Annotated in this window: 60 protein-coding genes, 1 tRNA gene and 1 riboswitch (1 of these 62 running past the window's edge); of the genes, 36 read left to right on the top strand and 25 right to left on the bottom strand. The window is 48.2% G+C overall.

Annotation, left to right across the window (positions count from 1 at the left end; all coding sequences use genetic code 11):
* On the bottom strand, positions 1-1,002 hold the 5' portion of the coding sequence (locus S7335_RS10500) for a transporter, SSS family, putative (RefSeq protein WP_006455347.1). The gene continues 615 nt to the left of window position 1, outside the view; the window shows 1,002 of its 1,617 coding nt (coding positions 1-1,002); its start codon is at positions 1,000-1,002; its stop codon lies off the left edge, out of view.
* A gap of 113 nt (positions 1,003-1,115) precedes the next feature.
* A riboswitch (TPP riboswitch) is annotated at positions 1,116-1,220 on the bottom strand.
* A gap of 188 nt (positions 1,221-1,408) precedes the next feature.
* Between S7335_RS10500 and aspS the strand changes: the two genes are divergently transcribed.
* The 3 genes from aspS (at position 1,409) to S7335_RS10485 (ending at position 4,574) form a co-directional block, all read left to right on the top strand.
* Complete coding sequence (aspS, locus tag S7335_RS10495) at positions 1,409-3,205, top strand: aspartate--tRNA ligase (RefSeq protein ID WP_006454268.1); 1,797 nt, start codon at positions 1,409-1,411, stop codon at positions 3,203-3,205.
* Between the two features lie 268 nt (positions 3,206-3,473).
* Positions 3,474-3,782 (top strand): DUF6464 family protein, encoded by a 309-nt coding sequence (locus tag S7335_RS10490; protein ID WP_006455066.1) that lies wholly within the window; start codon positions 3,474-3,476, stop codon positions 3,780-3,782.
* Between the two features lie 126 nt (positions 3,783-3,908).
* The gene (locus S7335_RS10485; RefSeq protein ID WP_006457335.1) at positions 3,909-4,574 is read left to right on the top strand and encodes a hypothetical protein; all 666 of its coding nucleotides are present in this window, start codon (positions 3,909-3,911) and stop codon (positions 4,572-4,574) included.
* A gap of 122 nt (positions 4,575-4,696) precedes the next feature.
* Here S7335_RS10485 and S7335_RS10480 read toward each other — a convergent pair whose 3' ends face one another.
* Entirely contained in the window at positions 4,697-5,899 is a 1,203-nt protein-coding gene (locus S7335_RS10480; RefSeq protein ID WP_006456823.1) for an aminotransferase class V-fold PLP-dependent enzyme, read from the bottom strand.
* A 149-nt stretch (positions 5,900-6,048) separates the two neighbouring features.
* Between S7335_RS10480 and S7335_RS10475 the strand changes: the two genes are divergently transcribed.
* From S7335_RS10475 to S7335_RS10435, 9 genes are all read left to right on the top strand, one after another.
* Positions 6,049-6,588, top strand: coding sequence for a hypothetical protein (locus tag S7335_RS10475; RefSeq protein WP_006457069.1), 540 nt, complete (start codon positions 6,049-6,051; stop codon positions 6,586-6,588).
* A 105-nt stretch (positions 6,589-6,693) separates the two neighbouring features.
* Positions 6,694-8,049: a 3-phosphoshikimate 1-carboxyvinyltransferase gene (aroA, locus tag S7335_RS10470; protein ID WP_038016071.1), complete on the top strand. Its 1,356-nt coding sequence runs from the start codon at positions 6,694-6,696 to the stop codon at positions 8,047-8,049.
* Between the two features lie 256 nt (positions 8,050-8,305).
* Complete coding sequence (locus tag S7335_RS10465; RefSeq protein WP_006455753.1) at positions 8,306-8,806, top strand: hypothetical protein; 501 nt, start codon at positions 8,306-8,308, stop codon at positions 8,804-8,806.
* 122 nt (positions 8,807-8,928) lie between these two features.
* Positions 8,929-9,447, top strand: a complete 519-nt coding sequence (locus tag S7335_RS10460) for a photosystem I assembly protein Ycf3 (RefSeq protein WP_038016069.1) — start codon at positions 8,929-8,931, stop codon at positions 9,445-9,447.
* 65 nt (positions 9,448-9,512) lie between these two features.
* Entirely contained in the window at positions 9,513-9,803 is a 291-nt protein-coding gene (gene gatC / locus S7335_RS10455; RefSeq protein ID WP_006455069.1) for an Asp-tRNA(Asn)/Glu-tRNA(Gln) amidotransferase subunit GatC, read from the top strand.
* 341 nt (positions 9,804-10,144) lie between these two features.
* On the top strand, positions 10,145-10,498 hold the full coding sequence (clpS, locus tag S7335_RS10450; protein WP_038016067.1) for an ATP-dependent Clp protease adapter ClpS: 354 nt from the start codon (positions 10,145-10,147) through the stop codon (positions 10,496-10,498).
* A 3-nt stretch (positions 10,499-10,501) separates the two neighbouring features.
* The gene (locus S7335_RS10445) at positions 10,502-10,915 is read left to right on the top strand and encodes a DUF2103 domain-containing protein (protein ID WP_006457003.1); all 414 of its coding nucleotides are present in this window, start codon (positions 10,502-10,504) and stop codon (positions 10,913-10,915) included.
* 14 nt (positions 10,916-10,929) lie between these two features.
* Positions 10,930-12,075, top strand: a complete 1,146-nt coding sequence (locus S7335_RS10440; RefSeq protein ID WP_006456727.1) for a N2,N2-dimethylguanosine tRNA methyltransferase — start codon at positions 10,930-10,932, stop codon at positions 12,073-12,075.
* An 86-nt stretch (positions 12,076-12,161) separates the two neighbouring features.
* Positions 12,162-12,830, top strand: a complete 669-nt coding sequence (locus tag S7335_RS10435) for a hypothetical protein (protein WP_038016065.1) — start codon at positions 12,162-12,164, stop codon at positions 12,828-12,830.
* Between the two features lie 11 nt (positions 12,831-12,841).
* On the opposite strand, the gene S7335_RS10430 is transcribed toward S7335_RS10435, so the two are convergent.
* Positions 12,842-13,213: a hypothetical protein gene (locus tag S7335_RS10430; RefSeq protein ID WP_006456934.1), complete on the bottom strand. Its 372-nt coding sequence runs from the start codon at positions 13,211-13,213 to the stop codon at positions 12,842-12,844.
* Between the two features lie 271 nt (positions 13,214-13,484).
* Here S7335_RS10430 and bioB point away from each other — a divergent pair, with 271 nt between their 5' ends.
* Positions 13,485-14,543 carry a biotin synthase BioB gene (gene bioB, locus S7335_RS10425; protein ID WP_006454244.1) on the top strand — a complete coding sequence of 353 codons (1,059 nt, stop codon included), beginning with the start codon at positions 13,485-13,487 and terminating at the stop codon, positions 14,541-14,543.
* Positions 14,544-14,672: 129 nt separating this feature from the next.
* Positions 14,673-15,413 carry a metallophosphoesterase family protein gene (locus tag S7335_RS10420; RefSeq protein WP_006456233.1) on the top strand — a complete coding sequence of 247 codons (741 nt, stop codon included), beginning with the start codon at positions 14,673-14,675 and terminating at the stop codon, positions 15,411-15,413.
* Positions 15,414-15,781: 368 nt separating this feature from the next.
* Here S7335_RS10420 and S7335_RS10415 read toward each other — a convergent pair whose 3' ends face one another.
* Together S7335_RS10415 and S7335_RS28800 are read right to left on the bottom strand one after the other, a co-directional pair.
* Positions 15,782-16,252 (bottom strand): NUDIX hydrolase, encoded by a 471-nt coding sequence (locus S7335_RS10415; RefSeq protein ID WP_038016062.1) that lies wholly within the window; start codon positions 16,250-16,252, stop codon positions 15,782-15,784.
* A 279-nt stretch (positions 16,253-16,531) separates the two neighbouring features.
* Positions 16,532-16,708, bottom strand: a complete 177-nt coding sequence (locus S7335_RS28800) for a hypothetical protein (RefSeq protein ID WP_227499982.1) — start codon at positions 16,706-16,708, stop codon at positions 16,532-16,534.
* A gap of 19 nt (positions 16,709-16,727) precedes the next feature.
* Here S7335_RS28800 and S7335_RS10410 point away from each other — a divergent pair, with 19 nt between their 5' ends.
* The 3 genes from S7335_RS10410 to S7335_RS10400 are packed head-to-tail and all read left to right on the top strand — an operon-like array spanning position 16,728 to position 19,270.
* The gene (locus S7335_RS10410) at positions 16,728-17,603 is read left to right on the top strand and encodes a metal ABC transporter solute-binding protein, Zn/Mn family (RefSeq protein WP_227499981.1); all 876 of its coding nucleotides are present in this window, start codon (positions 16,728-16,730) and stop codon (positions 17,601-17,603) included.
* Positions 17,603-18,385, top strand: coding sequence for a metal ABC transporter ATP-binding protein (locus S7335_RS10405; RefSeq protein ID WP_006457131.1), 783 nt, complete (start codon positions 17,603-17,605; stop codon positions 18,383-18,385). Before S7335_RS10410 ends, S7335_RS10405 begins: the two co-directional genes overlap by 1 nt.
* 60 nt (positions 18,386-18,445) lie before the next feature.
* Positions 18,446-19,270, top strand: a complete 825-nt coding sequence (locus tag S7335_RS10400; RefSeq protein ID WP_006457540.1) for a metal ABC transporter permease — start codon at positions 18,446-18,448, stop codon at positions 19,268-19,270.
* A 142-nt stretch (positions 19,271-19,412) separates the two neighbouring features.
* On the opposite strand, the gene S7335_RS10395 is transcribed toward S7335_RS10400, so the two are convergent.
* From S7335_RS10395 to S7335_RS10385, 3 genes are all read right to left on the bottom strand, one after another.
* A complete protein-coding gene (locus tag S7335_RS10395; RefSeq protein ID WP_006454443.1) occupies positions 19,413-20,249 on the bottom strand; it encodes an inositol monophosphatase family protein in 837 nt (278 codons plus the stop codon).
* Positions 20,250-20,316: 67 nt separating this feature from the next.
* A complete protein-coding gene (locus S7335_RS10390; RefSeq protein WP_006456586.1) occupies positions 20,317-21,771 on the bottom strand; it encodes a BCD family MFS transporter in 1,455 nt (484 codons plus the stop codon).
* Positions 21,772-22,022: 251 nt separating this feature from the next.
* Positions 22,023-22,541, bottom strand: coding sequence for an Hsp20/alpha crystallin family protein (locus S7335_RS10385; protein WP_227499980.1), 519 nt, complete (start codon positions 22,539-22,541; stop codon positions 22,023-22,025).
* A gap of 136 nt (positions 22,542-22,677) precedes the next feature.
* Here S7335_RS10385 and S7335_RS10380 point away from each other — a divergent pair, with 136 nt between their 5' ends.
* Positions 22,678-23,466: an SDR family oxidoreductase gene (locus tag S7335_RS10380; RefSeq protein WP_006455973.1), complete on the top strand. Its 789-nt coding sequence runs from the start codon at positions 22,678-22,680 to the stop codon at positions 23,464-23,466.
* A gap of 28 nt (positions 23,467-23,494) precedes the next feature.
* On the opposite strand, the gene S7335_RS10375 is transcribed toward S7335_RS10380, so the two are convergent.
* Positions 23,495-23,854, bottom strand: a complete 360-nt coding sequence (locus S7335_RS10375) for a hypothetical protein (RefSeq protein WP_006454433.1) — start codon at positions 23,852-23,854, stop codon at positions 23,495-23,497.
* A gap of 108 nt (positions 23,855-23,962) precedes the next feature.
* On the opposite strand from S7335_RS10375, the gene map reads away from it, so the two are divergent.
* Complete coding sequence (gene map, locus S7335_RS10370) at positions 23,963-24,796, top strand: type I methionyl aminopeptidase (protein WP_006455949.1); 834 nt, start codon at positions 23,963-23,965, stop codon at positions 24,794-24,796.
* 88 nt (positions 24,797-24,884) lie between these two features.
* Here the strand turns inward: map and S7335_RS10365 are convergent, their stop codons facing one another.
* Genes S7335_RS10365 through S7335_RS10355 form a run of 3 tightly spaced genes read right to left on the bottom strand, consistent with a single transcriptional unit; the run spans position 24,885 to position 27,137 of the window.
* On the bottom strand, positions 24,885-25,472 hold the full coding sequence (locus S7335_RS10365) for a GNAT family N-acetyltransferase (RefSeq protein ID WP_083785066.1): 588 nt from the start codon (positions 25,470-25,472) through the stop codon (positions 24,885-24,887).
* Entirely contained in the window at positions 25,441-26,133 is a 693-nt protein-coding gene (locus S7335_RS10360) for a hypothetical protein (protein WP_006455844.1), read from the bottom strand. Before S7335_RS10360 ends, S7335_RS10365 begins: the two co-directional genes overlap by 32 nt.
* A 23-nt stretch (positions 26,134-26,156) precedes the next feature.
* Positions 26,157-27,137 carry a glycosyltransferase family 2 protein gene (locus S7335_RS10355; RefSeq protein ID WP_006453937.1) on the bottom strand — a complete coding sequence of 327 codons (981 nt, stop codon included), beginning with the start codon at positions 27,135-27,137 and terminating at the stop codon, positions 26,157-26,159.
* A gap of 222 nt (positions 27,138-27,359) precedes the next feature.
* Between S7335_RS10355 and S7335_RS10350 the strand changes: the two genes are divergently transcribed.
* From S7335_RS10350 to rpsU, 3 genes are all read left to right on the top strand, one after another.
* On the top strand, positions 27,360-28,559 hold the full coding sequence (locus S7335_RS10350; protein WP_038016059.1) for an argininosuccinate synthase: 1,200 nt from the start codon (positions 27,360-27,362) through the stop codon (positions 28,557-28,559).
* Positions 28,560-28,970: 411 nt separating this feature from the next.
* Positions 28,971-29,249 (top strand): RNA-binding protein, encoded by a 279-nt coding sequence (locus S7335_RS10345; protein WP_006457226.1) that lies wholly within the window; start codon positions 28,971-28,973, stop codon positions 29,247-29,249.
* A 166-nt stretch (positions 29,250-29,415) separates the two neighbouring features.
* Entirely contained in the window at positions 29,416-29,604 is a 189-nt protein-coding gene (rpsU, locus tag S7335_RS10340) for a 30S ribosomal protein S21 (protein ID WP_006455111.1), read from the top strand.
* 291 nt (positions 29,605-29,895) lie between these two features.
* On the opposite strand, the gene S7335_RS10335 is transcribed toward rpsU, so the two are convergent.
* Positions 29,896-30,891, bottom strand: coding sequence for a ribose-phosphate pyrophosphokinase (locus tag S7335_RS10335; RefSeq protein WP_038016056.1), 996 nt, complete (start codon positions 30,889-30,891; stop codon positions 29,896-29,898).
* 729 nt (positions 30,892-31,620) lie between these two features.
* Positions 31,621-31,932, bottom strand: a complete 312-nt coding sequence (locus tag S7335_RS10330) for a DUF3067 family protein (RefSeq protein ID WP_006454740.1) — start codon at positions 31,930-31,932, stop codon at positions 31,621-31,623.
* A gap of 326 nt (positions 31,933-32,258) precedes the next feature.
* On the opposite strand from S7335_RS10330, the gene petC reads away from it, so the two are divergent.
* Entirely contained in the window at positions 32,259-32,798 is a 540-nt protein-coding gene (petC, locus tag S7335_RS10325) for a cytochrome b6-f complex iron-sulfur subunit (protein WP_006457323.1), read from the top strand.
* Between the two features lie 153 nt (positions 32,799-32,951).
* Positions 32,952-33,899: a cytochrome f gene (gene petA / locus S7335_RS10320; protein WP_038017880.1), complete on the top strand. Its 948-nt coding sequence runs from the start codon at positions 32,952-32,954 to the stop codon at positions 33,897-33,899.
* 391 nt (positions 33,900-34,290) lie between these two features.
* On the opposite strand, the gene S7335_RS10315 is transcribed toward petA, so the two are convergent.
* The gene (locus S7335_RS10315; RefSeq protein WP_006455213.1) at positions 34,291-35,205 is read right to left on the bottom strand and encodes a cation diffusion facilitator family transporter; all 915 of its coding nucleotides are present in this window, start codon (positions 35,203-35,205) and stop codon (positions 34,291-34,293) included.
* 166 nt (positions 35,206-35,371) lie between these two features.
* Entirely contained in the window at positions 35,372-35,749 is a 378-nt protein-coding gene (locus S7335_RS10310) for a DUF2237 family protein (RefSeq protein ID WP_006454230.1), read from the bottom strand.
* 302 nt (positions 35,750-36,051) lie between these two features.
* On the opposite strand from S7335_RS10310, the gene msrB reads away from it, so the two are divergent.
* The 4 genes from msrB to S7335_RS10290 all read left to right on the top strand — a co-directional run bounded on the left by msrB (position 36,052) and on the right by S7335_RS10290 (position 38,884).
* Positions 36,052-36,501, top strand: coding sequence for a peptide-methionine (R)-S-oxide reductase MsrB (gene msrB / locus S7335_RS10305; protein WP_006455756.1), 450 nt, complete (start codon positions 36,052-36,054; stop codon positions 36,499-36,501).
* A gap of 49 nt (positions 36,502-36,550) precedes the next feature.
* On the top strand, positions 36,551-37,372 hold the full coding sequence (locus S7335_RS10300; RefSeq protein WP_006454571.1) for an alpha/beta fold hydrolase: 822 nt from the start codon (positions 36,551-36,553) through the stop codon (positions 37,370-37,372).
* A gap of 115 nt (positions 37,373-37,487) precedes the next feature.
* A complete protein-coding gene (locus S7335_RS10295) occupies positions 37,488-38,396 on the top strand; it encodes a LysR family transcriptional regulator (protein ID WP_369791688.1) in 909 nt (302 codons plus the stop codon).
* Complete coding sequence (locus tag S7335_RS10290; RefSeq protein WP_038016054.1) at positions 38,393-38,884, top strand: GNAT family N-acetyltransferase; 492 nt, start codon at positions 38,393-38,395, stop codon at positions 38,882-38,884. Before S7335_RS10295 ends, S7335_RS10290 begins: the two co-directional genes overlap by 4 nt.
* A gap of 217 nt (positions 38,885-39,101) precedes the next feature.
* Here the strand turns inward: S7335_RS10290 and S7335_RS10285 are convergent, their stop codons facing one another.
* A complete protein-coding gene (locus tag S7335_RS10285) occupies positions 39,102-39,926 on the bottom strand; it encodes an inositol monophosphatase family protein (protein WP_006454598.1) in 825 nt (274 codons plus the stop codon).
* 286 nt (positions 39,927-40,212) lie between these two features.
* Entirely contained in the window at positions 40,213-40,581 is a 369-nt protein-coding gene (locus tag S7335_RS10280) for a 2Fe-2S iron-sulfur cluster-binding protein (protein WP_006453542.1), read from the bottom strand.
* A gap of 216 nt (positions 40,582-40,797) precedes the next feature.
* On the opposite strand from S7335_RS10280, the gene S7335_RS10275 reads away from it, so the two are divergent.
* Positions 40,798-40,884 (top strand) — tRNA-Ser (locus tag S7335_RS10275).
* Between the two features lie 260 nt (positions 40,885-41,144).
* Here S7335_RS10275 and S7335_RS10270 read toward each other — a convergent pair.
* Both S7335_RS10270 and S7335_RS25895 read right to left on the bottom strand, forming a co-directional pair.
* Positions 41,145-42,446 (bottom strand): glucose-1-phosphate adenylyltransferase, encoded by a 1,302-nt coding sequence (locus S7335_RS10270; protein WP_038016050.1) that lies wholly within the window; start codon positions 42,444-42,446, stop codon positions 41,145-41,147.
* 157 nt (positions 42,447-42,603) lie between these two features.
* Positions 42,604-44,118 carry a serine hydrolase gene (locus tag S7335_RS25895; protein WP_006456848.1) on the bottom strand — a complete coding sequence of 505 codons (1,515 nt, stop codon included), beginning with the start codon at positions 44,116-44,118 and terminating at the stop codon, positions 42,604-42,606.
* 175 nt (positions 44,119-44,293) lie between these two features.
* Here S7335_RS25895 and gatA point away from each other — a divergent pair, with 175 nt between their 5' ends.
* The 3 genes from gatA to ilvC all read left to right on the top strand — a co-directional run bounded on the left by gatA (position 44,294) and on the right by ilvC (position 47,557).
* Positions 44,294-45,736 carry an Asp-tRNA(Asn)/Glu-tRNA(Gln) amidotransferase subunit GatA gene (gatA, locus tag S7335_RS10260; protein ID WP_006455577.1) on the top strand — a complete coding sequence of 481 codons (1,443 nt, stop codon included), beginning with the start codon at positions 44,294-44,296 and terminating at the stop codon, positions 45,734-45,736.
* 36 nt (positions 45,737-45,772) lie between these two features.
* Complete coding sequence (locus S7335_RS10255) at positions 45,773-46,414, top strand: RNA methyltransferase (protein ID WP_006455812.1); 642 nt, start codon at positions 45,773-45,775, stop codon at positions 46,412-46,414.
* 147 nt (positions 46,415-46,561) lie between these two features.
* Positions 46,562-47,557: a ketol-acid reductoisomerase gene (gene ilvC / locus S7335_RS10250; RefSeq protein ID WP_006455036.1), complete on the top strand. Its 996-nt coding sequence runs from the start codon at positions 46,562-46,564 to the stop codon at positions 47,555-47,557.
* Between the two features lie 162 nt (positions 47,558-47,719).
* On the opposite strand, the gene S7335_RS10245 is transcribed toward ilvC, so the two are convergent.
* Positions 47,720-48,643 (bottom strand): FTR1 family protein, encoded by a 924-nt coding sequence (locus S7335_RS10245; RefSeq protein WP_006456880.1) that lies wholly within the window; start codon positions 48,641-48,643, stop codon positions 47,720-47,722.
* 74 nt (positions 48,644-48,717) lie between these two features.
* Positions 48,718-49,665, bottom strand: a complete 948-nt coding sequence (locus S7335_RS10240; RefSeq protein ID WP_006454854.1) for an isopenicillin N synthase family oxygenase — start codon at positions 49,663-49,665, stop codon at positions 48,718-48,720.
* A 318-nt stretch (positions 49,666-49,983) separates the two neighbouring features.
* On the opposite strand from S7335_RS10240, the gene S7335_RS28405 reads away from it, so the two are divergent.
* Positions 49,984-50,382: a hypothetical protein gene (locus tag S7335_RS28405; protein ID WP_006454062.1), complete on the top strand. Its 399-nt coding sequence runs from the start codon at positions 49,984-49,986 to the stop codon at positions 50,380-50,382.
* 31 nt (positions 50,383-50,413) lie between these two features.
* Here S7335_RS28405 and S7335_RS29465 read toward each other — a convergent pair.
* A protein-coding gene (locus S7335_RS29465) for an IS630 family transposase (protein ID WP_369791677.1) occupies positions 50,414-51,492 on the bottom strand; the annotation gives its coding sequence in 2 pieces (ribosomal slippage) (positions 50,414-51,021 and positions 51,021-51,492; 1,080 coding nt in all).
* Positions 51,493-51,611: 119 nt separating this feature from the next.
* A complete protein-coding gene (locus S7335_RS10220; RefSeq protein ID WP_038016047.1) occupies positions 51,612-53,264 on the bottom strand; it encodes an ATP-dependent DNA ligase in 1,653 nt (550 codons plus the stop codon).
* 120 nt (positions 53,265-53,384) lie between these two features.
* Between S7335_RS10220 and S7335_RS27280 the strand changes: the two genes are divergently transcribed.
* From S7335_RS27280 to S7335_RS25880, 3 genes are all read left to right on the top strand, one after another.
* Positions 53,385-54,371: an NYN domain-containing protein gene (locus S7335_RS27280; protein ID WP_006453503.1), complete on the top strand. Its 987-nt coding sequence runs from the start codon at positions 53,385-53,387 to the stop codon at positions 54,369-54,371.
* Between the two features lie 75 nt (positions 54,372-54,446).
* Positions 54,447-54,644: a transposase gene (locus tag S7335_RS25885; RefSeq protein ID WP_006457616.1), complete on the top strand. Its 198-nt coding sequence runs from the start codon at positions 54,447-54,449 to the stop codon at positions 54,642-54,644.
* On the top strand, positions 54,622-54,930 hold the full coding sequence (locus S7335_RS25880) for a transposase (protein ID WP_157620171.1): 309 nt from the start codon (positions 54,622-54,624) through the stop codon (positions 54,928-54,930). Before S7335_RS25885 ends, S7335_RS25880 begins: the two co-directional genes overlap by 23 nt.
* A gap of 838 nt (positions 54,931-55,768) precedes the next feature.
* Here the strand turns inward: S7335_RS25880 and S7335_RS10205 are convergent.
* A partial coding sequence (locus tag S7335_RS10205) for a 50S ribosomal protein L27 (protein ID WP_038016044.1) occupies positions 55,769-55,903 on the bottom strand: 135 nt, incomplete at its 5' end.

Here is a 55,903-nt window from a genome sequence, read left to right as displayed (position 1 = left end):
TAGGCCCGAGAGGAAAAGCAGGGGCAAAATGACCAGAGCCGACCCTAAAAAAGCACGCCGTACCGTTTGATCATCTTTACAGGCGTATACCCTTTGCCAGTTGCCTTGGTTGAACAGTTCGGCGGCAATAATAGCAATCATTAGGGTTGCCCCAAACCGGAGTCCATCAAGATTACCAAGCGACAAGAATGCTGGAAGATCTTGGGCAACGGGCCCAAACGCGCCACTCCAGCCGCCTAGAGAAGCAACCGTAGCTATAAAGCAAATAAGCAGCAGCGGGACGATCAAAATGAACTGAGCCGCATCAGTAAGGATGGTGACTTTGAGGCCGCCGTATGTGGTGTATATAAAAACAGCAGCAATCACAACTAAGGACGTAACCAGCAACGGCACATTAGCCACTAGCTGTAGAACCTGCGCTATAGCAGTCAGCTCGGCTGCTAAATAGACGAACATATACAGCAACATGACGCTGACAGTGAGCAGATACATTGCTTGGCCCCAAAGATTGCTGCTCGCTGTTTGGTCACGCTGATTAGGAGTGTGCTTAGGGGTGCGCTCGCCAACAGTATGATCACTAAGGGTACGCTCAGATGATGGCTGACCAGGCGAGCTTTGTCCAAGTGGTTGCTCGAACGGCGGCTGCTTAATCGGCTGGCCGAAGCGATAGCGAACATACTCATTGAGCGAATGTCCCCACGGCATAATCTGCCGTAGTCTAGGCCCGACAAAGAAGAACATAAACACCGCCGCCGCTGAACCAATGCAGTAGCCTAAGATTGCACTTAAGCCGCCAAAGGTGGACCCAGCTTCCGCTGGACTAAACAATATCCAGGCGCCTAAAGCAGACGCGGTGATTGTTGCAAGAGCCATAGGTCCACCGATCTGATTTCGGCTGACCATATAGTCTTCTAAATCAATGCTTCGCTTACCTACTTGGGTTAGACCCAAGAGGGCGAAGGTAGCAGTCGCCACCAGCAAAATCAGCAAATTTAATCCCATCCTCAAATGTCTCCTCGTACGCCTGATATAGCCACAGCGCGTAGGAAGACTGATGGGAGTTAGTCAAGCTTACTGACCAAAGGGTCAAACTACTCGAACTCGAATCAATCGTTGAGAATTTTTTCATGCTTTCCTCCGCTGGTATTATCCAGGTTCAGGTTCAGAGGGTATGTTCTCAGCCTTAGTCCTTTCGGATTAGGGCACCCCTAGCGCTAATTGATTCAAATGCTATCACCTTGAATGAAGCTGACGACAGGCCGTTAATAATTGCTCATGAAGTCGACGACAGGTTGCTACAGATACTACGCCGTTTGATTATTTCTACTAGGACGCTTCACATTAAAGTTTTCTGAGAGGACATTATTGATTCATAATGGAAAGGTTTTGTTTTACCTGCCTGTCCATCATGCGTAGTCTTTATTGCGGTCAACTTCGAGCCGAGCAAATCGAAAAAACAGTCACGCTCTATGGCTGGGTTGATCGTCGGCGTGATCATGGTGGAGTCGTGTTTTTAGACTTGCGTGATCGCACTGGCACCGTTCAAATTGTCAGCGATCCTGAACGTACTCCGGCTTCATACCCGGTGGCAGAAGAGGTTCGTAACGAGTACGTGGTCAAAGTCGTAGGCCGAGTGACCCAGCGGCCGCCCGAATCGCTCAACGAAAAGCTGCCAACAGGCGAAGTAGAAATCTATGCTGACGAGCTAACCATTCTAAGTGCAGTTCGCAAACAGATGCCGTTTCAAGTTTCTACGGCTGAAGAAGAGAATGTGCGAGAAGACCTGCGGCTGAAATATCGATATCTGGATCTAAGACGCGATCGCATGGCCCATAACATGCGACTGCGTCATGAAGTCGTCAAGGCCATTCGCCGATTTCTAGAAGATCAAGAAGACTTTATGGAAGTAGAAACCCCTATCCTTACTCGCTCTACCCCCGAAGGCGCAAGAGATTTTATTCTGCCTTCGAGGGTCAACGAAGGGGAATGGTTTGCTTTACCACAGTCACCACAGCTCTTTAAGCAAATCCTGATGGTTGCCGGTGTAGATCGCTACTATCAGATCGCCCGCTGCTTTCGTGATGAAGACTTGCGTGCCGATCGCCAACCTGAATTCACTCAGCTCGATATGGAAATGAGCTTTATGGATCAAGAAGAAATTCTTGGTCTCAATGAGAAACTTTTAGCCCATATCTTCAAGGCAGTCAAAGGAGTTGATATTCCTATCCCTTTCCCGCGTCTAACTTACCAAGAGGCGATGGATCGCTATGGTTCTGACAAGCCCGATACCCGCTACGGCATGGAGCTAGTTGACGTCTCTGATATTGTCAAAGATTCTGGGTTCAAGGTCTTTTCGGGGGCAGTCGCTAGTGGCGGCCAGGTAAAAGTGCTGCCAATTCCCGGCGGAAATGAAGCTATCTCTAACGTGCGTATTAAGCCAAAAGGAGATTTGTTTAAGGTGGCTACAGATGCGGGGGCTCGTGGCGTAGCCTATATTCGCGTACGCGAAGGCGGTGAGATTGATACGATTGGAGCAATCAAAGACAATCTGACGACTGAGCAAAAACAGGTTTTGTTAGAACGAACTGGTGCTCAGCCAGGACATTTGCTTCTATTTGGCGCAGGCAGTATCAGCACGGTTAATGCAACCTTAGATAAGCTACGTCAGGCGATCGCAGCAGAGCTTAAGCTGATTGATGAGAGCAAAACCGACTTGCTTTGGGTCACTGACTTTCCGATGTTTGAGTGGAATGCGGATGAGAACCGATACGAAGCGCTGCACCATCCTTTCACAGCGCCCCACCCAGACGATGTAGAAGATCTCACAACCGCCCGCGCAGTTGCCTACGATATTGTATTCAATGGTTATGAAATTGGTGGCGGCAGTCTGCGGATCTATCAACCGGACGTGCAGGCCAAAGTCTTTGAAACGATTGGCCTTTCTAGTGAAGAAGCCAATGATAAATTTGGCTTTCTATTAGAAGCGTTTGAGTACGGCACGCCCCCTCACGGTGGAATTGCCTATGGGCTAGATCGACTAGTGATGTTGCTAGCTGGTGAGCAGTCCATCAGAGACGCGATCGCTTTTCCTAAGACGCAGCAAGCTAGAGATCTGCTCACTCATGCCCCTTCTCGCGTAGATGATAAACAGCTCAAAGAACTGAGTGTTGCTTCCACCTACAAACCCAAGCCAAAGGAGAACTAGAAAGTAGTTGCCTACGCTTTCTGCGATGTTGAGCATTGAGGTAGGTGTATTGGGGTAGGTGCGTTGGGGTAAGTCAAAAAGCATGTGACTATCTTTGGACTGAGTGAAGTGGACTTGAATAAGCCAATCGTAGGCATTGACCGGGGCTTTCCACATCCGGCTAACGCCTCAACTTTTCATAGGTCTTAGGTCCTAGTCGGCTCTGTTTTGCAGGCGATCGCGCTAGAATTTTTGCTAATGCCATCGCCTAATGCCTTTTTTAGTTTTCATGTTCATTGCGCTTATTATCGCAATCGGTCTTTTACCGGCGCTGCTTTCTCTTATCGTCGGTTTGCGTGCTCGCTCCACCTTCCAAACAGAAATACACTTAGCAACCGACTTTACTGCCCAAGAACGCCTGCGTCGAATTCGTATTCGGCCCCGCGATCCTGATGAGCATTATGTAGATGGCATGGGTCTTGTTATCGGCGATATTACTTGTCAGATGAACGCTAAGTCGCCTTTCTTACGCTGTACGCCTAATCCCAGCGGACCTTGTGAAGGCTGCCGTGATTATGAAGGCAAAGAATACGATTAGACAGGACAGTCTGCCTGTATAACTTCAGTGACGACACATCCAGCGGCTACAAAAAAATATCCACGAAGGGCTCTTAATCGTCTTCTGAAGGGTTTATTGTGAGGATTCACAATACGTCGATACTGCATGAAACTTAAACGATGGGCTTCTGCTAGAAAGAAGCTCGAAGAAGTAACCGCTGGTCTTGCTTTTCTAGTTTTTACTGCTAGCTGTGCGCCAGCGAACTTAGGCGAAGTCGCACCTTTATCACCTCTAGTAGAATCGCGATACCAGGTGATTGGTGCAGCTGAGACGCTAAAGTCACAGTTTGATCCTAGTGATTCTGAATATCGGGTAGGGCAGCTAGCCTATGTAAAAGCTGCCGCAAGTGTTAATGCGGTAATTCAGCAGCTAATTTTGAGTTTGCGATCGCAAACTCGGCTATCTGACCCAAACACTGCGGGTACGGAAGACGTTTATGGCTTAGAAGACGATATCGAAGCTGCCATCATTAACAGCTTGTCTTTTTATTCATTCGTTGCACAAAGCGTCTGTAATCAACCAGCTAACTCCTCATTCTGTGAAGAAGCAGAGCTGCTTAGCGGTACTAGAAGCTTCGCTGATGGATTGTTCGGCAGTACGCTCATCGGTCTTATCCCAAGCATTTCTGATGCCATTATTGAACAGTCGATCGCTCAAAGGGAGGCTGATGCAGAGCGTAGGGCCGAGCTAATCATCCATCTAGAAAGCCTTTTGCTAGAACCGTTTAGTGAAGTAGGTAGCTACCAAAACGACGACGACTTCCAACCTTAGCTCTTAGGCTTTATAGCGTTTATAGTGTTTCTCGAATACATCAGAGAAACGCGAGTCACTTGGCCTGTTGCCACATGAGACTTTCAGCCTGAAAACTGTTCCTTAGCTAGGAGACCAACGCTCTAGTTCGCAAGTCGCTCTATTAAGCAATCAACTTCAGCTTCTGTAGTGAGATAGTGAACGCATGCCCGTATGCAGTTTGGGGAAAGCAGTGTCCGTAGGTAAATCTTCTCTGTCTCTAACTGCTGTACTAAGCTGCTGTGTCGTTCTAGATCTGGCTTTCCTGCCTTGTCCAGCATTTGAAAGGCAACAAGTCCTGATAATGGCGCTTGCTTTTTTAGCAAGCACTGCACGTTTGATAGAGAACGAAGCCCTTTCCAAAGCCGGGCGCTAAGCTCGCAAATTCTGTCGTATCTAGCCTGGCTGCTACCCCAGGCAGCCTGCACTCCTAGCGATTCTTGAAGCGCTACCCAGAGAGCATAGTCGGAGGTGGCGACTTCAAATCGACGACCGTCTGGCTTCCAACCTGTCGGATTAGCTTTGCCATCGACTTCTACACCGCGCCAGCCGATGAAGGTAGGTGCGGTGTCTGCGAGCACCTCGGGTCTGATATATAGTCCTCCCAATCCAGCCGGTCCGCCACACCATTTGTGCCCAGTAAAGGCATAGTAATCTACGCCGGTTTCGGGGAGAGTCCAGCCGGGCTGGTCGAGGGGTAGTGAGCCAACGGACTGGGCGGCGTCAATGAGAACTTTAGTCCGAGGTGAATTGGCATGACAGAGCGCGACGACTGCGCTCAAAGGGAGAAGCTGGCCTGTATTCCACAGAATATGGCTGAGGATGACTAATCGGGTCTTAGCTGTTAGAGCTTTGGCAATCACCTCTAGCGGATCTACCCCTTCTAGCCAGCTAGAGAGTGAACAGGTATCAATTGCAACGCCATGACGTCTGCTAATTTCGCGCACGGTCGCTACCACACCTGGATGCTCACAGTCGCCAATTAGGATGTGATCGCCTGCCGCCCAGTCCGTTCCCCACAGGGGAATATTACAGCCGACTGTGACATTCTCAGTGAGCGTGATGGTCTTTGGGGCAGCACCTACCACCTGGGCTATCTTGGCTCTAACCTGCTCGCCTTCTATCGCTATCCAGTCGCCAATTGCTTTGGAGAAGGGACCTTCTTGCTGAATCTTGATTTGGGCCTGATGCATGGCTTCAATTGCACTATCAGCCATTGGACCCTGACCACCGTAATTGAAATATTGCTTGCCAGTTAGGGCGGAAAATTGCTGACGATGACGGATTACAGAATCAGTTTCTGACATAGTGTCTCTAAGGGAGGCGTAGGGTTACTCGTGAGGGTTGAATTGCTATAGTAATTCTCGCTGAAACGATTTGACTTAGGCTTGGACTTGAGCCAATAGCTATCCATCGTTTGTGTTTTTCTATCTGGCTTCTTACCCGGCTTCTCAGCATGCCTTTCCATCACACACATAAAAGAGGACTGATCTGCCTTAGTAGCTTAATCCTTCTAGCCCTTAGTAGCTGTAGCGGTAGAGCATCACAGTGTAATCAGCTCATTAGCACCATTAACCGCTCCGAGTCATTTGTCGGCAACTATGAACAATCCATCAATCAATCGCTGACGCAAATATCTAGAGCCCAGAGCCTAGAAGACATTACGGCCGCTGCCGATAGCTATATCGAGGCCGTTGGTGAAGCGAGTGATCAAACCGACTTACTCGCTCAAGATCTCAACGACCTAGCAATAGCAGACGAACAGCTCAGTAGCTATCGCGATCAGTACGCCAGCGTACTTGCTCAATCGAGTGCAGCTCTTACCAGTGCGCGCTCGGCTATGCAGCTAATCGCCGATGCCAAAACAGAAGCTGATTTTGGTGCTAGCTTTGACACCTTTCAAAAACAGACCAGCACCGCCTATGAAGAAATTCAGTCAGCTGACAGCACTAGCAGCATCACGATAGAAGAGCTCAATAGTTACTGTGCTCCCTAGTCCAACCTTGAGGGAGCAGGCTTTATCTAAAGCGGATTTTCTCTCAAAGGTGCTTCTGAAGCCATTTCTGCGCTCGGTTCCTCCTACAACTCATTCCCAACTCCTATGTCCTTCCTTCAACTTTCCGACTGTCCTCCTCACCAAACTCTTCAAATTGATGGCACTCAATCTGGTCCTCTCGTAGGCACCATCACCGTTCCCGGTGATAAATCCGTCTCTCACCGGTCGCTGATGCTAGGTGCGATCGCCCAAGGCACTACCCGCATCAAAGGACTTCTTCTAGGAGAAGATCCACGCAGCACCGCGGCTTGTTTCACTGCAATGGGCGCCAAAATTTCAGACCTTGAAGCTGAGTGGGTGACGGTAGAGGGTACAGGCGGTGATCTTCAAGAACCGGATGATGTGCTCGATGCAGGGAATTCTGGGACGACGCTAAGACTGATGCTAGGGCTGTTAGCCGCTCAGCCAGGAAAGTTTTTTGCCGTAACCGGGGATGATTCATTGCGATCACGTCCGATGAAGCGGGTGATTGCTCCGCTTACTAGCATGGGTGCTACCATCTTTGGCAAAGCTGATCATACGCTTGCACCTTTAGGGGTCATCGGTCAGTCACTCCAGCCTTTTCACTATCATTCTCCAATCGCCTCAGCCCAGGTAAAGTCCTGCTTACTGCTAGCGGGTCTTGCTATTATCGGCGATACCACTATTACTGAGCCGAGCCTGTCACGTGACCATAGCGAACGCATGCTCAAAGCTTTTGGGGCTAGTCTTTCTATCGACTCGGCTACCCACAGCGTTACCATTCATGGCCCCGCCAAGCTTACAGGTCAAACCGTGATCGTCCCAGGCGATATCAGCTCTGCGGCTTTCTGGCTAGTGGCCGCTGCGATTACGCCTGGCTCAAATCTATTGATTGAAAATGTTGGTATCAATCCTACCCGCACAGGCGTTCTAGATGCGCTAGCGGCAATGAACGCTGATATCACACTAGAAAATGAAAGAGACGTGACCGGAGAACCGGTTGCCGATCTGCGAGTGAAACACAGTGAGCTAATTGGCTGCCACATCGGCGGCGATTTGATTCCTAGACTGATCGATGAAGTTCCAATTCTGGCCGTGGCTGCACTTTTTGCCGTAGGGACGACTACTATTACCGACGCCGCCGAACTGCGAGTGAAAGAAAGCGATCGCCTGGCAGTTATGGCCAGTGCCCTAAACAAAATGGCACCTGGTAGCATCACCGAACAGACTGAAGGGATGGAGATCAAAGGCACAGGTGCCGATACGCAGCTTACTGCTACAACCCTCGATAGCCATAGCGATCATCGTATCGCTATGGCCCTGACGATTGCTGCAACCCGCGCCCGCGGCCAAACGGCTATCCAACGGGCTGAAGCGGCTGCTATTTCCTATCCAACCTTTGTCTCTACATTAGAAACTGCTGTAGCTGCCGCAGAATAACACTCTTTGCTCTGCTTAGAAATGTAAGGGACACTGATGTTCGCCACTAATTTCTAAAACAGAAGCTGGAACAGAAACTAGCTGAGCGACTTCGTAGAACTCCTAGCTTTGCCTATCTAGCTTGGTTTGAGGCACACAGGTACTCTGGTCGAGCTTTGCCTTAAAGGTAATTTAGTCAACTACCGTAATTCCTCTAGGGTGAGTGGGTATATTGAACACACAATGCCCTACCGGTTTTTCCTGGATCGTACTTCATATGATTGAATCACTGAACAATTGGCTTAGTAGCGTAAGCACTTATGCTGATATGAGCCCCGACCTTGCGCTTCGTGCCCAGATAAATTTACGGATGAAAGTAGCTGGTCGCTCAGCGCTAGGGATTTCTGACTGGTGCCGTCTTTTCACAGCCCAAGAGGCTGTCGCTGATACTTCAGCCTTTAGTCGTTCGGCCTTTGGTGTATCTGATACGCGCCGTGTACTATGTTTTGTCTATCAGTACTTCAGTCAGTATTCAGGCCTTGACTTTAGCCGGGTACGCCCAGAAGATCAGCTCAATCACGATTTGCATTTTTCATTAGTGTGCTGGTTCGACTGGAGAATCACCTTTTGCGAAGATTTCTTTGAGCAGTTTGATCTAGACTTGAGCGACTGCTTCGACGAAGATGAGTTTAATACGATTGGAGAGCTAGTATCGTTCTTGAGCGAACAGGTAGCAGGGCGGTGCGAAAGATCAGCAGAGGCGATCGCCACTCACTAACCCTGCACGGCGCCTGCTTTACAGACGGCTACATTGCTTAAGAATCTCTTACATTTGGGCAATCACCCTGACGACAGTTTGATAGTCTTGACAAAGAAAAAAGAGCTTGACTAGGGATTTCGATGCCAAGAACTCAAAGGAACGATAATTTCATCGATAAGTCATTTACGGTCATGGCTGACATGATCCTAAAGATGCTCCCAGCGAAGAAGCAGGCGAAAGAAGCATTTGCCTACTACCGTGACGGTATGTCTGCTCAAGCCGACGGAGAGTATGCTGAAGCGCTAGACAATTACAAAGAAGCCCTAACTCTAGAAGAAGATCCTTACGACAAGAGCTATATTCTCTACAACATGGGATTGATCGAGGCTAGCAATGGCAAACATCAAGAAGCGTTAAAGCTATACGAAGAAGCCATCGAACTCAACCCACGTCTAATTCAAGCGCTGAATAACACCGCCGTGATCTACCACTATCAAGGTGAACAGGCTGAGGCCTCTGGTGATAAGAACGAAGCAAATGCGCTGTATGATGAGGCAGCTCGCTATTGGATGGAAGCGATTCGGATAGCACCGAACAACTACATTGAAGCGCAGAACTGGTTGAAGGTAACTGGGCGCATGAAACTAGATATGATCTAGCTAACGCTTTTAGACACCTTTTGACCCGTTATTTCACTAGGATTTTTGGCTAGGAGAAAAGAGTCTTGATTGACATTGATCAGGTTCGCAAAGTGGCAAACCTTGCTCGCCTAGAACTCAGCGAATCAGAGCAAGCGCAGTTCACAGATCAGCTAAATGGCATCTTAGAATACGTGCAGCAACTAGATGAGCTAGATACAACAGATGTGCCGCCAACAACGCGGGCAATCGAGGTTAGTAACATTACCAGGCCCGATCGCCTAGAAGTGTTTGCTGAGCGCGAGTCGATTTTAGATAGTGCGCCAGATCGAGAAGAGAATTTCTTTCGAGTTCCTAAAATTCTAGGTGAAGAGTAGACTAGGAATCCAAAAGTTGGCCTATACACAGCTCAATAAGTTTCTCAACAAAGTTATCAACCTAAATCAGTAAGACCTAAGCAAAAAGGTAACTCAAATAAAGGCTCTGATTATTCACACTACAGTGTTCACGGCGTAATGTTTCCTTTGAAACTATCAGTGGTTTCTGCTAGTGTGAATAACTGTTAATCGTATTAACAGAGGATGAAGTGAAAGCTTTTTACCGAAGCTTTTGTAAGTCGCCAATATCCATCCTAACGATAGCTTTACGTGTTCTATTTTTTCTAAGGATGGACTCGAATTCTGATACGCACTAATCAACGATATCTGATACAAAGTCCATGAGTTCTGCGATTGTCTTTACTACTTTTGTAACCCGCTCAATATCATCTATCTCGGCAGCGGCTGCTTCCCCTGCGGCTGTAAAGGAAAGAGCTAGCAGCGTCGTCAAGGAAAAGTATCCAAACTACAAAATCATTGTGCTCAATGACGACTTCAATACTTTTGAGCATGTTGTCAAAACACTTACAACTTATATCCCTGGGATGAATAGCGATCAGGCTTGGGAGCTAGCGGACCAAATTCATAATGAAGGTCAAGCTATCGTCTGGACTGGGCCGCTTGAGCAAGCGGAACTGTATCATTCTCAGCTAATTCGCGCTGGGTTGACTGTGGCTCCTTTGGAAAAGGCATAGGTAGTGGGAAGGAAAGGGAGCAGCAAGAAAAACTTTCAAAAAGCATCTAGGAAAAAGACATCCCAAAAGAAAGCTAGCAAGCCGACGACGATAAAGTCTGATAAGGACGAAGATAGCCTTGCTGATAATCAGCCGCTAGACAAAGGTAGAGTAGTCATCACCCACTCTACCTACATTCCAGGTCTGATTCCACTACTAGAGAAGCTTGCTGCCGTTCCTCGTATTCAAACAATTACTCCTGCTGTTATCTCGCGGGCTAGATCTAACGCACCGACACTGCGCTTAAAGGTCTCAGTGGCTACGATGAGCGGCCATAAGCTGATTGCGCGTAAAGGGAAGTCAGCGCAGGAGGTGTTTGTCGTCACTGAGTTGAGTAAACGCGACCTTGAAAAGGCGATCGCCCCGCTTTTGCCATAGTTCATATTCCACCTATGCATCACCCTAATCCCGATTGGCAAACAGAAGGGGTTGCCTGTTTTTCTACTGCAGGGGCATTTTTTAGAGCGAGTAGCAAAACGGGACGCGATCTGGCTATACTCGCAGCGCTGGCTCAAAAGCATCATCGAACCAATCTAGACGGCCAGCTGCGAATAATCGATGCGATGACAGGTTGCGGTGTTCGAGCAGTGCGCTACCTATTAGAAGCAGAGGCCGACTACGTCTGGGCAAACGAGGGAAACAGGGAACTCAATAAGCTGATTTGGCTTAATCTACAAGCCAATCTCGATTCGCGCCTATGTACCGACCGCTACCGCTTGACACATCAGGACGCTAACGCCGTTTTCTTCGAGGCTTATCAGCGTCAAGACTTTTATGACTTAGTTGATATTGACAGCTTTGGTAGTCCTATGCCTGTACTAAGTACGAGCCTTTGGGCCGTTAAACTTGGCGGGCTGCTATACCTCACGAGTACTGACGGCCGCGCTACCAGTGGCCACGCTTTAGATAGCAGCCTGCAATCCTATAGTGCCTATGCTCGGGCTCATCCGGCGGTGCATGAGCAAGGACTGCGATTATTGATTGGCCTAGCTGTTCAGCAAGCGGCAGCTAGAGGGTTAGGGGCTTGGCCTGTTTTCTCCTGGTATCACGCTCAGGTCAACCGGGTAATGATGAGAATCACGAGAGCTTCGACTTGGCAGCGCGATCGCTATGGCTTCTTGACCTATTGCCATACTTGCGGACAGTTTGGCAGGCTAGGGTGGAAGCAACTCCAGAAAGGGACAGCTTGTGTCTGTCAAAGCGTTAATCCACCGGTTGTGAGCGGTCCTATGTGGCTTGGGCCTTTACATAATTTAGATGACCTGGCGGCTATGCATCACATCGCAGGCCAAAAGAATTGGCCCGATCACTTAGCGTTAATTGAGATTATGCAGTCGGAGGCTAACCTACCTCCCTACTTCTATCCACTTGCAGAGATCGGTAGGCGAGCCCAGATAGACATCCCCCCTAGACAATCGCTGATTGACAGCATAAAGGATGCAGGATTTAGAGCTAGTGAGACACACCTATCAGCTCAAGCAATCAAAACAGAGGCACCCTTATCTATCTGTTTAGATCTCGCTAGACAACTGTCCTAGTCCACCTGATGACTGGAATAGTTTCTTTCTAAACTGTAGAGGATGACTACATCCACCTACTCGTAGCGCGAAATTCTATACCATCTATGAAAATCTTCTTGGTCGGGTTGACGATTGCGGCGGCGGCGATTGGCGGCGGTATTGGCTATGCGTCGTTGAAAACAGACGGTGGTGGGCTCAGTGTCTTTGATCGGGGCGTCCTCGACCGAAGAGATCGCCAACCCGCTGTTATTGCCTCAGAGTCCGCGCAGACTCAGGCTACACAAACTTACGATCCAAGCGATGTGGTAATTTCAGCAGATGAACTGAACCAGATGGTGACTGAGGCGATCGCTAGCCATCCCCACAGCTCATCTATCTTAGATCTGACTAAAGGCGTTGATACGGTGATTGAGGGCGATCGCATTGAAAGCGGCGTTAGAATTAATCTTTCTGACATTCCGCTTGACTCTTTGCCTACCGAAGGTCAGCAGGCCGTAGAGCAAATTACTCAAACCTTTCCTTTTCTAAACGAGCGCAAAGTCTATGTAGGAATAGAGGGTAGTCCAACAGTCGTCGATGGCCAGCTCAGCCTGTCGAATACTCACGTCAAGATCGGTCAGCTCAAACTGCCGATTGCAGATATTGCTAGTCAATACGGCTTTTCTCAAACAGATATAGAGCAGCAGCTAAGTGCGTTATTAGAACAGCACGGACTGACACCGGACGATATTCGTGTCGTCGATGGGCAGCTGGTGATCTCAGGACTGCGGTAATCGTTTGCTCATTACTGCTCTTGAATCAGTCGCATGTAATTTTGCTTGAGCTGGATGTTGCTCTCGCTCATTTTTTCGGATAGATCTTTTTCCGCATCGCTCATGTTTTGCCAGAAGGTAGCCGAGCGCTGAGCCGATAGGTATTCTTGCCAAATTGTTTTGAGCAAGGGCACAATCTCTGGATGCTCCGAGTCGATCTGAGCGAGCAAAGCTTCAAACTGCACTGTCGCTTGACGATAGTTACCGCTATCTTTGGCCAGGGCGATCGCGCCGTCCAAAGTTACTTCTAACAAGCTTTTTGGGGTCTTTTCATTAGCTTTTTCATCAGACTTTTCACTGACGTTTTCAACAGCACTCTTAGATACAGAAGCATCATTAGCCATTACGTTTTACTTGAACTCCTAACGAATTTCCTCTATCATCACCCAGCATTGAAAACCCAGCTCTCTATAAAAAAGCGGAAATCTTCAATAAAAGAGAAGATCTTCATCGGTTGGCCAATCAAAATCACCGTAGAGGCTCTATGTGACATCACCGAATGAAGTTTGCACTTCAAGCGCCCAGTTCTAATCCTAGCCGTCGCGCTAGCTTGTAGCAGAGTCAACGGACATTAATGCCTTAAAATCTTCACCAGTAATCAAAAGCAAGAAATTCATGGTGAACGCGGCCCTCTCTTCTTTTCGCAATCAGCATCAGGTCACTACCGGACAGACTACTCAACAAACTACTGAGCAGCTTATTTCTAACTGGCAACAGCTCGCTGACAAAAGCTTAGCTGACCAGCCGCTGACTCGCTCCGAGGCGCTAGCGGTCTTACAAGCTCCAGATATTGAGATCCTCAATCAAATCGCGGCTGTGTACCGAGTGCGTCATCACTACTGGGGTAACCGTGTTCGTCTCCATTTTTTGCTCAACGCACAGAGTGGTCTATGCCCAGAAGACTGTCATTACTGTTCTCAATCCAAAATTTCAAGCGCTGAGATTGAGCAATATCCTCTAATGGCAACCGAAAAAATCGTTGCTTCTGCTGATCGCGCTTACCAGATGAAAGCGGGGACATTCTGTATGGCATTATCGGGTCGAAGCCCTTCGCCCAAAGTGTTTGAAGGTGTTTTGGAGGCTGTGCGTACAGTCAAGGAACAGTATCCGATGCGGGTCTGTACCACGCTAGGACTGTTGAATGAAGACCAGGCGCGGCAGCTCAAGGCAGCAGGTGTCGATAGAATTAATCACAATCTCAATACGGCTGAAGCTCATCACAACGATATCTGTACTACACATACCTTTCAAGATCGGCTCTCTACGGTTCAAGCAGTTCAAGCGGCTGGGTTGACAACCTGCTCCGGCGGCATCTTTGGCATGGGAGAATCCGATGACGATATTGTGGACTTGGCGATGTCTTTGAAAGAGCTAAACGTCACTAGCGTACCGCTTAACTTCTTAATCCCGATTCCAGGAACGCCGTTCGCCGATCGAACCGAACTGACGCCTCAGCGGTGTTTGAGAATTTTGTGTCTGTTTAGACTGTTGCTTCCTGCTCAAGAAATTCGGATTGCGGGAGGCCGGGAAGTTCATTTGCGATCGCTTCAGCCGTTAGGACTTTATGCTGCTAATTCAATCTTTATCGGCGACTACCTCACTACACCTGGGCAATCTGCTCAACAAGACTTTGATATGATTCGCGATGCAGGCTTTGTGATCGAAGCAGCCTAGGCGGTGCCTAAATTATGCAATCGCTAGCTCTGTCAACCGACAGAACTTAGGTGCAAATTGGGCTCTGATTGAATAACTAATTGAGTAATTAGGCATAATAAGAGAGCTACCTTTCGTAGGTATTTCTGCATGAGTCGTCGTATATTCATTGGAGATGTTCACGGTCATTACGATGGGCTGATGCAGTTGGTTGCGATGGTCTCTCCTTTACCAACAGACACCTTACACTTTGTGGGTGATTTGATTGATAGAGGTCCGCTTAGCGCCAAAGTAGTTGAATTTGTTCGTCAAGGTAACCATATTTGCGTATTGGGTAATCATGAGCACCTACTACTCAATGCCTTTCCTGAAGAAGATCCTAATATTGCAGCATTTCAAAGCTGGATAAAGAGTGGTGGTCAATCAACGCTTACCAGCTATCCCAATACGGAAACCCTCCTTGAGGATGTGGAATGGTTTAGGACCCTGCCTTTTAGTCTCGATCTAGGTGATGTTTTTTTAGTACACGCTGGACTCAACCCACACAAGAGTTTGGCCGATCAAAATCTAATTGACTATTGCTGGATTCGAGAGGTCTTCCACACTTTTCCGACTCCTTTTTTCCAAGAGAAAACTATTATCATTGGTCATACAATCACCTTTACGATGCCCAGAGTGACTCCTGGCCAGGTTGTTCGCGGTCCTGGTTGGCTAGATATTGACACAGGCGCCTACCATCCGAAGAGTGGCTGGCTAAGCGCTATCGATCTCGACAATGACCTACTGTTTCAAGTAAATACACATACCCAAGCTGAGCGAGTTCAGTCTCTAGAAGCAGGAATCGTCGATGTTGAGTTAGCTGATATCAAACGCCGTAAAAACAGAAGGTAACCTCACTAATTAGCAACCTCACTAATCAAAGTTGTTAGCGGCTAGTTGTTTTTGGTGCCAACAAGTTGTTGTCAACCCAGAACGTTATTGTGGTTTGTCACTACGGATTCTACGGCCACAGGCTTGACGAAAAGGCAATCTCTGTAGGCACTGCAAGCCATTTGGTATGCTGCTAGCTGAGGGTTCTATCGGTATCATTTACCCGACTCTACCGCAAGACAACCGCTGTAAGCTACACAGTTGACTAGAGGGCTTGAGAAAAGATCTAAATACGAGCAGATCGAACTAGAAAAGGCTGAGCGCTTTTCTCGATTTGACTAGTGTTGTAGCTCTTGACGATGGTGCAAGCTAAGCGCAGAACTGCCATATCAGGCTAGAACAGTTTTGTCCGCTAGGTAATCCTTTAACTGCTGGGTATGGTCATGATCGAGCTGCTCTATAGGCAGTTCATCTACTGCAAAAGCTTGAACTCCAATTACCTCATCTTGATCATAGGTCTGTAGCTCCCCCATGACCTGTGCTGATAGCGCAACGCAGATTGAGTGAAACCGCGGATCTCTTTCGGCATTGGAATACACTCCAATTAGACGGCCTACGCTTGTCAGGCTAAGGCCTGTTTCTTCAGTCAGCTCTCTAGCTGCGGCTGTAGCCAAATCTTCCCCCCAGTCCACAATGCCGCCAGGCAAGGCCCATCGATTAGTATCACGTCGGCGAATCAGCACAATTCGACCGTCCGGCAGTAAAGGCACAATGCTAGTTCCTAGGACAGGGCGTCTTAGCAACAGACCCAAAAGGGTTCTGATTGGGCGCAACCCTCGACTCACTACAGATGTGCTCATGTACTATCCAATCCTTCAGATGTGCTCATGTACTATCTATTCCTTCAAGGCCCCATCCTTCTAGATTTGATCAACCGATGCTGCTGTCGGTATCGGGCACAGCATCGTCTATGTCGAAATTTTTAACGGAAAGCGTCATAGAAAAAATTGTATACCGCGCAGTCGTGATATATCATCCGGTTGTGATTTGAGACTGATAACGATTCTCATTCTGTGCTAGTTTAGATGGGTCATATTTCCGCTAAGTCTTCTACATTTTGTCCGTACATCGCTCATGGCTCATTTCTTTGAGATGTGGATAAGCTCATCTTCTTCGGCTGCTCGCTTAGCGGCTGGTGTTTTGGTAGTGATCGCGCTTTCTAGCTGTTCCCCAATCAGCCCATCGACTAATCGTTCAGAGAATCCCAGTTCAGAAAATCCAAGCTCAGAAAATCCTATTTCAGAAGTTTTAGCCACAGAAGACACTCTGCAGGTAGTGACGACTTTCTTGCCCATGACTTATTTCACCAAAGCGGTGGTGGGCGATCGCGCCATCGTCACTCAGCTACTCCCTGCCAACGCCGATCCGCATGACTATCAAGCCAAGCCACGAGATATCCAAAATCTAGCTGATGCCGATGTGCTTGTGCAAAATGGCTTAGGCTTAGAAGCTTTCCTCTCTGATTTGATCGGTAGTGCCGCCAATGAAGATTTAGTCGTCGTTGATTCTAGTGAAGGCATCCCCACCCTTCCGGCAACAGAGCTAGAAGAGACAGAAGACGAGCACGCAGTAGACGAACACGCAGATGAAGGTCACAGCCATAGCGAAGCAGAGCATAGTCATGGCGAAGACGATCCGCATCTTTGGCTAGATCCTAAGAAGGCGATTCAGCAGGTAGAAAACATCCGGGATGCCTTGATCGTTGCCGACCCCGAGGGTGAGCAGATTTATACGACCAACGCAGCAGACTACATTGCTGATCTACGTGCGCTTGATACTAAAATTCGCCAGCAACTGGCCCCTTATGCTGGCAAAGCTTTTGTGACTTATCATGATTTCGCCGAGCACTTTGCCTATAGCTACGATTTAGAAGTTGAACATTTGATCGCTCTGCCAGAAGGCAGCCCTACCCCAGCAGATGTACAGCGTGTGATCGACACGGTAGAAGCGTCGGATTTGCAGGTACTACTGACTGAACCATCGCAGCAGGGGAACACGTTTGGTGCGATCGCCGCTGACTTAGACATCTACATCAGCGTCTTTGACTCAATGGAAAGCGCCAGCGATCAGAATCCACAGCCCGAAGACTATATCTTCACGCTCTCAGGAAATTCCGACAAACTAGCCCGCGCCTTCGGAGAGTCTGAGTGATGAATATTTTGAAAACGCCAATACTCTCTATCGATCGGCTGACCGTGCGCAGAGGACAGCAGACAGCACTAAAAGAGGTTTCCTTTAGCTTAGAAGCAGGAACAGATGTGGCGATTGTCGGACCCAATGGAGCAGGTAAAAGCACGCTAGTAAAGTCGATTTTGGGCATCTTGCCAAGAGAGAAAGGCGCGGTACAGCTTCTGGGTCAGTCGCTAAGCGATAGAAAGACAATCCCTGCGGCGCTGCGACATCAGGTGGCGTACTTGCCTCAAAATTTCTTAGTAGATAAAAGGATACCGTTGACGGTAAAGGAATTGGTGGCGCTGGGCTGGGATAAATTAGGCCTGCAACTACCTTGGTCAAAGGCCAAGGCGAGAAAGCTAGCGGTGCAGCAAGCTTTATCTAGGGTTGAGGCTGAGCATCTAGAGCGCAAGTTTGTCAGCGAGCTGTCGGGAGGTGAAACGAAACGGGTGCTGCTGGCGTATTGTCTGGTGCGATCGCGTCAGCTATTGATATTAGATGAAGCCCCAGCTGGTCTTGATGTGCGTAGCGAAGCAGACTTCTATCAACTGCTGTACGAACTGAAAGCTGAACAGGGCTGGACCATCTTGCAGGTTTCTCATGACTTGGACATGGTACGCAAGCATTGCGATCGCGTCATCTGTCTTAACCGTCGCATCATGTGTCAAGGCGTTCCCGAAAAAGCCCTTGCACCCGAAAACCTCACTGCCACCTACGGCTCAGAATTTGTCCGCTACCACCACGCCCAGCACGCCTGCTAACCCCCCCACTATTTCTTCCTTTGCTTTTCTCAACCCCTTTTCTATGCAGAATTTCTTCGCATGCAGGATTTTTCCGCCGCCCTTACGCTTTTCACCTATCCATTCATGCAGCGCGCCCTGCTCGGTGGTATCCTCACGGGTCTAACTGGCGGCATTCTTGGTAGCTTTACCGTCGTCCGGCAGCTTTCCTTCTTTAGCGATGCTCTGGGTCACTCGGCGCTGCTAGGCATTAGCCTCGGCATTGTTTGGGGCATTAGTCCTTCTGTGGCGATGCTGCCATTTGCCCTGCTGTTTGCTGTAGGTGTTACCTATCTAATTGAAAAAACAGACATCTGGCCAGATGCACTGCTAAACATTGTTTATTCTGCTTCCTTGGCAACTTCTGTCATTGTGCTTAGTCTCGAAGGCACCTACCAATCAGGAATCAACAATTTTCTATTTGGAGATATCTTAGGGATTCTACCTGGCGACTTACTCATTAGCAGTTTGTTGTTGTTGTTTTCCTGTCTGTTTGTAGGTCTGACGCTGCGTACTCAGGTCCTATTGACTTTGAATGAGGATTTGGCGATCGCTCGCGGCATCAACGTCTTTGCTCACCGCATTGCTTTCATGATGCTCCTGTCGCTTGTCATCGCTACTGCCATTAAATCCCTCGGTGTTCTTCTGGTGGGTGCATTCGTTGTCATTCCGGCTTGCGCGGCGCGCCTTATGAGCCGAAATTTCTATAGCTATCTAGTGCTCTCTGCACTTTTGGGTGCCGTAAGCGCGGCTACTGGTATTTTTCTTTCAGCGCTATTCAACCTGCCAACCGGTCCTAGCATTGTAGTTGTTCAACTCTGTTTATTTCTACTAGCCGCTAGTAGAAAGAGGCTGTTGATTCATTGAATAGACAGTGAGTGATTTTAGGAACATTCACTTTCCTAACTGATCTGTCCTGACTGGCCTGTCCTAACTGGCCTGTCCTAACCGGCCTAACAGAGGCGACACAGCATATACGGAATACATTCACATGCCACGAGCAAATCTACTATAAGATCACTTTGACTAGAGGCTTGAATTTCTCTATCAAATCTGGCCTAGTGACTAGCGTTGGGAATGGATGGGTACTGTAGTCCTTGCCAACTTCTAACGGAAAGGCGGCTTCCCCGTTGAGATCTATCCAGCTTGCCCCAGCAGCTTGTGTAATTGCCCACACCGCTGCAATATCCCAAATCTTGGGGGTGGCTTCTACAGCCCCTAGACACACCCCTGAAGCAACCGTCAAAAGGTTATAAGTCGCTACGCCCAACATCCTAATTTTGCAGGGGAAAGGATTTTGTAGCACTTTGAGGCTGCGAGCGCACAGGCTAAACAGGCGAGTATTAGACGGCACGGCTGAAGGACAATCCGCTCCAATACAAATGGCTTCGTCGTTGGCAAAAGCACCGTTGGGCATATCTAGCCCAGAGTTGCCGGCAAAGAACCCATGGAAGTGCTGATCAATCGGCGGTATGTAGACATGGCCAAAAACAGGCGTACCTCGATAGAGCAGACCCAGCGAAATCCCCCAAAGAGGCACACCCCGAGCAAAGTTAGTCGTGCCATCAATCGGATCGATCACCCAGCACCAGTCTGTGGCTGGGAAAGTGTGTTCGGCTTCTTCAGTTAATACGCCGTGGTCTGGGAAGGCTTTATCAATGCGATCGCGAAATTCTTGATCTGCCCACTTGTCGTACTTTGTAACTAAGCTACCATCTGCCTTTTGCTCGGCAGTGGCCGTACCAAAAGCGCTCATTAGCTCTGTCCCTACTTGTTCGCTGGTGCTCCTAGCAAAGGTTGTGACCTGATGCCAATAGTCTACTGCGGTTGCGGCGTGTTCTTTCATGCTTTAGCCCGATTGCCTATCTAAATTCTTAGGACAAAGTTGTGATGCAAATTCTAACGTTGGCTACTTAGTCTAAATCATTCTCTAGCGCTGCACTGATTGCTTTCTTTGCATCGAGCTGAAATTCAACGATATCCACTCGGCTAACTAACGCGATCGCAATCCACATCCCTACGGCCTGTGTTGCAAACACCAATCCATAAGCAGGTAACAGCTGTGCCGACGACGGATCTGTCACTGCCGATGCACCCGTTAGCACCTTACCCAAAGACAATAGCCCCCCTCCTAACAAAGACGCTCCTCCTTGCGCAGTCGCCTGGGCCAACCCCCAAGCGCCAATAAAAGTCCCTGCCGTTTCAGCCGCCGTCAAGTCTAACATCAATACAATCGAACCTGTTGTCAAAACGCCAGAGGCCAAACCAAACAGCCCTACCGCTACGTTCAGCGCCATTGGATTTGCGCCTAGTCCAACCACGATCAGCCCGATCAAAAATACCGACGCCACCGCACAGCCTAGCTTTACCGTCCGCTTCTTTCCCAGCATCGGCATGAGGACAAAGCCAGTGCTGATAATGCCAATTAGCGTTCCTATCCCGAAAAAGGCATTGATTGCTGTGGTTTGCTGAATCGTCATGCCAAAGATCTGACTACCATAGGGCTCTAGAACCGGATTTTGTGTGAATAGACTTAGGCTCAGTACCAGCAAAAAACAAAAAAACAGGCCTGTTTGACGGCTTGCGCTCAGTATTTTCAGCGCCTGGCCAAAGGTAATACTATCGTCTCGCTCGCTCGCCATTGATCGCTGCGATCGCTGAGAAAATCGGTTTTCGATGCCCGCTGTGCTCACCAGCGTAATGACAAATACGATAGCCGGAACCACTACAAACAGGCGATTAATTGGTCCTTTTAGCTCAGCAATAGTGCTTGCATTGTCCACCGCACCTAGCACGATATTAATAATGATCACTCCTGCAACAATGCCAAGCATTAGCATTGACCAGCCAATACCGACAATCTTTGACTTCGTTTTTTCATCAGAGACATCTACCAACAAAGCGGTAAAAGGAGTCGTTGCCGATAGCGCCAGCCCATAGAGCGCAAACACCGCTGCCAATAGTCCTGCCCAAGGATAGGCACTCACACTCCAGCCAAAGTCAGCTACATGCTCACCGAGCTGCCACATCACCTGTACTGCGACAAAACCACTAAGTGCCATTCCACCGATACCTAGCCAGATATAACCGCTACGGTGATGTCCTAGTACTGGCTTCGTATCTGAGAGCTGACCAAACCAGACCCGAGCCGGTGCCATAAACTGATAGACAGAAATCACACCTGCGGTTACTAGAGCCGGCACTCGGAGTTCATCAATCATGACGCGATTGAGCACACCTAGTGTCAACAAGGACATGATGCCTAAACCCATATTAAAAAGGCCTAGCCGCAGCATCGAGAACAAGCCAATCTGGGGCCGTTCAGGCTGCTTTGGCACCTGCGATAGGGGAATTTCATTGCCTGCCATTGCTATGCCTATGCACTGAACAAAATTAAACTGCTAAAAAATTTGCTAAATAAGATCAAAGATCTCTATAACAGCATAAAAGATTGTAGCCATAAGAAAAGCACGGGTGGTTGCGCTTACAGTCACCCGTGCTTCATGTACCTAAGTTGTCATCTCAAGAATCTGATCACAGAATTCTAGAGATCTTTGTCTAGAAAGGAAACTCACAAGCTCAGCTGTCTCCTAACAGCTGAGCTTGTCAGCGCTATGGCCTACTGATTATCTTCAGCATCGGTAGCATCAGATTGAGCGATCGCAGCAGGCTTAGTACCCGCTATGTTCACCTTCACAACTTTGTTGCGCACATCCTCAGCCTTTGGCAAAGTCAAGATCAAAACGCCCGCTTCATAGTCAGCAGTCACAGCGTTGTGATCGATTGCGACAGGTAGAGAAACCACTCTACGAAACGCACCATAGCGAAACTCGTTGCGGCGTAAAGTCTCACCTTCAGCCAGCTCTAGGCTAGGACGATTTCCCGAAATAGCGACGACTTCACGGCTAGCTTGAATGTCAATATCATCAACATTGATACCAGGAAGCTGAACTTGTAGTGTCAGTGCTGCTTCACTTTCAACTAGAGTTGCAGCAGGTGTCCAAGTAGTAGGCGCAGTCTCAACGCCAGCAAAGTCATCAAAGAGTTGATCAAGCTGATGCTTGACTGCATTCATTTCTTGAAAGGGTTGCCAGTAACGAACAATCATTAACGTAATCTCTCCTAAAAAGGTATGCATCTATAGTGCCAAGTCGGAGGGTGATCGCGTAGTGAGAGAAACCACACCTACCGGTAGAGGATGCCGATATTCGGTTGCGGTACGGTTTTTAGGAATGATGAACGATAAAAATCTGACACAAAACTGAGCATCAATTATGAACAAAACAGTCCTAATTACTGGGGCATCTAGAGGTATTGGAGAAGCTTTTGCTCAAGTCTATGCTGAGAAACAAGACAACTTAATTTTAGTTGCCCGAAATGAGAGCGACCTCAATGCCTTAAAAGCGGACCTTTCTAGTCAATACAATATAAATATTGTTGTACTTGCTTGCGATCTGACAAAAGAAGAAGAAGTACAACAGGTTTACGATCAAGTAGAGCAACAAAATCTAACTGTAGATGTGCTGATCAACAATGCTGGCTACGGCGATTATGGTGAATTTGTTAGTGCCGATTGGCCCAAGCTTCAAGGGATGATTCTTCTCAACGTGCTAGCGCTTACTCGTCTGAGTCATCTGTTCTTACCTAGCATGATTGCTAGGGGCCAAGGCCAAATTCTCAATGTGTCTTCCACCGCTGCTTTTCAGCCAGGACCGCGGATGGCCGTCTACTTCGCTACCAAAGCCTATGTCCTCTCACTGAGCGAAGCGCTTTCTGCCGAGACTGAAGGCACTGGCGTTAGCGTGACTGTTCTTTGCCCTGGTCCTACCCAATCCAACTTTGGTCAGAACGCTAATATGGAGCAAATGGCACTGGGTGGCAATGTAACTAGCGACAAGCTTCCTAGCGCTCTCGATGTCGCAGAATATGGCTATAAAGCGCTAAATCGGGGCGAGGTGGTTGCCGTTCACGGTGCAATCAACAAAGTGCTGACCTTTATGCCTAGGCTGACACCGCGCGCGGTTATTCGCAAGGGGGTCAAGCAGTTTATGGCCCCGAAATGAAAATAGTCAAAAATGTCAAAGCCCAGAACTATTGTTTTAGCGGACGGACCTTGAATGAGATTGTATCCTCTGAGCGATCAACAACGCTAGTAGCAGCTTTGGCGTTGATCGATTCCAAAAAGTTTTCTTCCTGCTGACTTAATTTAGCAACCGTCTCTGTTTCTGCTGCATTGTCTTCTGCGCTCTCTTCTACCTTCCAGTTACTCACTGCTGCCAATCCCATTCCTCCTAACACCAGCCAAACACCGCTCGCATGCCAGCTACTGACTTGGGTAATCCAGTTCAACAGCTCTACAGCTGCAAACAGCACAATGAAGGCAGCTAGCCAAAATCTCATGATGATTCGCTCGTGTAGGTAGGGGTCAACGTCGCGCCTAGAATAGCGCATAATCGACTTATCACTCTTCGTAAGTCGAGGAGTCCGAAATTGAGGGGAAATGACGCTAGAGTAGTAGCAAGAGCAGAAGTAGTAAAGAGAGCAAAGCTAAAGAGCCCAATGTCGCAATCCACAGTGCTACACAATTCCAACGATGCCCCCTTTAGAGGAATTACGCTTCTTTCTGAAAGGGAACTAGAGGCGATGCGTCCTGCCTGCCGATTGTCTTGTGAGCTACTGGACTTCCTTACTCCTATGGTCGTGCCTGGCGTTAGTACGCTGGAGCTGAACGATGCGGCTGAAAGCTGGACTAGACAGCACGGTGCAACAAGCGCTCCGCTTGGCTATCCAGGTGCTAGGGGCGCTATTGACTTTCCAAAGTCTATTTGTACTAGTATCAACGAAGTTGTCTGTCACGGCATTCCCAGCGAAAAGGATATCTTGCAAGAAGGCGACATCATCAATATAGATGTCACGCCATTACTCAATGGATATCACGGTGATAGCTCTCGTACTTTTATGGTGGGTGAGGTATCACCGACCGCCCGTAAGCTTGTAGAAGTGACTGAAAAGTCCCTGTGGAAGGGGATTGAGGCAGTTAAAGTTGGTGGCCGCATTGGCGATATTGGCGCGGCGATTCAGGCCTATGCCGAATCAGAGGGATTTGCAGTGGTGCGTGATTTTGTTGGACATGGTGTCCATCGTATTTTTCACGCGGAGCCGCAGGTCCCGCATTATGGCGTAGCGGGTAAGGGCAAAAAAATTCGTCCTGGCATGGTCTTTACAATTGAGCCAATGCTAAATGAAGGGACTCATGAAGTAGAGCTGCTAGAAGACCAGTGGACCGCTGTTACCCGTGATGGCATGCTTTCTGCGCAGTTTGAACATACGCTAGCGGTAACCAAGTCTGGTGTGGAAGTGCTAACGAAGATGCCTGCAGCGGTTTTAGCTTAGCCTTCAGGTTGCTCTAGTTCGAGTTGGTTATAGATAGCTAGGTGCTTCTAACCTGGCTCTATTAACCTAGCTCTATCAGGTTCGCCACTTAGCTAGGATTCGTCGCATACTCGCTTTCAAGAATTGATAAGAGTAGCAGATCTTCATAGCCTGTGGGTGTCTTGTAAGCTTCTCTCAATTTGCCTTCATCGACAAATCCCTCGCTGCGATAGAGGCGTTGAGCTCGCTGATTACTGCCTACAACGTCTAGCGCTAGCCGATGATAGCCTAGTTGCTCGAAGGTAAAGCGCTTAACCCATTGCAGGGTCTTTCTACCAAATCCTTTACCTTTGGGCAAAATAACAATTCGCTTGAGCAGCAGCGATAAATGCGGGTCTTGTAGACCAACTAGAATGACATAGCCAATAGAATGCCTATCAGCAGATTGCATCGATTGAGCGAAGTGTGTGGCGGTGCTCGTTTTTTCTACGATCAGGTGAGCGTTGTTTTGAGAAGCGATCGCGTCTTTATGCTGCTCTAGTGTCCATTGGCCCACGTAAGGCGCATTGTCTGGATGTCGCTCAGCGGCGATCACAAAGTCCAAATCCGCTTGACGAGTAGGACGCAAGGTAACATAGCTCATCCGATTGTCTAACTGTAGGCGGTTATTCTTCTTCTGAGGGGTCGTTTGTTTCATCTTTCACTACAAACTTTTCAGTAGCAGGCTTTTCAGTAGCAGGTTCTTCTGCAACAGGCTCTTCAGCAGCCTCTTCTACAGCAAACTCTTCAGCGACAATGTCATAATCACCGTCCCACACGGCAGTGAGCAATGCTAACCCGGATTGGGTCAATGTAGCCCCGTCCCCTGAAAGTTCTACGTCCTCTAGCTCGCCCCCGGCTGCCTCGACCAAATCACTCATCCATACGTAGCAAGGAGATGCCTCCTGCCGCAAAAGTCGTTCCAACCATATCTGCTTGTCTAGAGACATTCGCCTTTGTAACAGCATGTAGAGCGGTATCTTAGTTCGATGTTCTACGCCGCCGAGCACCTGCTGCAGATACCAGGTCGCCTGCATAGGAGATAGATCGCTAATCCGCTGTTCTATGCGAGTCAGAATCTGTTCGGTAAAATCTACGCCTAAGTAGCGATTTAGTGCATCCACAGGAATAGCAGGATCAACGCTAATCCGCTCACAGACGCTAGACCAATTGATATCGGGGTATGTAGCTTGAAGCATTGCAAAGGCGCGATCGCTAATCTCAGCAGACGCCGTTTGCAGATTATAAGAGAAATCTTCCCCTGGCTTCGCCCCTGCTTCTACCAGCATTCGAAACAGGCTAATCGCATCGTCGGCCATCTGACCCTCCTTCGTTCCTATCGCTAATCACCTGAAGGCTGAGCGGCGTCGTAGGCGTTCTGGTCCCGCTTCGAGTAGCCTACCTCTCGGTAAGCCCTGTATACCGCATTAACGTTATACCAGTTCAAAAATACCCGGCTTAGTTCTTGCGATAGCTGCGGATAGCCTTTATCAACCAGCCAACGCAGTGCCGGTTCAAGTGTCCGTTCATTGAGCGTGCCCCCTAAAGAAAGTGCGCCCCACAGCACCCGGTGTAGCCAAGTCATTTGAATCATTAGCCGCACATCTAAAGTAGGATGCTTTTGGTAGAACACTACGCCCATACGTGCTCGCTGAATTTCTTTATCGATTAGCTCAGGTAGCTCTTCTACAGAAAAAGCTGGATGCCAGTGATAGCCGACAGCCTCTGGACATTTAATCAAAGAAAGACCGTTGTTCTTTAGCCGTACGCCTAGCTCAAGATCCTCCCAGCCATACTGAGTAAACTGCGCATCAAACAATCCTGCTTCTATCAGCCAGCGCTTTTGGATAGCGACATTACCCGTCGCAAAGAAGGCGCGCGAATAGTCAGTGACTTTGAACGGCTCTGAAGTAGGCTGATCAAAATTACAAGTGTTGACCACGCGCCCATAGGTAAAAACGCGCTCGTTACCTCTTTGGTACGCATCGCTTAGCGCATCAGCGTGGTGCTGCAAAAAGCCGTCCAAAACGACGAGGTCGCTGTCGATAAAAATGATAGTGTCACCTTTCGCTTGCTGAACACCAAAGTTGCGAGCGATCGCAGCCCCTTCATGGTCCTGTTCGTAGAGCGCCACATGCGCTAACTCATCGGCATTGGCTCGAATCCACTCGACCGTGCCATCTGTCGAACCATCATCTACTAGCACAATTTCATAGCCCTCTACCGAACCACCAGGACGGAGTACCTGATTTTCCATGGCTCTTAGGCACTTTTCTAGAATCGGCTGGCGGTTATAGGTGGGAATGACGACGCTAAAAAACATAAGTTCAATGTTTTCGTTTCCTCATATTCTATTTCATTGTTTCAATATATCTCTGGTCACTTGGCTGAAGTACATCTCATATGCTGAAAGCTTTATGTGACAACAGGCTAGGTGACTCACGCTTTTCTAATGCATCATAAGAAACGCTCTATCAGACTTTCGACTGGTGTCCGACACTGCAATACTATGATCTTGACCACTTCTCAATCGGATTAAACAGATATGGGCCGCGCAGACAAAGTCGTTTTGGCATACTCGGGTGGAGTAGATACTACGGTATGTATCCCCTACCTCAAAGAGGAATACGGTGTGAAAGAGGTGATTACCCTAGCTGCTGATCTTGGGCAGGGCGATGAACTAGAGCCCATCCGCAAGAAGGCGCTCGACTGTGGCGCTGCTGAATCTGTAGTCACCGATGTGACTGAACCTTTTATCACCGATTATGCTTTTCCGGCTATTCAGGCTAACGCGCTCTATGAAAACCGCTACCCACTATCGACGGCACTGGCTCGTCCGCTGATTGCCAAGCTGCTAGTTGATACGGCTGAAAAATACGGCGCTGACGCCGTTGCCCATGGCTGTACCGGCAAAGGGAACGACCAGGTACGATTCGATGTAGCGATCGCCGCGCTAAACCCCGAGCTGAAGGTACTTGCCCCCGCGCGTGAATGGGGAATGAGCCGAGAGGAAGCGATGGCCTATGGTGAAAAGTTTGGTCTATCTTTCCCAGTCAAAAAATCCTCTCCCTACAGCATCGATCGCAATTTGCTAGGCCGTTCAATTGAAGCTGGTCCGTTAGAAGATCCTTGGACAGAGCCGACCGAAGAAGTATTTGTGATGACTAGTGCGATCGCTGATACTCCAAACGAGGCTGAGTACGTCGAGATTGGTTTTGAAAAAGGCATTCCTACTAGCCTTAATGGTGAAGAGCTTCCTCCGGTTGCTTTAGTCACAAAACTAAACGAACTCGCTGGTCGTCATGGTGTCGGCCGCATCGACATGATCGAGAATCGCTTAGTTGGCATTAAGTCTCGTGAAATCTACGAAGCACCTGCGCTACTAGTTCTTATCGCTGCCCATCGCGATTTAGAAAGCCTTACACTGACAGGTGATGTGACCCAATACAAGCGTAATATTGAACAGTCTTACGGCCAAATGATCTACAACGGCCTTTGGTATAATCCGCTCAAATCTGCTTTGGATGCGTTTATTAAGCAAACTCAAGAGCGGGTCACAGGCACCGTCCGTATCAAGTTACTTAAAGGCAATGCGATCCTGGCTGGACGCAAGTCTAAGAATGCTCTCTACACGGACGAGCTTTCCACCTACGGTAGTAATGATCAGTTTGACCATAGAGCAGCCGAAGGTTTTATCTACGTTTGGGGCTTGCCTACTCGGGTTTGGTCACAGCAAACCCGCTGATTGAGAAGCGGCGATCGCGAAAAGCAAACGTATTGAGGTAACCGCGGATATTTGGGCAATACAGAGCGCTAAAGGAAGCGAGAGCATGCTTGTAAACATTTTTTGAGAAAGGTAACAAGCTGTCAGTTTCTCTAAGGCAAGACATAGATTAGACAAAGCCTAAACTTATAACAGCTAGAGAGCGACTGTTTGTATTCGATAGCAATCTACCAAGTGCAGATCGACCTATCACAGATATCTTTCCTTTAGCTCCGTCATGGGTCCATGAGTTTAATGGCTTCTAGACTATGAGGAATTGGGTTGGCTTAACTTATCAGCTTTACATCACTCGTTTTAAATAGTCGTTTAGCCGCAGTACTCAATGCGGTCTTTTTACTTAATATTCTCGGTTTATTGGAGGGCCAACAGGCCATGTCAATTTATGTTGGTAACTTGTCTTACAGTGCAAAAGAAGAAGATCTAGAAGGCGTGTTTGGCGAATACGGCACCGTCAAACGCATTACCCTTCCGACCGATCGCGAAACAGGGCGGCCTCGCGGCTTTGCCTTCGTGGAGATGGAAGAAGATGCCACCGAAGAAAAGGCAATCGAAGCGCTAGATGGGGCTGAATGGATGGGCCGTGAACTGCGGGTGAACAAGGCCAAACCGCGCGAGCCACGTAATCGACCTTCTGGTGGTGGCTGGAACTAATTCTATCGCTCTATTCCCAGGTGTTCTATTATCGGCTTCCTTTGATGTTTTCTTCTTAGGTTGTGTGGGTATTGATCACAGCTATCAAAAGTAGCTATGATCAATACCTACTTCTGCGGTAGACTAGGTTTTCATGAGCAAAATCTAAAAGGAGGTGAATTCATACATGGCTCAAGTTGTCCTCGGACAAGACGAAAATCTCGAAGCCGCTCTACGGCGCTTTAAGCGCAAGGTAGTACGAGCAGGTATTTTCCAAGACATTAAAAAGAATCGCTATTTCGAGACACCTCCCGAAAAGCACAAGCGTAAAGCGCTAGCTCGTCAGCGCCAGCGCAAGCGTCGCTCTAGACGATAGGTTCTAGATAATCGACTGAGCTGATTTTCAGAATCTAGGTGGAGATATCGGTTCTCTAAATCGATGATGTAAAGAAGGGGATTGCGATCGCACTAAAGATCACAATCCCCTTCTTGTTGAACACATCGTGCAAAAGTACCTAATCAAAATGATTACATTCGTCTTGATGGTGCAGCCCAGTGATGTGCTAAAAAGACGACATAAAGAAAGGGCGATCGCGAAACCGCCCTTCTACAGTCTAGAATTCTTAGATTCCACTTTTTAGTTCAATTCACAGCTATTCAGCCTCTTCTAACCTCTAAACATACTGCTTACCGAACTCTCTTCATGAATGCGCCAAATGGTTTCACCTAGCATATTAGCTACCGATAGCATGGTCAGCTGGTCAAACTGACGATCGGGAACAACCGGAATTGAGTTTGTAACAATCACTTCTTCAAACAACCCTTGTGATAGCCGCTCTACCGCCGGAGGCGAAAAGACCGCATGGGTAGCGCAAGCATACACGTGCTTAGCACCTTTCTCGCGGAGCACCCTAGCTCCCTCGCAAATCGTACCTGCTGTATCGATCATATCGTCGACTAGCACCGCTGTCTTTCCCTCAACATCACCGATTAGGTTCATGACCTCAGCAACGTTATGCGCCTGCCGCCTCTTGTCAATAATGGCTAGCGGCGCGTCGTCTAGCATCTTGGCAAAATGTCTAGCGCGAGCAACCCCGCCTACGTCTGGTGAGACAACCACAAGATCTTCGATGTTCTTGCTTGCTAAGTATTCGGTCAATACTGTCGAGCCATACACATGATCACAGGGAATATCGAAGTAGCCTTGAATCTGCGCGGAGTGCAGATCAATTGCCAAAACCCGATTAGCACCTGCTTGTGTGATCAAGTTTGCGACAAGTTTAGCCGTAATCGATTCACGCCCGGCAGTTTTACGATCAGCCCGCGCATACCCATAATAAGGAATCACCGCTGTAATCTGTCTAGCCGATGCCCGGCGGCAGGCATCGATCATAATTAATAGCTCCATCAGGTTGTCATTGACCGGATGGCAGGTCGGCTGGATCAAGTAAACATCGCAGCCTCGAATGGACTCTTGAATTTGGACATAGAGTTCGCCATCGGCAAAGCGCTTACGCACCATCGGACCCAAGTCCGTACCTAGATAGCGAGCTACTTCCATCGAAAGTGTACGGTTCGATGAGCCCGAAAAAAGCTTTAGTCGGTTGTTCGTCTCAATGCGGGGAAGCATTGCCTTTAACGGCAGAGTTGCAGAGCGAATCACAGCAGCAGGCCCTCAAAACGTGATAATGGAGATAGTTACAGGAAAAACAGTAGCATCTGGTCAAAACCGATTCCTTAGCTATCAGAAGTAGCTAGTGTTAGAAGTAGCTAGTCAAGAGCAGCTAAAGAACGGGATTGAAGACACAAAAAAAATAAAACCAGATAGCGGGTGATAATTTGGCTATCGGCTTATCGCTTGGTTTTTAAGACTAAAGACACTGAAGACGCGCAATCTTTCGCTAGAAAAGCACCGCCTAAATTTTGGCATTAACAGATACAGATAGCATAAGAGAAGTACGGGCTAACGCTATACCCTTAACCGATTTTTAACGATTGTATTATAATAGCAAGCCGCTTCTATGGACCACGACTTATTTGTATTAGAGACTACCAACAACTCTACGGCTGCGAGTAGTTACTTCACAGGTTTTGAACTTTCTTCTTTTATCGCCACTATTTGCGTCAGTTTTGTTTCAGAACTTGTCTCTATCTTCGTCAACCCCTGATATGTTCTTTTAATTAACTGCTATAGCCTAGGTAAGCGCTCTTTAGTACAGGTGTTTTGTCCAGCCTATTTGTTCGATCCCTCTATAGCCCTTCCATAGAAGACTTCTTATAGACGAGTAGCCTCAGAGTAGCTTGAAAGAACAGTCCGTCTATCTACTGCTAAGGTTCATCTATCTGTAACTAGAAGACCGTCAAGAGCAAAGACAGTTGATGGTGGTAATGGCTACTCTAATAGCCATTCAGATGCGCGTGAGCCCAGATCTACCGGGATACTGACAGCTTTGCCGAGTCGAGGTCGCTCATTTGTTTGCTCAATGAACGCTCGAATCTGCTCCGCCGCGCCCCAAGCGTTTAGATAGGCCACTATTTCTTCTAGGTGAGCAAAGTAGTCTTCTTCAGTCATCGGGAAGGAAGCTTGCTCTAGATAGCGCCACATCACCTGAAAGAAAACTTTGCGCGGCAACCTTCTAAGCTGAACGTCGTAAGAATAGCCCCATTTTTCGATGAGTACCTTGTGTAAGTCTAGTCCAGTCATGTTTAGTTGTCTTAGTTACCCAAGATAGTAGTTGCCAAAAATGGTGGCGCGATCGCTACTTCATCTAATTTACATTTATTCACACAATCAGTGCTGGCTCTGAACGATGTAATAATGTTAAGAAGAACCGCAATCTTCTGTGACAAAGGGCTTCTGCCGCAACGAAAGTTATCAAGCAGGCTCACTGATCACAGAAAGCTTGTAATGAAAGTTTAGATACGTTGCCTCGATTACATAGGAGTTATTCCTTCTTTATGTACACAGGCTTTTGCGCATCTCCTTTTTCCCACCTCATTTTATTAATGTAGCGTTTAGATAGCTGACCTATGACCCAAGCTGCTGGCAATCCTGATGTTCCTGATCTAGGGCGTCGCCAATTTATGAATTTGCTGACATTCGGTACCATTACTGGAACCGCATTAGGCGCTGCATACCCGATAATCAAATATTTCATTCCGCCTAGCAGTGGTGGCGGCGGTGGCGGTGTAACGGCCAAAGATGCTTTAGGTAACGATGTCAAAGCGGCTGCCTTCTTAGAAGAAAACAGCCCTGGCGCTAAGGTGCTGGTACAAGGTCTTAAAGGTGATCCGACTTATCTAGTTGTCAAAGAAGAAGGCGGGCTTGAGAACTACGGTATTAGCTCTATTTGCACTCATTTGGGCTGCGTAGTGCCGTGGAATGAAAATGCCGGTAAGTTTATGTGCCCTTGTCATGGTTCGCAGTACGATGCCACTGGAAAGGTTGTTCGAGGTCCGGCTCCGCTGTCTTTAGCCTTAGCGCACGCGGATGTCACCGAAGATGACAATGTTGTGCTTACCAACTGGGAAGAAACAGATTTTCGTACTGGCGACAAACCCTGGTGGTAGCTGGTTGATGGGTGCTGATTATGGCTGTTTGGTTACGGCCTCTCGACGTGATCGCACCTACTTTTTTTAGCTTTACTCATCCGTATTTATAGAACTGTTACTTTGCTAGCACGCATGAAAACCTCATTTCCATTTTTTTCTAAGCTAGAAGCCATGTTTAGCGCCGCTCTTCGTAGCGTAGGTGTCTTCTTAGCTGCTTTTATTCTTTTGTGCTCTAGTAGCTGGGCTATCCCTCAGTCTGCTGCGGCCTACCCCTTCTGGGCTCAAGAAAACTACGACTCACCTCGTGAGGCGACTGGCAAGATTGTCTGTGCCAACTGCCACCTAGGCGAAAAGAAAACCGTCCTCGAAGTGCCTCAGTCCGTACTACCCGATACTGTCTTCAAAGCGGTCGTCAAGGTGCCCTATGACCTAGATGCTCAGCAGGTATTGGGTGATGGAAGCAAAGGCGGTCTCAACGTTGGCGCAGTCTTGATGCTACCTGAAGGGTTTACAGTTGCCCCCGATGAACGCATTCCTGAAGAACTCAAAGAAGAAGTCGGTAGTACCTACTTCATGCCGTACAGCGAAGAGGAGCCCAACATTGTTCTAGTTGGTCCTGTTCCTGGCGAGCAGTATCAAGAGATAGTCTTTCCTGTGCTCTCTCCCGATCCAAAGACTGATAAGAACGTTCACTTTGGTAAAAACCTAGTATTCGTAGGGGGTAATCGGGGCCGTGGTCAGGTCTATCCTACCGGTCAAGCGTCCAATAACGTTGCATACAATGCCTCAGCAGCAGGTACGATTGATTCGATCGAAGACACGGGCTTCGGCTACAACGTGACTATCAATACAGAAGACGGTTCAACAGTCACTGATGAAATCTCAGCAGGTGCTCAGCTACTCGTCAGCGAAGGTGAATCGGTTGAAGTCGGTACGCCTTTGACAACGAATCCTAATGTCGGTGGCTTTGGCCAAACCGAGAAGGAATTGGTTTTACAGAGTCCTACTCGAATTAAAGGCTTGATTGCCTTCCTAGTTGCTATCAGTCTCTCTCAGATTCTGCTGGTTCTGAAGAAGAAACAGGTTGAAAAAGTCCAGGCTGCTGAGATGAGTTTCTAATTCTTCAGTTTGATCTATTAAAAACATGAGAGGCAGGTCTTGAGCAAAGGCCTGCCTTTTTAGCGTGCGATAGCAATGGCCGGATGCCTACTCTGCGAGAAGGCAAAGCCTATGGTCATTGCTGACCACTTAGCTCCTCATGCATCAAGGGCTTCAGCTCTAGAAAATGTGTAGAGCTAAGTGGCGAAATCTATATAAAACAAGAGTTGAAAGATATCAGTTCAGGCCAAATGAAAATTTGCCGTAGGTAGCATGAGTTTGGAAGAAGCCGTATCTAGAGAGTACGTGGGCTATCCAAAAGCGTTTTGGATAGGGCTATATTAAAAGGCTTGTAATACACTTACAGACCATAAGCTAATGCTAGGGCCATAAGCTGAAATAGAGGTAGGCGCTAATCTACTGAAGCGGCTTCAATAAAGATTCGTTTAACTTCAGTATGCGTTCCTCGAATTGTCTTTTCTATTCGTCTAACCGCAGCTTCGATTTCATCGGCTGAAAGCTCGTCTCGAAATTCGATATTGAGTGCCAGCATAATGTCTTCTGGCCCAAAATGCAGGGTGATCGGTGGCTCAGAATCGGAAACGGCCTCGTCTGAGCGCACAATCGTTTTGATACTTTCACGAGTTTCTAATGAAGCGCTCTCACCAACCAGCAAGCCTTTGGTCTTGGCAACAAGTGCAGTAGCCACGACAGTCAGCAGTCCGCCAATAGCAATCGAGGCGATCGCATCATAGATCGGATTTCCTGTTGTTTCGCTCATCCACACGCCGATAAATGCAATCAGCAGTCCTACTAATGCCGCCGAGTCTTCGACAATCACAATAAAAGAGCTGGGATCTTTACTGACGCGAATTGCCTTCCACAGCCCCATATCGGCGTTAGATTGTATCTTGTTAAATTCTCTAATCGAAACTGTTAGCGCTGCCCCTTCAAACACCGCTGCGGCTCCAAGAACACAGTAGCTCACGATTGGATCGCTAGAAATCTCTACCGACTGTAAGCTTCGTACGCCTTGAATGATCGACACGCCACCGCCTAGCGCGAAGATCAGCACTGCCACCATCAGCGACCAAAAATATAGCTCCTGGCCTCGTCCGAGTGGATACTGCTCATCTGGTCCTGTTTCACTTTGCCTAAGGCCATACAGCAGCAGGACTTCGTTGACAGAATCTACAACAGAATGGATGCCTTCAGAGAGCATTGCCGAACTGCCGCTAATGTAGGCACCGATAAACTTAGCAATGCCAATGGCAACATTCGCTGCCATCGCTGCGTAGATTGAGACTTTGGATGAACCAGTGGACATAGGGGATGTGTAGCTAAAGAACCATTCCAATTAGTTAGCATACTGTTCCCCCCGTCTCCTGTCTTCTCCCGCTGGGGAAGACGACTAAATCCAGACTATCTCTGCCTTTAAATGAAAGAAGATACGAAACTAGCCTATTTCGTAAAGCGTTTAGGCATACAGGCGACTAGGCAGAATGAGCTTTTAGATCGTCAAGACTGACATACTGTAAGGCTGCTTTATGGGTAGATGCTAATACAACAGGTGGAGCAACGCCATCGTCCATCGCTTCTTTCCACCGGGACGCGCACAAACACCACCTATCTCCTGGCTTTAGTCCTGGAAAATTGTACAAAGGCTGAGGAGTGCTCAAGTCATTACCCTGCGCTTTGGTATAGCGAAGAAAAGCATCAGTAAGCTGAGCACAGACAACATGAACCCCTCTATCTTGTGGACCAGTGTGGCAACTTCCATCTCGATAGAATCCGGTCATAGGATCACTGCAACAACTTTCTAAGGAACCGCCTAACACATTTTCAGCGTTGGTTTTTGCAGCATCTGTCATTGTTCGTTATCTCTCTTCGTCGTCGGATATAGCCACATGCTTTGAAAGCATATACTAGCAGAGACGATACTGGCTGATAAGTTCTATCCTTCTTCTAATCACTTCAAACCAAGTCTAATCACTTCGAACTAAGCTTCCTATACAGTTGAGAAAGGCACTATAGGTGAAAAAGGCACTATAGGGTTTGAGATAGTTGGAAGCTCTAAGGGAAAAACACCGGCGCAGATGGCTTTCTATAGAAGTCACTCTGCTAGCGAATACGGTAGGATCTAAGCGATCGCCTATGTTAAGGATTAGATTCTATGCCAGATAAGGTCGTTAAGACAGATGAAGAATGGAAAGAGCAGCTAACACCTGAAGCCTATCAGGTAACGCGCAAAGCAGGCACCGAGCGAGCTTTTACCAGTCCACTGAACAACAATAAAGCTGAAGGCATCTATCGGTGCGTGTGCTGTGGTTCAGAGCTATTTACCTCCGAAACCAAGTTTGATTCGGGCACCGGCTGGCCTAGCTTCTATGCGCCTAGTCAACCCGAAAACGTGCGAGACAAGAAAGACTTTAGTCACTTCATGATTCGTACAGAGACTGTCTGCGCTGTTTGCGATGCCCATTTGGGTCATGTGTTTAACGATGGACCTAGACCAACTGGCAAACGCTATTGTATGAACGGGGTTGCGCTTTCATTCGAGTCTGCGGACGTCAATAACGATGGCCAAGTTAAAGGAGCCACGCCAGCTGAAGCTGCGGGTTGATTAATGAAATCTCACAGAATGCAATCTCATAGAATGCATTCACGGTTTGATGCGACTACATACTAAAACTCAGGGATGCATCACAGACTATCCTGTTCTTTGTCTGCACGGCCACCCCGGTAGCGGCGCAGCCATGAGCGTATTTACCGATACCTTGGCTGCGTCTGGGTTTCGAACCTACGCGCCAGACCTACGCGGTTATGGGCATAGTAGAACAACATATCCCTTTGAGATGACGCGTCATTTAGACGATCTTGAAGAGCTACTCACACGGTATGCAATCAAAGAATGCCTAGTTCTAGGTTGGTCTTTAGGCGGAATCTTATCAATGGAGCTGGCCTTGCGTCGACCCGATGTAGTCCAAGCGCTAGTGCTAGTTGGAACAGCGGCTAGACCTATCGGATCCCATCCACCCATCTCCCTACAAGATAATGTGATGACTGGAATTGCAGGGCTAGTCAATTACCTGCTGCCTGGATGGGAAGGCTCTATCGCTCTTGGCAAACACTCTCTTTTTCGCTATTTAGTTTGCAACCATACGCCTACTGCCTATTCATACCTAGCCAAAGCAGGCGCTCCAGCTACACTACGCACCAGTCGCCATGCAACAGATGCCCTGAATCAAGCTATTCAGGCAGGCTACAACCGCTTAGAGGATATAAAAACACTGCAAGTTCCAGCCCTGATGCTATGTGGAGAATGCGATCGCCATATCACCGCAAAATCTAGTCTAGAAACTGCCCAGGCGCTACCAAACTGTGAGACTCACTGCTATTCGAACACTGCCCATCTGTTTCCATGGGAAATTCCAGATCGAGTGAACTCAGATATTCAAACTTGGTTAAGCAAACAAGCCTTAGCTAAGCATTGAATTTCAGCACATTTCATATAAGACCATTCGTGCCAAGTAGTTCAGGTTTCCTGTCTTAAGATAGGGTAAACATCTGTTCTGTTAAGAATCTATGGCAGAGATCAATGTTAATCGAATCAAGCTGTCTCAGCTGCGAGCGTTAGTCGCGATCGCCCGCACAGGCACTTTCAGTGACGCTGCCTCTCAGCTAGATCTTTCGCAATCAGCCGTGAGCCATGCGATCGCTACTTTAGAAGAAGAACTCGGCGTTAGTTTGCTCAGTCGTGGACGTCAAGGCGCGGTCCTTACGCCAGTTGGTCAGCAAATCACTAACGAAGCGATGACAATGCTTTCCCACCTTAAGATCATTGGTCGAAAAGCCCAAGACGCTAAGGGCCTGCAGGCTGGACTTGTCCGAGTTGTTGGCTTTCGCAGTGTGGCTACCCATGTACTACCGGTGATCATCGAAGAGTTTAGACGGCTCTATCCTGGTATCAGCGTTTCAATCGGTGAAGGTAATGACGTACGCGGGGCAGAAGAAATTCTGCGCCGTGGTGAAGCCGATATCGGTTTCACCTATCTACCTGTGAGCGAGGCTTTCGATGCGTGGGAGCTATTTCGAGATGACTATGTCGCTCTGCTGCCGAAAGCAAAAGCACCCGTCACCAAACAACCGTTGGACTGGGAGACGCTAAATGAGCTACCGCTAATCTTGCCCATGCCAGAAGATGGCTGTCGCTACAATGTCGATCAGTATCTACTTCGACATGGTCAGACCATCACCCCTGCCTACGAAGTAAAAGAGGATTCAACCGTTGTCAGCATGGTTCGTAGAGGCCTAGGTGCCACGATCATTGCTAGACTCGCTGCCGAACCTATCCCCAAAGATGTCACAGTCTGCGAATTACCTGTTCCCCTACAAAGGGTAATCGGCGTCATCACCTTAGCTGACGCGCTCCAAACACCACCTGTCTTTGCATTTTTAGACACGCTCAAATCGACCTGGAAACAAAAGTCTAACCTTGTTCCTTCTTTAAAGAGATGATCATTCGGCCAATTGAGCCATCTGATTGGCCGTTCTTTTGGCCTATGCTTGAGTCGGTTTTCAGGTTGGGTGACACCTATGCTTTTTCACCAAATATTTCTGAAGGTGAGGCCTACCGTGTTTGGGTAGAAGAGCCCCACGAAACCTATGTCGCCCTTGAAGAAGGCGATGACCGTATCTTAGGAACTTATTACATCAAGCCAAATCAACCTACATTAGGAGCGCACGTTTGTAACTGTGGCTATGTTGTAGCCACAACAGCTAGAGGAAGAGGCATCGCTACAGCAATGTGCATCCATTCTCAACAGGAGGCAAAGCAATTAGGCTTTATTGCCATGCAGTTCAATCTAGTTGTATCAACCAACATATCGGCAATAAGACTATGGCAGAAGTTAGGATTTGAGATTATTGGCACTCTACCAAAGGCGTTTCGGCATTCTGCTGTTGGGTTTGTAGATGCGCTAGTGATGTACAAAACATTGCAATAAGTCAGGTATACCAGTAGCGTCAAACAGGCAGGGCAAGCTTTAGCTCATGATTTTGGCCGAAGCGATATTAACCCGAAGTGATATCCAGTGAAATGGAGTACCTCACTTTCAACAGGGCTAGTCTAGCTGGTGTGTAGCACCTGAACGACCCTCACCTTCTTTTCAAGATGCATTCGCACTTTGCTATATATGGCTATATATGCGCCGCAAACATCATTCAGGGCGCAAATATAGCGAATGGTTCTATGTTAGTAAGCGTATCGCTAAGGGCGGTGTGAATTTGACTATTCGTCGCCAGAATTCGACCGCTTTTAATGTCAAATGGGCTCTTATCGTAGGCAGTCACCGTCCCACCTGCTTCCTCAACCAGGATGACACCGGCTGCGACATCCCACGGCGATAGCCCGCGCTCCCAGTAGCCATCCAACCGGCCACAGGCGACATAGGCTAAATCAATTGAAGCCGAACCGCCTCTGCGGACACCCTGGGTGAGATGGGTTAGGTGACAAAACTCCGCGTAGTTGTTATCAATAGTCTCGCGGCGATCGTAGGCAAAGCCAGTGACAAGTAGACTTTCAGCTAGAGTCTCAGTCTTCGAAACGCGAATTGGCTCCCGGTTGCAGGTTGCACCTAGTCCCTTTGCCGCTCGAAAAAGCTGATTATCTACCGGATTGAGGATAGCACCAACCGCAGGCTGGCCATTAATCAGCAGACCTACCGAGCAACCACAAAAGGGATATTGATGTGTGTAGTTTGTCGTTCCATCTAATGGGTCGACGGCCCAAAGTAATTCATCAGTTTGTTCACCCATACTGCCAGACTCTTCAGCAAGAATGGCATGATCTGGCACATGCCGACGTAGGACAGCAAGCACTTCCTTCTCAGCGGCTTTGTCAGCTTCGGTCACAAGATCTCCAGGTCGACCTTTTTGTTGAATGTTAGAGAGATTGCCCCAGTAGTACTGCAGGACTGCGCCGCCGGCGGAAGCAGCTTCGGTAGCGATATCAAGAAAGCGCTGGAGATCTGTGGCAGAATAGGTCATCTGAGGTTAGGTATTCCTGGAATAAAATCATCTGGAAATTAGCTCATCTAAAGATACAGCGCAGCTAAGTTCATCTTCTACTTGCCCTAACTGGTTTTGACAGTAAGTGTAATCGCCAGCAGGTCTTCTAGATTGGCAGAAGAAAGTACTCTATCCGTACAAGGAGTGAACTCTAGAAAGTCAATATAAACAGTCAGCGATAACCACAGCTAATGCTAGACCGATAGCCTGGCTTTTCATTCTGCTGCTCATATTTGCCTACAGTGTTAGTGAGCCAGTTTCTCTATCAATCGTCATCAATCAAGATCCCTGAGCGGGTTGGCCCTTTGCCAAAATAGCGACCGAACTGGAGTTCGTAAACTTCATCTTCGTCTTGGGTCTCTACTTCTAGATCACTACGAGGGTAGCTAACGCACAGCAGTGCATAGCCTTGTTCACGCAAATCCGGTGATAGGCCCATCGCTTCGGGCTGATGAAGTTCACCGGATAGAACGCGAACGGCGCAGGAGGTACAGGCCCCGTTCCGACAAGCATAGGGAAGGTCAGCTGCTTGATTCTCTGCGGTTTGTAGAATATAGCGATCGCTTGGGACTCGCACTGTATACACCGTGTTTTTCTGTCGGTGATGAATGCGAACGCTATAGGTTTCAACCATGACAAGAGTTACTTGGACAAGGAGTTGGGCAAAGAGCAGTGTACATATCATTACACGGATTGATCGCACCCGTGATTACCCATGATTATATGTACATTTGACGACTAGGAAATTAGTGTCGTACTCACACCGCTTTCTGCTACGATGTCAAAGCTGTAAGTCGTTGTTCTAAAAGACCTAAGCTGGCTTTCAAGAAAGCGCTTACTAGCTTAATAGGGAGAGATGGCCGAGTGGTTGAAGGCGCAGCACTGGAAATGCTGTAACGGGGCAACTTGTTCGAGGGTTCGAATCCCTCTCTCTCCGTCCTTTCAGTTCTGGTACGCTCAGTAGTTCTGTTACAAACAGATGGGCTCAGTATCTACGGTGGTTCTGTTAACGCCCTCACTTTGCTAGCCTGCTTTACTTTGCTAAGTAAGCTCAGGATGAGAAAGAGTCCAACGCTCTAGTACAAGGGAAGAAGGAGTTCAATTAATTGAACTCCTACAATAGGATAGCTAGAACGAACGTGCTTTCAGCTCTTCGATGGCATCACGTTCATACAGCTGCTGCGATGCCAGGCTTGATTAAATGATGGTGCCATCAGGAATAGTGGCATTTTTCAGTACTACAACGATGCCGCTACGGATGTAATAGCCTTCGTCTTCTCGCTCTGCCTCCTCTACGCCATCTTTGTTAATGATCTGAACGTTCTTGCCAATACGGGCGTTCTTATCGATGATGGCTTTACGAATGACTGAGCCTGAACCAATACCAATGGGAATCTTACCGGGCTGATTAGCAGCTAGAGGAAACTCACCATTTTCGTGCATTTCCTCGTAATAGTCAGCGCCAATCAGTAGGGCGCTATCAATTTCACAGCCAGCGTGAATGCGCTGACGCAAACCGACGACTGAATTATGAATGCGGCACTTCTTGAGGATGCAGCCTTCACTAATAATTGATTCTGTGATCTGACTGTCTTTAATTTTGCTCGGGGGAAGATAGCGTGATCGCGTGTAAATCGGAGCATCTTCGCTGTAGAAACTAAAGGCGGGATCTGGCTGTTTAGTTAGGGCAATGTTGGCATTGTAGAATGCTTCAATCGTTCCGATGTCTTCCCAATAGCCTTTGAACAGATAGGCTTGAACATTGTAGTCGCGAGAAGAGGCAGGAATAATCTCTTTACCAAAATCTGTTTGCTCCGGGTTGTTCTTAAGCAAATCTATTAGCACCTGCTTTTTGAATACATAGATGCCCATAGAGGCAATAAAGGGCTTGTCTTTAGCCTCTTCAGGAGAAAGCCCCATAGCGGTTGTATCAACCTTCATTGCTTCGAGCGCCTCGCCCTTTGGCTTTTCAGAGAAGTCAACGATACGGTTATTTTCGTCTACTTTCATCAGGCCGAAGCTAGAAGCCGTTTTATAGCCAATCGGGACAACAGAAAGTGTAACGTCTGCGCCGCTTTCACGGTGCTTCATTACATAGTCCCTGTAGTCCATGCGATAGAGATGATCGCCGGAAAGGATAATGAACTCGTCTACATCAGCTTCTTCAAACATCCATAGGTATTTACGTACCGCGTCGGCAGTGCCCTCAAACCAGCTAGGGCTATCAGGAGTTTGCTGGGCAGCTAATACTTCAACAAAGCCATCACTAAAGGTAGAAAAGTTGTACGCCTTTGAGATATGCCGATTTAGCGAAGCCGAGTTGAACTGAGTTAATACATAGATCTTAAAAATATCAGAGTTTAAACAGTTGCTGACTGGGATATCGATTAGGCGATACATACCTGCTAGAGAAACCGCAGGTTTTGCACGAACTTTTGTCAGCGGATAGAGGCGGGTGCCAGCACCACCGCCCAAAATTATTGAAAGTACTCTTTTCACAACGTCAATCCTGGCTCAAGATATAGGCCGTTCTCACATCACAACAAGTGTGAGCGGGTATCTGCCAGTTGGCAAGAGGGGATCGATACATATCTCTATCTCTAATTATAGAAATCTGGATTTACAAGGGCAGAAAATATCTTTTGCAAAGGGTTAATCAAAAGCTAGCACTCGATTTTGACTGGTTCGCTAGGTGATTTGCCCCAGATCGGGTTCTAGGTCTAGCCGTTCTAGGTTTAGTGATGGATTTAGCAAGCGGGCTGGCCGGTAGCGGTTCAAGCTTCGCATGCTCAAACTCCTGAGCAATTGGGCCATTTTCTATTAGATGGTGTGCTATGCCTTTAATTAGCTTTCGAAGCGCGATCGCATCGGCACTGTAGTTGATCGCAACGGTCAGGGCATAGCGCTTAGCGTCTATTTTCATCGCTAGCGTTGTACCTAGCATCCGACCATTCTGACCAGTTTTTTCACCTAACCACTCAACAGCAGATCCCACTTCTCGCAAGGCCTGATAGCCCAGCTCTTGATCCTTTTGAACTGTCAGCGCCTGTAAAAGTTCTCCATCGTCAGGATGAGAAAGGCGGTAGGTGTCTACCATCATCCTAGTGACGTCATTGGTGGTGATACGGTTGCTTTGCGTACCAGGGTTTGGTGGCAAGATCCGATTTCCGGCTAGCTTATAGTCAACGAAAGTATCTTGATAGCCTCTAGCGGTTAAGGTCTTGTTTATGCCTTCTCGGCCCACGTAGTCGATGAGCTGGTTCGTGGCAATATTGTTACTTTCACTAATCATCCGGTCTATCACTTGGACAAGCGGATACTCTTTGTCTACCTCGATGGTGGCTCCGATGGCGTTTTCAGTGAAGTTCTGAGGATCGATGTAGAGCTTGCTGTTTAGATCGAGCTTTTCGGTATGGATTTTATCTAATACTGCGATCGCAATTGGCAGTTTGATCAAGCTAGCGGGACTAGCTAATAGCTGTTCCCCTTTGTGGTGTCGACACCCGTTCGAGCTGTAGCCGCTCTCAGTTTCATCAGCAGTTTTATAAGCAGTTTCATAAGTACTGGCGCCAACCGCTTCAGATGGAGCAGACCTAGGTAGATCGATCTGACAGAGACTGATATGCACATTGGTTGGAGATATCTGGGCGGACTCAATAATATCCGTTAGAAAAGCGCTCTCGGCAGCGAGTACTTTCTTCGCAGCAGTGGCCAAAAGCGTCTTGTAATGAGCTTTTTTATGGTTAGCCTGTTGATAGATAGAGGCATCTTTGGGAATGTTTGATAGCTTTTGCAGTGAGCTTTGCCATAAGCGCTTCTCTTTTCGAGTGAAAGCAAGGCTTGCTTCTGGCGTATCGGCCGCTCTTGCAGATTGATAGGCGTCAACCGCTTGACGGGCGATCGCCATAGCCTGCTCAAAGTTGGTTCTACTAGCGTTCTGCTCGATTAGAGTGTCTGGCAATGCGCCGTCTTGGGCTATTGTCCGGTTCTTTGGTTGTCTCTCAACTTGCCGTCTCCCAACTTGCTGTCTCTTAACTTGCTGTCTCTCAACTTGCCCTACAGAGAACGGACTAGCAGGCGCATATCGTGAGGGGATCGCTAGATCTTTTGCCAGTATGACCACGGCGCTAACAGTGGTTGCGATTGCAGCGGTGTACCAAAAGCCGGACATCTAGTCACAGGGACGAGCCCATAGAGAGTGAATACGAGAGCTTAACAAAACTATGTAAATCGCATTGCTACAGAGAATACTATCTAGACGGTTCTATGGCCTGCTACCCTGCTACCCTTCTATAGTGCTTGGTACACATTGCCCTATATCCATTTCCAAATCGAGAGGAATCCCTATGTCAGCCATCCGCGAGTTGCACAAACAGCTCACGACTAGAGAGCGCAGCGCCGTTGAGATTGCCCAGGCTCAGCTGGAGTATGCCCAAGCTGTAGAGCCTCAACTCAATAGCTTCGTTTCTTTGACGGCTGAAAAAGCGTTGGCTCAAGCTCAAGCTGTGGATGACAAGATTTCTGCTGGTGAAGATATTGAGTTGCTAGGGGGAATTCCGATCGCGCTTAAAGACAATCTCTGCACGAAAGGGATTCGTACAACCTGCAGTTCTCGGATACTTGAGAACTTCGTGCCTCCCTATGAGTCGACAGTGACCGAGCGTTTGGATGCAGCGGGCGCTGTCTTTGTTGGCAAGACCAACCTAGACGAGTTTGCCATGGGTGGCTCGACCAAAAACTCTGCATTTGGACCGTCGAAGAATCCATGGGATACAGCGCGGGTTCCAGGCGGGTCTTCAGGCGGCTCAGCAGCGGCAGTCGCTGGTGGACAAGCGCCTATTTCTTTGGGATCTGATACCGGCGGATCGATTCGTCAGCCAGCTTCTTTCTGTGGCATCGTCGGGATGAAGCCTACTTACGGATTGGTTTCCCGCTTTGGGCTAGTGGCATTTGCTTCATCGCTTGACCAGATTGGTCCGTTTGGCCAAACAGTGGAAGATGCGGCCATTTTGTTGGGTGCGATCGCTGGCCACGACCCTAAAGATGCCACTAGCCTCAAAGTCGATATCCCCGACTATACGAAGTTTCTAGCCTCAGACCTCAAAGGGCGCACAGTCGGTGTTATCAAAGAAACCTTTGGAGAAGGTCTAGATAGTGAAGTTGGCGCAGCTGTAGAAGTCGCCATCGATCAGCTCAAGGCACTAGGTGCAAAGATCAAAACCATTTCTTGCCCGCGGTTCAACTATGGTGTGTCGGCCTATTACATCATTGCCCCTTGCGAAGCCTCGGCCAATCTAGCTCGGTACGACGGTGTGCGCTATGGTCTGCGATCAGCAGAGCCTAACTTGCTATCGATGTATAACAAGACCCGTTCTGAAGGCTTTGGCGACGAAGTTAAACGCCGTATCATGATCGGTACCTACGCGCTCTCAGCTGGGTACTACGATGCCTTCTACCTCAAGGCTCAGAAAGTCCGCACTTTGATGAAACAGGACTTCGAGAAAGCCTTTGAAGATGTGGATGTTCTCGTGAGTCCAACTGTTCCAACTACCGCCTTCAAAATTGAAGAAAAAGACGATCCGCTCAGTATGTATCTACTCGATCTGATGACGATTCCGGTCAATATGGCCGGACTACCTGGCATGAGTGTACCCTGCGGTTTCGACAAAGCCGGAATGCCAATTGGCCTACAGCTCGTGAGTAATGTGTTGCGTGAAGATTTGCTATTTGAAGTCGGCCATGCCTATGAGCAGGCGACTGATTGGCACAAGCACATGCCGAAGCTATAGATCGTTATGTGTTGAGCCACTAAGAATCAAAAGCTTATGAATGAACCAGGCAAGCAGAAGCGTTCTGTCCGACAGCGTGCGGACCAGATCAAAGAGTACAGATGTAAGAATTTGATCGCGGTGATTGAAAACCCGAACGATATCAAAAACATCGGTACTATTATCAGGAACGTGAACGCGCTTGGTGTAGAGAAGGCTTATATCGTGGACCCAAAGAAAGCGTTGCCTGATGATTGGCAAGAAATGCGGGAGAAGAGGGCGCTTTCTAAAACATCTGTCTCTGCAATCAAGTGGAGCTTCGTTAAGCGCTTTGACAGTACCGCAGCCTGTATTGATCACCTAGAACAAAATCGTTTTGTCTCTATCGTTACCTCTCCACATCTGAAGGGCAGAAAAAACGCTGTCCTAGATGAGGCTGACTATACGATATATACCAAGCTAGCTGTGTGGTTTGGGAATGAGTCTATGGGGATTAGCGATCTAGCTGTAGAGCACAGTGACCTGTGTGTAAGCATTCCTATGTTTGGCATGATAGAGAGCCTTAACTTAGGCACCACATCCGGAATAGTTTTGTACGAGATCACAAAGCAGCGCCGGGAATATCAACATCAATATCGCTGGAGAAACAACCGGGGCCCGAAGCTCAATAACGAGCGATCGCTTGATCATTCCATCTAATTTAAGGACTCACCATTCAAGGACTAAAGGTATATATTACTGCCCCTACCCCGCAACCCCTCCGTTTGATAAGATCAAACGCTGACCCTCATTCATCTCTCTTCAGGCAAAAAGCTGAAGACCTCGCAGTTAAGGAGACTGTTCCTCATGGCCAAAATGTATTACGACAGCGATGCCAACCTCGATTTGCTCAATGGCAAGACGGTGGCCATTATCGGCTATGGCTCGCAAGGCCATGCCCACGCCCTCAACCTCAAAGACAGCGGTGTGAATGTGGTGGTTGGTCTCTATGAGGGCAGTCGCTCGAAGGCTAAAGCTGAGGCTGAAGGGCTTGCGGTCAAATCAGTTGCTGATGCGGCAAAAGTCGCCGACTTGATAATGATTCTGCTGCCGGACGAAGTGCAGCGCAGCGTCTACAAGGAAAGCATCGAGCCTGGCCTAGAAGCTGGAAACGTGTTGGCGTTTGCGCATGGTTTTAATATCAACTTTGCCCAAATTGTTCCTCCTGAAGATGTAGACGTAGTAATGGCTGCGCCTAAAGGCCCTGGCCATTTGGTTCGCCGCACTTATGAACAAGGCCAAGGTGTTCCAGCACTATTTGCGGTGTATCAGGATGCGTCTGGTCAAGCTCGCGATTTGGCGATGGCCTATGCCAAAGGAATCGGCGGCACCCGCGCTGGTATCTTAGAAACTACATTTCGCGAAGAAACCGAAACAGATCTTTTTGGTGAGCAGGCAGTACTCTGTGGCGGCCTCAGTGAACTCATCAAGGCAGGGTTTGAGACCTTGACTGAAGCCGGATATCAGCCCGAACTTGCTTACTTCGAATGCTTACACGAGGTCAAGCTAATTGTAGATTTGATCGTTGAAGGGGGTCTAGCCAAGATGCGCGATAGCATCTCTAATACCGCTGAATACGGCGACTATACGCGGGGGCCTCGGGTAATCACCGCAGATACTAAAGCAACTATGAAACAGATCTTGAAGGAGATTCAGACTGGACAGTTTGCGCGCGAGTTTGTACTGGAGGCTCAATCTGGTAATGCTGGATTTAATGCCACCCGGCGGATCGAAGCTGAGCATCCAATCGAGGAAGTCGGCAAGGACTTGCGAGCAATGTTTAGCTGGCTAAAAAAGGTTTAGGCTGGTTCTGCTTCAACGTTCTTTTGAACTAAGCCCATGTCTAAGCCCCTATAGCTGCATAGCCTGAAGCTAATCCTTTCTTTATGCTCACCGAGCACCTCATGAAAGGCTGTAGCGTTTCTCGAATGAACCTGAGAAACGCTATATTTTTTTGTGGACTTGTCACTGATTAGTTGCTCGCTCAATCTGACGAGATTGGTCGAGGATGCCAAGGCTACGGAAGTAGCGACTGCCTACACCTATTAAGAAGCTGGCGTAGGCGATCGCCTGTAGTAAATAGATGTGATCGCGATAGCCCAATAGCGTTTTGAGCAAGATACCAGGAAAGCGTTTGTCAGGTAAGAATCCACTGGCATCCCATAACTGCGGACCTAGGATGCACGATTGATTGCTGATACACAAATCTAGTTCGGGCTTGAGCATGCTAATGGCCGTGAAGGCAGCGTCTAGGTTCTTGAAGACGGAGACGACTAGTCCGGCCACGATCAACAACAGAAAAACACCCATTGTTTGAAAGAATAGTTTGAGGTTAATCCGCACGCCAAATTTAAAGAGGGCAATGCCGATCAAGAACGCGCCACTAAGGCCAGCTATAGCGCCGCTGATGCCAGCTAGGCTTTGCTCTAAGTTACTAAATAGAAAAAGAACAGTCTCGAAGCCTTCGCGCAATACCGCAATACATACCAGGCTAAAGACGCTAATATTTGCCCCTTCTGAGTCAGCTAAAGCATTTTTCAAAGATCCTTCTACTTCTCCTTTCATATTCCTAGCTTGCTGCGTCATCCAGATCAGCATCCAGCTCAGCATGACAATAGCTACGCTACCAAAAAGAACGCCTAGTAATGGCTTAAGCAATCCTTGAAGGGCAGGGGCAGTGTATTGTACCTGCACCAGGGTAAGGCCTAGGAAAATACCGATCAATACGCTACCTGCAATACCCGCGGCTACGCCTGCGTATACCCACCTGTTCAGTTCGGTACGGTTTGCTTTGTTCAGGCAAGCAAGGACAATGCCGACAACTAGGGCTGCTTCTACACCTTCTCTAAGCGTGACTACGAAGGTAGGAATAGCTGAGGAGAAATCCATAACAACAGTTCGTGTCGCTAAGCGGGCTATGATCGATTATGACTTGTATTCGTCCGGTTGAGAGAATTAAGACATTAGGCTAGGCCAATCTCCTTCAATCTCTGTTGCAAATATTCTTCGGCAGTTTGAGCTGGAAAGAGTTGGTTGCCGCCAGTTCTTTCGATACAGCTAGAAAGTGGTGTGAGATCAAAATCTGGGCGAGGGTGAACAAAAAAGGGCATCGAAAAGCGGCGATCGCGGCTGCTAGTCGGATTAGTCACGCGATGAGTGGTGCTTTTGAGAAGACCGTTGCTCAGTGACTGCAGCATATCACCCGTATCAACGATGATCTCTCCAGGCGCACTATGTACGGGCAGCCATTCTCCGTTCGATTGAAGTAACTCTAGTCCAGGCGTTGTCGCTTCGCACAGCAGGGTGATTAAGTTGATATCTTCGTGAGGAGCAGCGCGCTGGCTAGCCGGAATAGCATCCGCTGGGATAGGGGGGTAGTGAATGATTCGCAGAATAGTTTGGCCTTCGGTTACTTGCTTGGAAAAGAAACTTTCAGGCTGCTGTAGGTATTGAGCGCAAGCCTGCATAAGCTGACAGGCACAGGTTTCGAGCTGGTCGAATAGAGCCGTCATAGTGGGTCGAAACTGTGGGACTTCTTTGGGCCATAGATTGTTCGGATATCCAACAGGGTGAGCGGTAGGTCGCTCTCTGCCCAGGTGCCAAAACTCTTTAAGATCAGGAGCGGTACTGTTTTTGGCATGTTCTTTACCAAACTGAGTGAACCCGCGCTGACCTTTCATCTGAGCGATCGCATATTGTGCCTTTGTTGATTCAGGCAGCGCGAAAAAAGCCTCCGCCGCACCGTAGGCTGTATCGATCAAGCGCTGCTCTATACCATGATTGACTAGGATGAAGAAACCTAGATCGCAGAGCGCCTCCCCCAAGGCTAAAACAAAGGCCTCGCGCTTACCGCTGCCATCTTCTGAACTGAAATCCTTGAGGTCTAAAACGGGAATGGTTTGAGCAGTCATGACTAGAGTCAGATGATAGGTTTAGAAGTAGTAATAGAAGAAAGGTTCAGAGCAAAGGTTGCTGCCATGCATGAGAAGAGACAGAACTCTGCGGGCGATAAACTCAGCAGAGCGAGTAGAGCTAGGGTGCAGGGCTAGCAAGTATAAAGCTAGCGAGTGCCTGTAGACTGAAGAGAATTGAGAACGGTCATTTTAGCAACTGTCCGAAGCTGCAAATGATGGCTGCTATACAAACAGGCTGCTATACATTCAAGCTAAAGAAAGCGGTAGACTCTTAGGAAAGCTCCAAAAAAGCTCAAAGCTCTTGGCACTGCGTTAATGCTCTCCTTGAAATCTCTGCTTGTTGATAAGTTTTTATCGGTTTGGTGGGCCGTGGTCATTGCGATGCTAGCGCTTCCCTTTGCCGTGTGGTTACTAAACGTGGTTAATACGTCTGCCGAGCAAGATATCTGCCAACTCTTCAATGGTCATCGGGTCTGTGTTAATAGTATTCGCCGCAGCGCCAAAAGCTATTGGGAATATCGCACTATCGTTAGTATAGATGGCGTCAAGCAGCCACTAGAGCTATACAACTGTCGTGATCGCAATCGTATTTTGGCAAGTGACGGCAGTATCGTTCCTTTTTTAACCGGTAAAACGGGTGACTGGATCTGTCAGCTTACCGTTCCGACCCAATCCAAGCAGATTAGAGAGCGCGGCGAAATTAGAATGCGCTAGGGTTTTAGCTCACGTTAGCTCTATAGCCATCCTAGATGATTTGTGAAAACGAGCCGTACATGTGCATCTTGGGAAAGTCGAAGACTTCCAGCGACAAGAATTGCTCGAACAAGAACTTGACGCCTTTGAATGATGGCTTCAGTCCTGCCAATCGTCGCACACTGTTCTTTGCCTGTAGCCAAACATCTTCAATCGGATTCTGAGTCGGGTCGTTGGGCGCAAACTGAATGCAGTGAATCGGCCACTGCGACGCTGGTAGGCCGTCGTTGGTCCGTGCTAGGAAGTCTCGAATCTCATGAGCTCTATGGTAGCTCGCCCCATCCCATAGCAACAGTAGTCTTTGCTGTGGGAACTGCACTTGTAAGTACCGCAAGTAGGCGATGGTGTTAGCCGTGTTGCCAGCGCCGTAAGCCCCAAACAACACGCGCTTGCTCAGCAAGTCGAGCGCACCGTAGTAAGTTTGCCGGTCGCGTTCGTTCACAATCGGCACCTCGACGCGCTGACCTCTAGTACCCCAAACGTAGCCTTCCAGGTCAGCACTCATCAGGTGACATTCATCCATGAACAGCACTCTGAGCTGCCCACGCCCTATCTCGTCTCGGTAGTGCGCCAAGCAGCGCTCGATGTCGGCTTTTTTGCCGCCACCGCCTCAGCATCGCCCTTCGGGTTGACTTTGCTTGTCTTCTTCCAGGTGATACCCGCTGACTCGAACAGGTCGTAGTAGCTCTGTTTCGAGGCATAGACCACATCGTAGTCTTCTGCCAGATGACTCTCTAGCTCGCCGAGCGTCCAGATACGTTTGCTACCTAGCCAAGCCAGCACCGCTGCTTTCTCAGCACCACTTAGAAAGCTCTTCTTGCCCTTGTGCTGGGGAACAAACCCAGCTAGCCCGGACGCTTCGTACAACTGCTTCCATTCGCTGATAGCGCCGAGCGATACATTCAGAACATCGACGACGCCTTGATAGCCGTGCCCTTCGTACAACAGTTTGACCGCCAGCGCCTTCTTCACCTGACGCGCATCTCGTTCCTTACGGATGAACGCTTTGAGCTCGGCTATCTGCTCAACTTTATCAACAGCCGCAGTCTCTCGAACAAACGCCTTATCCATCGCTGTAACCACGCATTAGAGCATTGCTAACCCTATTCTATTTCTCCTTGTTCGGGTTAGTTCGACCGCTAGTGCAGCTTTTCGCTTTTTATACCGGATGGCTATATCTCAGCTTACGGTTATTTCGTAGAAGCGTTCGATGAAGTCAAAACCCGGTTGTCTAGCAACGCGATCGCACTCTCTAACGTATCCGCTTCTGCCATTGGTTTATCTGTACGCCAGCGCAAAATTCTAGGAAACCGTACGGCAATTCCCGACTTATGCCGCTTCGATTCGGCAATACCCTCAAAGCCAATCTCAAAGACATGGAACGGCTCGACCGAACGCACAGGGCCAAACTTTTCAGTCGTATGTCGGCGAATCCATCGGTCTAGTTTTTCAATTTCAGCATTGTCTAGACCAGAATAGGCTTTGGTAAAGGGCACTAGCGTATCGCCTTTCCACAGCGCAAATGTGTAATCAGTAAAAAGGTTAGAGCGCTTACCAGTGCCTGCCTGGGCATAAATCATCACGGCATCTAATGTCATTGGATCCACTTTGTGCTTCCACCAGTAGCCGCGCTTCCTACCAACTAAGTAAGGACTGTCTAGCGCTTTTAGCATTAGACCTTCTGCGCCCTGATCTCTCGATTGCGATCGCCAATCTTCTAATGCCTCAAACGTTTTGAACGTCAGCGGCTTTGCATAGCTAATGACCTCAGTCGGATGCCGATCGAGTAGGTCTGTCATTGCTGCTCGTCTTGCTTGCAAAGGCATCTCTCGAATATCCTTACCCGCCTTTTCTAGTAAGTCGTAAGCAATGAAGTGTACCGGGTTTTCTGCCATTAGCTTTTTGGTCACCCGCTTTCGCCCAAGCCGCTTCTGCAAAAAGTTAAAGTCCAGCGGTTTTTCACCGTCCCAACAGACAATCTCTCCGTCTAACACGGTTCCCTCAGGCATCACACCGATTGCCGCCTCAAATTCAGGAAACTGATGGGTAATCAAGTCCTCTCCACGCGACCAGGTAAATAGCTGATTTTGCCGGTAGATAAGCTGCGCACGAATACCATCCCATTTCCACTCTGCCTGCCAGTGGTCCATCGGCTCAGTAGCAAACTTCTCAACATCAATGGGCGCTGCGAGAAAGAAGGGATAAGGTCGGCTTGGACTCGCATCTGTTTCATCCGGATCGATCAAAGCTTGATAGAACTCGCTAGTCGTCTCAATGTTGCCCATCAGCCGGTGAGTTAATACCGCCTCGCTCAATCCATACTCCGCTGCTAGCGCTTTGATCACTAGCTTTGCACTTGCCCCCATTCGAAAAGCACCGGTGAGTACCTTGTTCAGCACAAAAATTTCGTCATCTTGTAAATTGGCCCACCAGTCAATGACTAGATGCTTGAGGCGATCGCTTTGCTCGTCCTTGATCTCCTTTACCTGGGGAATTACCGATTCCATCCACTCGTATAAAGGGGTCTCGCCTCCGGCTGTTGAAGTTCCCGTTGATTCGATCGGGGTATCACGTAGTAGTAACGCGATCGTTTCTGCGGTATCTCCTACATGCGACGCACTCTCTTCAAACAGCCATTCTGGTATCTCTGAGATCTGTAAAAATATCTCGCGCAGCACCCGAGAGGTGATCAGCCGTTTGCGAGTTTTGCTCATCAGCAGGTAAAGCGCCCATATGGCATTTCTCGGACTCTCGTCATGAAAGTACTGCTGGATAGCGTTCACTTTTGCGTTCGTCGACGTGGTGGCATCTACATCTAAAAACAGCTGTGTAAATCGTCTCATGCTCTTCTAGTAGTCGTATCCTTGGGCATTCATTAAATTATTTGCTGACATTTTAGAAAGGTAAGTACTCACCCATTACGATGTTAAAGTTCGCAACATTTTGATATATCTAGAGTCCCATTGAAGATATCTGATACTAACTCAGCCAAAACAGAGGTAACGCCTCAGTCTGACATGAGAAAAGCTGACGAGCGCAACAGTCGTGATGCCAACCAAAATGAGATGTTCAACCACAAGGCTGATGCTATCGACAGCTCTGTGGTAAGGGCCGAAACTGAGTTGGAGGTCGGTGTTGACGAATTCGCCTTAGTGCCCTCTACCTCTTTAGCCCCTGCTCCTTCAAAGGAAATCACTGCTCAATCCTCTGACAAGCCATCAAGCACAGATGTAGCCAGAAAGGCCCGCTCTAGAAGAAAGATTATTAGTAAACCGAGTACTCCCTCTCGACCTCCATCGTCTGATTTCTCTTCTAAGCGGAGTAGCGATAGCGCTTCTTCGCCTGAGCCCCCCAAAACATCAAGTAGAAAAAGGGCTCGTGATACTACCGCCAACTCCCTTAAATTAGATAGAAAGACCAGCAAGTCTCAACCTAACCTGTCAGAGAATTCTCAAGCTGTGGTCCAAAGTAACGATCTCATTACCATCTTTATTGATGGCTCCAACCTCTTCTATGCAGCTTCTCATCTAAACATAGAAGTAGACTACCGGCGTCTCCTAACCTCTTTGGTCAGAGGTCGTCGTCTGCTAAGAGCGTATTTCTATACAGGCGTGGATCCTCAAAATGAAAAGCAGCGTGGTTTTTTGCTATGGCTAAACCGCCATGGTCATCGCGTCGTCAGTAAAGAACTCACTAATCTACCCGACGGCTCTCGTAAGGCAAATATGCATGTAGAGATGGCTGTCGACATGATGCGTATTTCAGAGTATTGCTCAAACATCACATTGCTAGGTGGTGATGGTAACCTAGCCTACGCTCTACAGGTGTTAAGTCAGCGCGGTACATTCATTGAGGTCGTTAGCCTACAGTCTATGACAAGCGATAGCTTAATTGACATAGCTGACTCGTATACAGACTTGGCGGATCTACGTGATCGGATCAAGCGTTAACTAGGCGTAATTCAAGCACCTGCACGTTGGCGCGATAGCTGAGCTGCCACGCAAGTCACTACTGGCGATCGCTAAGTGAACGGACTACCTAATGCTCAGTCGCTACAACAGTTTCTTGTCCATTCGCCGTGGCAGGCTAAACAACTGAGAGAGTGGCGTTTAGAACTCATACTGAAGGTGTTGAAAGGTCGCAAGCTGACGCTAGTGATAGACGGCACTGGCGACCGCAAGAAAGGGCGTACGACTGACTATGTTGAGCGTCAATTGTCTTAGTAGGCATTCCCTAGTGCCGCAAAGCGACTCGGGGTCCTACCCCTATACTGGCAACCTCGGCAAGGTAGAAAACGGTATCGTCTCAGTCAATGCCTACGGCGTGATAGACAACACAACGTTTTCACTCACGTTCGAGGTCTACAAACCCAAAGCACGACTGAAGGCAGACAAGTGCCACGTCACCAAACCAAAGATAGCAGCGGCAATGGTTCAATGGCTGTGTGATTTTGGTTTCGAGTTTGAGTTAGTGCTGGCCGATAGCGAGTATGGAGAGAGTGGCAGATAGAACAAGGCTGGAAGAACTGGCTCAACAACCTGCGGTTGATTCTGCTGCCGTGGGTTAGCGCGAACCGCTTACAACCTTGGCTAAGTGTCTTTCCAACCGCTGAGTCAGAACGGGGATTTGAACATCTCAACGCTAAAATGAACCACTTCAGAGGAGTCTCTCCAACTATTTCTTCTGCCTAGAGTCGTTGAAGGGCGATATTACTAATTCTGTTCAAAGCTGCTACGAAGTCGGTTTGACTAATCCAGCCGATATGGTATGAGCGGCGGGATTGCATGATGTTGTAAACTACGCCGTTCTCTATTCCCCTACTTCTGAAGCTCCAATCATCGCTTGAGCAGGTCAAGGTATATGCCACTTAGCAGCTCTTCAAACAAAGTTTTTTACTCAAGTTCAGCAAGAAATAAGCGAGGCTTCGACACTATCAATTGCTCTCTAAGTTAGGTTTTCTTTTTATCAACAATCTACATTCACCATTTCTTAGGTATCTCAACATGCTCACCGTCGAAGTAGCAGAGGGTAAGGTAAGTGACTAATTACAACCGCTGCTATCAAAGGTAATCGAGCTTTCCATTCAATAGCTGATTATCGTCCTACATAGAAGTGTAACCATGCTGGCGTTCAAAGTTCATCAATCAAACTTCGATCAGGCAAAATCTATCTACTCCCGAAGTTCCTCCCATACCAGCCAATGCCATAGCTGTTTGAAACCAAAACACTTTTTAGAACACCCCGTAACATTATGAAAGCCCACTATTTTCGATAACAGTGGGCTCATCTAATTGCTGCGGTTCAACTTAGCTTGCACTAAGCGTGCTATTGCTCCTATTAGGACTTCCTACACAGCAGTAGGATAGACACTAATCTTTTTTCGGTTCTTGCCTTTACGTTCAAATGTCACTACACCATCAATTAGCGCGAACAAAGTATCATCGCCGCCAATGCCGACATTTTCGCCAACATGATACTTAGT

The organism is Synechococcus sp. PCC 7335, from assembly GCF_000155595.1.
Lineage (GTDB): Bacteria > Cyanobacteriota > Cyanobacteriia > Phormidesmidales > Phormidesmidaceae > Phormidesmis.
Note: the sequence above shows the minus strand (reverse complement) of the source record. Positions and strands in the feature narration are given on the sequence as shown.

What these genes read in the sequence shown, in the direction of transcription:
- S7335_RS10490 (WP_006455066.1), top strand. Translation starts at nt 3,474, where the DNA reads ATGTTCATTGCGCTTATTATCGCAATCGGTCTTTTACCGGCGCTGCTT.
- S7335_RS10375 (WP_006454433.1), bottom strand. Translation starts at nt 23,854, where the DNA reads ATGCGCTATTCTAGGCGCGACGTTGACCCCTACCTACACGAGCGAATC.
- S7335_RS10315 (WP_006455213.1), bottom strand. Translation starts at nt 35,205, where the DNA reads ATGTCCACTGGTTCATCCAAAGTCTCAATCTACGCAGCGATGGCAGCG.
- msrB (WP_006455756.1), top strand. Translation starts at nt 36,052, where the DNA reads ATGCCAGATAAGGTCGTTAAGACAGATGAAGAATGGAAAGAGCAGCTA.
- S7335_RS10465 (WP_006455753.1), top strand. Translation starts at nt 8,306, where the DNA reads ATGATTGAATCACTGAACAATTGGCTTAGTAGCGTAAGCACTTATGCT.
- S7335_RS10345 (WP_006457226.1), top strand. Translation starts at nt 28,971, where the DNA reads ATGTCAATTTATGTTGGTAACTTGTCTTACAGTGCAAAAGAAGAAGAT.
- S7335_RS10310 (WP_006454230.1), bottom strand. Translation starts at nt 35,749, where the DNA reads ATGACAGATGCTGCAAAAACCAACGCTGAAAATGTGTTAGGCGGTTCC.
- S7335_RS10355 (WP_006453937.1), bottom strand. Translation starts at nt 27,137, where the DNA reads ATGTTTTTTAGCGTCGTCATTCCCACCTATAACCGCCAGCCGATTCTA.
- S7335_RS28405 (WP_006454062.1), top strand. Translation starts at nt 49,984, where the DNA reads ATGCTCTCCTTGAAATCTCTGCTTGTTGATAAGTTTTTATCGGTTTGG.
- S7335_RS10380 (WP_006455973.1), top strand. Translation starts at nt 22,678, where the DNA reads ATGAACAAAACAGTCCTAATTACTGGGGCATCTAGAGGTATTGGAGAA.
- S7335_RS10385 (WP_227499980.1), bottom strand. Translation starts at nt 22,541, where the DNA reads ATGCATACCTTTTTAGGAGAGATTACGTTAATGATTGTTCGTTACTGG.
- S7335_RS25895 (WP_006456848.1), bottom strand. Translation starts at nt 44,118, where the DNA reads ATGTCCGGCTTTTGGTACACCGCTGCAATCGCAACCACTGTTAGCGCC.
- S7335_RS10290 (WP_038016054.1), top strand. Translation starts at nt 38,393, where the DNA reads ATGATCATTCGGCCAATTGAGCCATCTGATTGGCCGTTCTTTTGGCCT.
- S7335_RS10255 (WP_006455812.1), top strand. Translation starts at nt 45,773, where the DNA reads ATGAATGAACCAGGCAAGCAGAAGCGTTCTGTCCGACAGCGTGCGGAC.
- S7335_RS10405 (WP_006457131.1), top strand. Translation starts at nt 17,603, where the DNA reads ATGAATATTTTGAAAACGCCAATACTCTCTATCGATCGGCTGACCGTG.
- S7335_RS10240 (WP_006454854.1), bottom strand. Translation starts at nt 49,665, where the DNA reads ATGACTGCTCAAACCATTCCCGTTTTAGACCTCAAGGATTTCAGTTCA.
- rpsU (WP_006455111.1), top strand. Translation starts at nt 29,416, where the DNA reads ATGGCTCAAGTTGTCCTCGGACAAGACGAAAATCTCGAAGCCGCTCTA.
- S7335_RS10390 (WP_006456586.1), bottom strand. Translation starts at nt 21,771, where the DNA reads ATGGCAGGCAATGAAATTCCCCTATCGCAGGTGCCAAAGCAGCCTGAA.
- S7335_RS10440 (WP_006456727.1), top strand. Translation starts at nt 10,930, where the DNA reads ATGCATCACCCTAATCCCGATTGGCAAACAGAAGGGGTTGCCTGTTTT.
- S7335_RS10350 (WP_038016059.1), top strand. Translation starts at nt 27,360, where the DNA reads ATGGGCCGCGCAGACAAAGTCGTTTTGGCATACTCGGGTGGAGTAGAT.
- S7335_RS10480 (WP_006456823.1), bottom strand. Translation starts at nt 5,899, where the DNA reads ATGTCAGAAACTGATTCTGTAATCCGTCATCGTCAGCAATTTTCCGCC.
- S7335_RS10430 (WP_006456934.1), bottom strand. Translation starts at nt 13,213, where the DNA reads ATGGCTAATGATGCTTCTGTATCTAAGAGTGCTGTTGAAAACGTCAGT.
- S7335_RS10485 (WP_006457335.1), top strand. Translation starts at nt 3,909, where the DNA reads ATGAAACTTAAACGATGGGCTTCTGCTAGAAAGAAGCTCGAAGAAGTA.
- S7335_RS10360 (WP_006455844.1), bottom strand. Translation starts at nt 26,133, where the DNA reads ATGGCCGACGATGCGATTAGCCTGTTTCGAATGCTGGTAGAAGCAGGG.
- S7335_RS10245 (WP_006456880.1), bottom strand. Translation starts at nt 48,643, where the DNA reads ATGGATTTCTCCTCAGCTATTCCTACCTTCGTAGTCACGCTTAGAGAA.
- S7335_RS10330 (WP_006454740.1), bottom strand. Translation starts at nt 31,932, where the DNA reads ATGACTGGACTAGACTTACACAAGGTACTCATCGAAAAATGGGGCTAT.
- aspS (WP_006454268.1), top strand. Translation starts at nt 1,409, where the DNA reads ATGCGTAGTCTTTATTGCGGTCAACTTCGAGCCGAGCAAATCGAAAAA.
- S7335_RS10475 (WP_006457069.1), top strand. Translation starts at nt 6,049, where the DNA reads ATGCCTTTCCATCACACACATAAAAGAGGACTGATCTGCCTTAGTAGC.
- clpS (WP_038016067.1), top strand. Translation starts at nt 10,145, where the DNA reads ATGAGTTCTGCGATTGTCTTTACTACTTTTGTAACCCGCTCAATATCA.
- map (WP_006455949.1), top strand. Translation starts at nt 23,963, where the DNA reads ATGTCGCAATCCACAGTGCTACACAATTCCAACGATGCCCCCTTTAGA.
- bioB (WP_006454244.1), top strand. Translation starts at nt 13,485, where the DNA reads ATGGTGAACGCGGCCCTCTCTTCTTTTCGCAATCAGCATCAGGTCACT.
- S7335_RS25880 (WP_157620171.1), top strand. Translation starts at nt 54,622, where the DNA reads ATGTTGAGCGTCAATTGTCTTAGTAGGCATTCCCTAGTGCCGCAAAGC.
- S7335_RS10435 (WP_038016065.1), top strand. Translation starts at nt 12,162, where the DNA reads ATGAAAATCTTCTTGGTCGGGTTGACGATTGCGGCGGCGGCGATTGGC.
- S7335_RS10395 (WP_006454443.1), bottom strand. Translation starts at nt 20,249, where the DNA reads ATGAAAGAACACGCCGCAACCGCAGTAGACTATTGGCATCAGGTCACA.
- S7335_RS10415 (WP_038016062.1), bottom strand. Translation starts at nt 16,252, where the DNA reads ATGAGCACATCTGTAGTGAGTCGAGGGTTGCGCCCAATCAGAACCCTT.
- petA (WP_038017880.1), top strand. Translation starts at nt 32,952, where the DNA reads ATGTTTAGCGCCGCTCTTCGTAGCGTAGGTGTCTTCTTAGCTGCTTTT.
- S7335_RS10300 (WP_006454571.1), top strand. Translation starts at nt 36,551, where the DNA reads ATGCGACTACATACTAAAACTCAGGGATGCATCACAGACTATCCTGTT.
- S7335_RS10400 (WP_006457540.1), top strand. Translation starts at nt 18,446, where the DNA reads ATGCAGGATTTTTCCGCCGCCCTTACGCTTTTCACCTATCCATTCATG.
- S7335_RS10280 (WP_006453542.1), bottom strand. Translation starts at nt 40,581, where the DNA reads ATGGTTGAAACCTATAGCGTTCGCATTCATCACCGACAGAAAAACACG.
- aroA (WP_038016071.1), top strand. Translation starts at nt 6,694, where the DNA reads ATGTCCTTCCTTCAACTTTCCGACTGTCCTCCTCACCAAACTCTTCAA.
- S7335_RS10420 (WP_006456233.1), top strand. Translation starts at nt 14,673, where the DNA reads ATGAGTCGTCGTATATTCATTGGAGATGTTCACGGTCATTACGATGGG.
- S7335_RS10285 (WP_006454598.1), bottom strand. Translation starts at nt 39,926, where the DNA reads ATGACCTATTCTGCCACAGATCTCCAGCGCTTTCTTGATATCGCTACC.
- S7335_RS10460 (WP_038016069.1), top strand. Translation starts at nt 8,929, where the DNA reads ATGCCAAGAACTCAAAGGAACGATAATTTCATCGATAAGTCATTTACG.
- gatA (WP_006455577.1), top strand. Translation starts at nt 44,294, where the DNA reads ATGTCAGCCATCCGCGAGTTGCACAAACAGCTCACGACTAGAGAGCGC.
- S7335_RS10220 (WP_038016047.1), bottom strand. Translation starts at nt 53,264, where the DNA reads ATGAGACGATTTACACAGCTGTTTTTAGATGTAGATGCCACCACGTCG.
- ilvC (WP_006455036.1), top strand. Translation starts at nt 46,562, where the DNA reads ATGGCCAAAATGTATTACGACAGCGATGCCAACCTCGATTTGCTCAAT.
- S7335_RS10365 (WP_083785066.1), bottom strand. Translation starts at nt 25,472, where the DNA reads ATGAAACAAACGACCCCTCAGAAGAAGAATAACCGCCTACAGTTAGAC.
- petC (WP_006457323.1), top strand. Translation starts at nt 32,259, where the DNA reads ATGACCCAAGCTGCTGGCAATCCTGATGTTCCTGATCTAGGGCGTCGC.